Annotated in this window: 38 protein-coding genes and 1 tRNA gene; 20 read left to right on the forward strand and 19 right to left on the reverse strand. The window is 66.3% G+C overall.

Going from position 1 to position 43,685, the window contains the following annotated elements:
- The 6 genes from IP83_RS10090 to IP83_RS10115 form a co-directional block, all read left to right on the forward strand.
- Positions 1-561, forward strand: a 561-nt coding sequence (locus tag IP83_RS10090) for a FixH family protein (protein WP_369817019.1), incomplete at its 5' end; no start/stop codon positions are given.
- On the forward strand, positions 558-2,675 hold the full coding sequence (locus IP83_RS10095; protein ID WP_054122095.1) for a heavy metal translocating P-type ATPase: 2,118 nt from the start codon (positions 558-560) through the stop codon (positions 2,673-2,675). The genes IP83_RS10090 and IP83_RS10095, both read left to right, overlap by 4 nt.
- A complete protein-coding gene (gene ccoS, locus IP83_RS10100; protein WP_054122096.1) occupies positions 2,672-2,821 on the forward strand; it encodes a cbb3-type cytochrome oxidase assembly protein CcoS in 150 nt (49 codons plus the stop codon). Before IP83_RS10095 ends, ccoS begins: the two co-directional genes overlap by 4 nt.
- 232 nt (positions 2,822-3,053) lie before the next feature.
- The gene (gene hemN, locus IP83_RS10105; protein ID WP_054122097.1) at positions 3,054-4,397 is read left to right on the forward strand and encodes an oxygen-independent coproporphyrinogen III oxidase; all 1,344 of its coding nucleotides are present in this window, start codon (positions 3,054-3,056) and stop codon (positions 4,395-4,397) included.
- A gap of 244 nt (positions 4,398-4,641) precedes the next feature.
- A complete protein-coding gene (eda, locus tag IP83_RS10110; RefSeq protein ID WP_054122098.1) occupies positions 4,642-5,253 on the forward strand; it encodes a bifunctional 4-hydroxy-2-oxoglutarate aldolase/2-dehydro-3-deoxy-phosphogluconate aldolase in 612 nt (203 codons plus the stop codon).
- A gap of 81 nt (positions 5,254-5,334) precedes the next feature.
- The gene (locus tag IP83_RS10115; RefSeq protein WP_054122099.1) at positions 5,335-8,139 is read left to right on the forward strand and encodes a phosphoenolpyruvate carboxylase; all 2,805 of its coding nucleotides are present in this window, start codon (positions 5,335-5,337) and stop codon (positions 8,137-8,139) included.
- Between the two features lie 9 nt (positions 8,140-8,148).
- Here the strand turns inward: IP83_RS10115 and IP83_RS10120 are convergent, their stop codons facing one another.
- The 7 genes from IP83_RS10120 to pdeM form a co-directional block, all read right to left on the reverse strand.
- Complete coding sequence (locus IP83_RS10120; RefSeq protein ID WP_054122100.1) at positions 8,149-8,484, reverse strand: hypothetical protein; 336 nt, start codon at positions 8,482-8,484, stop codon at positions 8,149-8,151.
- Positions 8,485-8,519: 35 nt separating this feature from the next.
- Positions 8,520-8,813: a DNA-binding transcriptional regulator gene (locus IP83_RS10125; RefSeq protein WP_054122129.1), complete on the reverse strand. Its 294-nt coding sequence runs from the start codon at positions 8,811-8,813 to the stop codon at positions 8,520-8,522.
- Between the two features lie 11 nt (positions 8,814-8,824).
- Positions 8,825-9,169: a type II toxin-antitoxin system RelE/ParE family toxin gene (locus IP83_RS10130; protein WP_054122101.1), complete on the reverse strand. Its 345-nt coding sequence runs from the start codon at positions 9,167-9,169 to the stop codon at positions 8,825-8,827.
- Between the two features lie 61 nt (positions 9,170-9,230).
- Complete coding sequence (locus IP83_RS10135; protein WP_054122102.1) at positions 9,231-10,331, reverse strand: TrkA family potassium uptake protein; 1,101 nt, start codon at positions 10,329-10,331, stop codon at positions 9,231-9,233.
- Between the two features lie 7 nt (positions 10,332-10,338).
- Positions 10,339-11,757, reverse strand: a complete 1,419-nt coding sequence (locus IP83_RS10140; protein WP_054122103.1) for a DASS family sodium-coupled anion symporter — start codon at positions 11,755-11,757, stop codon at positions 10,339-10,341.
- A 422-nt stretch (positions 11,758-12,179) separates the two neighbouring features.
- Positions 12,180-12,701, reverse strand: a complete 522-nt coding sequence (gene infC / locus IP83_RS10145; protein WP_054122104.1) for a translation initiation factor IF-3 — start codon at positions 12,699-12,701, stop codon at positions 12,180-12,182.
- Between the two features lie 128 nt (positions 12,702-12,829).
- Positions 12,830-13,525 (reverse strand): ligase-associated DNA damage response endonuclease PdeM, encoded by a 696-nt coding sequence (gene pdeM, locus IP83_RS10150; protein ID WP_054122105.1) that lies wholly within the window; start codon positions 13,523-13,525, stop codon positions 12,830-12,832.
- Positions 13,526-13,570: 45 nt separating this feature from the next.
- On the opposite strand from pdeM, the gene hemF reads away from it, so the two are divergent.
- From hemF to IP83_RS10165, 3 genes are all read left to right on the forward strand, one after another.
- Positions 13,571-14,485, forward strand: a complete 915-nt coding sequence (hemF, locus tag IP83_RS10155; protein WP_054122106.1) for an oxygen-dependent coproporphyrinogen oxidase — start codon at positions 13,571-13,573, stop codon at positions 14,483-14,485.
- Between the two features lie 182 nt (positions 14,486-14,667).
- The gene (locus IP83_RS10160; protein ID WP_054122107.1) at positions 14,668-14,853 is read left to right on the forward strand and encodes a hypothetical protein; all 186 of its coding nucleotides are present in this window, start codon (positions 14,668-14,670) and stop codon (positions 14,851-14,853) included.
- 133 nt (positions 14,854-14,986) lie between these two features.
- Positions 14,987-15,514: a MarR family winged helix-turn-helix transcriptional regulator gene (locus tag IP83_RS10165; RefSeq protein ID WP_231624998.1), complete on the forward strand. Its 528-nt coding sequence runs from the start codon at positions 14,987-14,989 to the stop codon at positions 15,512-15,514.
- A gap of 175 nt (positions 15,515-15,689) precedes the next feature.
- On the opposite strand, the gene IP83_RS10170 is transcribed toward IP83_RS10165, so the two are convergent.
- Entirely contained in the window at positions 15,690-16,886 is a 1,197-nt protein-coding gene (locus tag IP83_RS10170) for a glycosyltransferase family 87 protein (RefSeq protein WP_054122108.1), read from the reverse strand.
- 114 nt (positions 16,887-17,000) lie between these two features.
- Between IP83_RS10170 and IP83_RS10175 the strand changes: the two genes are divergently transcribed.
- Complete coding sequence (locus tag IP83_RS10175; RefSeq protein WP_054122109.1) at positions 17,001-19,091, forward strand: bifunctional (p)ppGpp synthetase/guanosine-3',5'-bis(diphosphate) 3'-pyrophosphohydrolase; 2,091 nt, start codon at positions 17,001-17,003, stop codon at positions 19,089-19,091.
- Complete coding sequence (locus tag IP83_RS10180) at positions 19,088-19,495, forward strand: ester cyclase (RefSeq protein WP_054122110.1); 408 nt, start codon at positions 19,088-19,090, stop codon at positions 19,493-19,495. The genes IP83_RS10175 and IP83_RS10180 overlap by 4 nt, the downstream gene beginning before the upstream one ends.
- A 31-nt stretch (positions 19,496-19,526) precedes the next feature.
- On the opposite strand, the gene IP83_RS10185 is transcribed toward IP83_RS10180, so the two are convergent.
- The 3 genes from IP83_RS10185 to IP83_RS10195 all read right to left on the reverse strand — a co-directional run bounded on the left by IP83_RS10185 (position 19,527) and on the right by IP83_RS10195 (position 24,092).
- The gene (locus tag IP83_RS10185; protein ID WP_054122111.1) at positions 19,527-21,275 is read right to left on the reverse strand and encodes an amidohydrolase; all 1,749 of its coding nucleotides are present in this window, start codon (positions 21,273-21,275) and stop codon (positions 19,527-19,529) included.
- A 139-nt stretch (positions 21,276-21,414) separates the two neighbouring features.
- The gene (locus IP83_RS10190) at positions 21,415-22,773 is read right to left on the reverse strand and encodes an SRPBCC family protein (RefSeq protein WP_054122112.1); all 1,359 of its coding nucleotides are present in this window, start codon (positions 22,771-22,773) and stop codon (positions 21,415-21,417) included.
- A 152-nt stretch (positions 22,774-22,925) separates the two neighbouring features.
- Positions 22,926-24,092, reverse strand: a complete 1,167-nt coding sequence (locus IP83_RS10195; protein ID WP_054122113.1) for an RcnB family protein — start codon at positions 24,090-24,092, stop codon at positions 22,926-22,928.
- Between the two features lie 150 nt (positions 24,093-24,242).
- Between IP83_RS10195 and IP83_RS10200 the strand changes: the two genes are divergently transcribed.
- Complete coding sequence (locus IP83_RS10200) at positions 24,243-24,827, forward strand: flavin-binding protein (RefSeq protein ID WP_231624999.1); 585 nt, start codon at positions 24,243-24,245, stop codon at positions 24,825-24,827.
- A gap of 9 nt (positions 24,828-24,836) precedes the next feature.
- On the opposite strand, the gene ettA is transcribed toward IP83_RS10200, so the two are convergent.
- Positions 24,837-26,510: an energy-dependent translational throttle protein EttA gene (gene ettA / locus IP83_RS10205; protein WP_054122115.1), complete on the reverse strand. Its 1,674-nt coding sequence runs from the start codon at positions 26,508-26,510 to the stop codon at positions 24,837-24,839.
- Between the two features lie 171 nt (positions 26,511-26,681).
- On the opposite strand from ettA, the gene IP83_RS10210 reads away from it, so the two are divergent.
- On the forward strand, positions 26,682-28,016 hold the full coding sequence (locus tag IP83_RS10210; protein ID WP_054122131.1) for a M28 family peptidase: 1,335 nt from the start codon (positions 26,682-26,684) through the stop codon (positions 28,014-28,016).
- A gap of 90 nt (positions 28,017-28,106) precedes the next feature.
- Here the strand turns inward: IP83_RS10210 and IP83_RS10215 are convergent, their stop codons facing one another.
- Positions 28,107-29,357 (reverse strand): acetyl-CoA C-acetyltransferase, encoded by a 1,251-nt coding sequence (locus IP83_RS10215; protein WP_054122116.1) that lies wholly within the window; start codon positions 29,355-29,357, stop codon positions 28,107-28,109.
- 141 nt (positions 29,358-29,498) lie between these two features.
- On the opposite strand from IP83_RS10215, the gene IP83_RS10220 reads away from it, so the two are divergent.
- The 3 genes from IP83_RS10220 to IP83_RS10230 all read left to right on the forward strand — a co-directional run bounded on the left by IP83_RS10220 (position 29,499) and on the right by IP83_RS10230 (position 32,611).
- Entirely contained in the window at positions 29,499-30,473 is a 975-nt protein-coding gene (locus IP83_RS10220) for a hypothetical protein (protein ID WP_054122117.1), read from the forward strand.
- 80 nt (positions 30,474-30,553) lie between these two features.
- Entirely contained in the window at positions 30,554-31,765 is a 1,212-nt protein-coding gene (locus IP83_RS10225; protein ID WP_054122118.1) for a M20 family metallopeptidase, read from the forward strand.
- A gap of 63 nt (positions 31,766-31,828) precedes the next feature.
- A complete protein-coding gene (locus IP83_RS10230; protein ID WP_054122119.1) occupies positions 31,829-32,611 on the forward strand; it encodes a tyrosine-protein phosphatase in 783 nt (260 codons plus the stop codon).
- 372 nt (positions 32,612-32,983) lie between these two features.
- On the opposite strand, the gene IP83_RS10235 is transcribed toward IP83_RS10230, so the two are convergent.
- Both IP83_RS10235 and IP83_RS10240 read right to left on the reverse strand, forming a co-directional pair.
- The gene (locus tag IP83_RS10235) at positions 32,984-34,492 is read right to left on the reverse strand and encodes a DUF1963 domain-containing protein (RefSeq protein ID WP_054122120.1); all 1,509 of its coding nucleotides are present in this window, start codon (positions 34,490-34,492) and stop codon (positions 32,984-32,986) included.
- A gap of 116 nt (positions 34,493-34,608) precedes the next feature.
- A complete protein-coding gene (locus IP83_RS10240) occupies positions 34,609-35,832 on the reverse strand; it encodes an NADP-dependent isocitrate dehydrogenase (protein ID WP_054122121.1) in 1,224 nt (407 codons plus the stop codon).
- Between the two features lie 194 nt (positions 35,833-36,026).
- Here IP83_RS10240 and IP83_RS10245 point away from each other — a divergent pair, with 194 nt between their 5' ends.
- Complete coding sequence (locus IP83_RS10245) at positions 36,027-36,794, forward strand: crotonase/enoyl-CoA hydratase family protein (protein ID WP_054122122.1); 768 nt, start codon at positions 36,027-36,029, stop codon at positions 36,792-36,794.
- Between the two features lie 96 nt (positions 36,795-36,890).
- Here IP83_RS10245 and IP83_RS10250 read toward each other — a convergent pair.
- Positions 36,891-36,965, reverse strand: a tRNA-Val gene (locus IP83_RS10250).
- A 102-nt stretch (positions 36,966-37,067) separates the two neighbouring features.
- Positions 37,068-37,448: a cell cycle two-component system response regulator CpdR gene (gene cpdR, locus IP83_RS10255; RefSeq protein ID WP_054122123.1), complete on the reverse strand. Its 381-nt coding sequence runs from the start codon at positions 37,446-37,448 to the stop codon at positions 37,068-37,070.
- Between the two features lie 241 nt (positions 37,449-37,689).
- Here cpdR and IP83_RS10260 point away from each other — a divergent pair, with 241 nt between their 5' ends.
- Positions 37,690-38,685: an N-formylglutamate amidohydrolase gene (locus IP83_RS10260; RefSeq protein ID WP_082364635.1), complete on the forward strand. Its 996-nt coding sequence runs from the start codon at positions 37,690-37,692 to the stop codon at positions 38,683-38,685.
- Positions 38,686-38,901: 216 nt separating this feature from the next.
- Here the strand turns inward: IP83_RS10260 and IP83_RS10265 are convergent, their stop codons facing one another.
- On the reverse strand, positions 38,902-39,672 hold the full coding sequence (locus IP83_RS10265; RefSeq protein ID WP_054122124.1) for a SapC family protein: 771 nt from the start codon (positions 39,670-39,672) through the stop codon (positions 38,902-38,904).
- 139 nt (positions 39,673-39,811) lie between these two features.
- A complete protein-coding gene (locus IP83_RS10270; protein ID WP_054122125.1) occupies positions 39,812-41,245 on the reverse strand; it encodes an FAD-binding oxidoreductase in 1,434 nt (477 codons plus the stop codon).
- Positions 41,246-41,426: 181 nt separating this feature from the next.
- On the opposite strand from IP83_RS10270, the gene IP83_RS10275 reads away from it, so the two are divergent.
- Both IP83_RS10275 and IP83_RS10280 read left to right on the forward strand, forming a co-directional pair.
- On the forward strand, positions 41,427-42,071 hold the full coding sequence (locus IP83_RS10275; protein ID WP_054122126.1) for a hypothetical protein: 645 nt from the start codon (positions 41,427-41,429) through the stop codon (positions 42,069-42,071).
- Between the two features lie 145 nt (positions 42,072-42,216).
- The gene (locus IP83_RS10280; RefSeq protein WP_054122127.1) at positions 42,217-43,614 is read left to right on the forward strand and encodes a DEAD/DEAH box helicase; all 1,398 of its coding nucleotides are present in this window, start codon (positions 42,217-42,219) and stop codon (positions 43,612-43,614) included.
- Positions 43,615-43,685 lie beyond the last annotated feature (71 nt).

The raw sequence follows: 43,685 nt of genomic DNA on the forward strand, positions 1-43,685 counted from the left end.
AGCGAAGTCGAGACACCGGGCGCGGCGTGCGGTGTCTCGACTTCGCTCGACACGTACGGCTTTGGATTTGGAGATTGGGTCATGAACACGGCATCGAAAATGCATCGCGCTCCCCGGCCCTTTACCGGACGGCATATGGCGCTTGTCATGGTCGGCTTCTTCGGCGTGGTGATCGCGGTCAACGTGCTGCTTGCGAACCTCGCGGTCTCTACCTTCAGCGGCGCGGTGGTGGAGAACTCCTACGTCGCGAGCCAGGAATTCAACCAATGGCTAGGCGCGGCGAAGGCGGACAAGGCGCTGGGCTGGAAGCTGGCGATTGCGCGCGAAGGGGCAGAAAAGGTGCGCTTCACGCTCACCGATGCCAGCGGCAAGCCGCTGAGCGGCGCCGCTGTGCGCGCGCAGGCAGACCATCCGCTTGGCGCCAAAGCCCCGGTCGTGATGACCCCGCGCGAAGTCGCGCCCGGTGTCTATGAAGCCGCGCTTCCTGCTGGCCGTTGGCATGTCGGCATCGAGGCCCGCGCTATGGGGCACGTATGGCATGCCGAGGATGATGCGCTGTGAACGCGGCATCCCCGCGCCTCGCCCCCGCCATCAGCCGCAGCGTGCTGGCGGTGCCCGGCATGCACTGCGCGGGCTGCATGGGCAAAGTCGAGCGCGCGCTCGTGGCGGTCCCCGGCGTGGCATCGGCCCGCGCGAACCTCACCGCACGGACCATCGCGGTCGATCACACCGATTCGGTCGAGATTCCCGCGCTGGTTGCTGCGCTGGCGGGTGCGGGCTTTGCCGCCGAGCCGCGCGAGGATGTGTTGGAGCCGCCTTCGGCCACGCGCGAACTCCTTGCGCCTCTGGCGGTAGCCGGCTTTGCCTGCATGAACGTGATGCTGCTGTCGGTCAGCATCTGGTCGGGCGCGGATGGCAGCACGCGCGATCTGTTCCACTGGCTTTCGGCGCTGATCGGCGTCCCGGCAATCCTCTATGCCGGGCAGCCGTTTTTCCGCTCGGCATGGGCAGCGCTGAAGCGCGGGCGCACCAATATGGACGTTCCGATTTCCATCGGCGTCACGCTCGCGACCGGCCTCTCCTGTTACGAGACGCTGACCGGCGGCAAGGAAGCCTGGTTCGACGGCACCCTGATGCTGCTCCTGTTCCTCCTCGCGGGCCGCGCGCTCGATGCGATGATGCGCGACCGGGCGAGGGCAGGGGTGGCCGCGCTGCTGCGGCAGGCCGCGAGCGGGGCGATGATCATAGGCGCTGACGGCCAACTGCGCTGGACAGCGGCGGCCGCGCTTGCTCCCGGCATGCTGATGCGTGTCGCGGCGGGCGAACGGCTCGCGGCAGACGGCGAGATTGCCAGCGGTACGGGCCGCTTCGACCAGTCGCTGCTGACGGGCGAGAGCGCACCGGTGCCCGCGGGCCCGGGTCAGTGCGTGCTGGCAGGCATGCTCAACCTCGATGCCCCGGTCGACGTGATCGTAACCGCAGCCGGGCAGGGCACCGCGCTTGCCGAAATTGCGCAGGCGATGGAAGCGGCGGGGCAGGCCAAGAGCGCTTTCGTGCGCATCGCCGACCGCGCCTCGCGGCTCTACGCCCCCGCCGTCCACACGCTTGCGGCGCTGAGCTTCGCAGGCTGGCTGATCGCAGGCGCATCGTTCCACCAGGCGCTGGTCGTGGGTATCGCGGTGCTGATCATCACCTGCCCCTGCGCATTGGGACTTGCCGTGCCGGTGGCGCAAGTCGTCGCAGCGGGTGCACTGCTGAAACAGGGCGTCATGGTCAAGGACGGCGGCGCCATCGAGCGCCTTGCCAAGGTTGACCGCGTGCTGCTCGACAAGACCGGCACGCTGACCGTGGGTCGTCCGGTGCCCGACGCTGCCGTTCTCGATGCCCTGTCGGCGGAAGAGGCTTCTGTCGCGCTCGCGCTCGCCAGCCACAGCCGTCATCCGCTCTCGCAGGCGCTTGCGCTCGCGCTTGCAGCCCGCGACGTGCGTGCCGCAACCATCGAGCAGGTGCAGGAAACTTCGGGGCGCGGCGTCAGCGCGATGTGGAGGGGCCTTGCGGTGTCGCTCGGCCGTCCCGCGCAATCGGTGGGCACGTCCGCCGCGCTGGCCATCGGCGCCGGACCGGTCCGCCTGATCGGCTTCGCCGACCGCCTGCGGCCGGACGCAAAGACTGCGCTCGCCGATCTCGCAGGGCTGGGCATCCAGGCCTCGATCCTCTCGGGCGACAATGCCGCCGCCGTCATGGTCACCGCGCGCGAGACCGGCCTCACCGGACAGGCCGCCGCGCTCCCGGCGGACAAGCTCGATGCCATCCACCGCCTCCAGCGCGCCGGCAAGTGCGTGCTGATGGTGGGCGACGGCATCAACGATGGCCCGGCGCTTGCCGCCGCCGACGCTTCCATCGCCCCCGGCAGTGCAAGCGACGTGGGCCGGCAGGCTGCGGACTTCGTCTTCACAGGCGATTCGCTCCTCGCCCTGCCACGCGCGGTGCGCGCCAGTCGGCGGACGATGCGCGTGGTGCGCGAAAACTTCGCCGCCGCGATCCTCTACAACGCCTTTGCCGTGCCGCTGGCGATGGCGGGCCTCGTCACGCCGCTGATGGCCGCTATTGCCATGGCGACGTCCTCGCTGATCGTCGTCGCCAATTCGCTCAGGCTGACGGGAGCCGCTAAATGACCTCGATCCTCATCCTTATTCCCATCGCGCTCGGCATGGGCCTCCTTGGTCTGGTTGCTTTTTTCTGGGCGCTCAGGGGTGGGCAGTTCGCCGATCTCGATGGCGCCGCCGCGCGCATCCTGATCGACGAGGACCAGCCGCTGTGAGGCGCGCCTTCGCCCTGCTCAGCGCTCTCGCGGCGCTCCAGCTGGCGATTCCGGCGCAGGCTGCGCATCCCAGAATGATCGCGCTGTGCGGAGGTGGGGCGCCCATTCCGCTGCCGACAAAAAACAACGAGACAGACAAGCAGTGTTGCAAGATTTGCCATAGCGCAATGCGCAAGCGTCACGCCGGTGGCACCTGCTCTGGTGATACCGATGACGAAGAGGACTCCGGGCAATGAACGGGCCATCCACACCTGAGCAATTTGCCGACTTGACCTACTACCCGGAGCTGCTCGCCCGGCCGGTGCCGCGCTATACCAGCTATCCGACCGCGGCAGAGTTCGTCGACCAAAGCTTCGAGCTGCGCCAGCGCATTTCGCTGACCAGCCTGACCGGCCCGGTCTCGATCTACCTGCACATTCCCTATTGCGAGGAAATCTGCTGGTACTGCGGCTGCAATACCGGTGCCGCCAACAAGCGCCACCGCCTGACCGCCTATCTCGAAGCCCTCCACCGAGAGATCGCGCTGGTGGCGGACATGCTCGACCCGTCCGTTCACATCGAGCACATCGCCTTCGGTGGCGGCAGCCCCAATGCCGTTCCGCCCACCGAGTTCGTCCGCCTGATCGACGCGCTCGTGCTGGCATTCCGCTTCGTGCGCCCCGCGCTGTCGGTCGAGCTCGATCCGCGCACCCTCACACGCGACTGGCTGACGGCGATCCGCGGCATCGGCGTCACCCGCGTCAGCCTCGGCGTGCAGACCTTGAACCCGTTGGTGCAGGCCGCCATCGGCCGCGTGCAGCCGATCGAGATGATCGAAACGGCGGTTTCGGGTCTGCGCGCGGCGGGCGTCAGCTCGATCAACTTCGATCTCATGTACGGGCTGCCGCACCAGAATGACGAAGTGCTGGCCGAAACCTTGGCACAGAGCGTCGCCATGGGGCCCAACCGCATCGCGCTGTTCGGCTATGCCCACGTGCCGCACATGATCCCGCGCCAGCGCCGGATCGATGGCTCGGACCTGCCCGACCAGCGCGGGCGCTTCCGGACGGCCGCAATGGGTGCGCGGCAGCTGATCGATGCGGGTTACCACGCGGTCGGCTTCGATCACTTCGCACTGCCCGGCGATCCACTCGCCCGCGCGGCGCTCAGCGGCACGCTGCGGCGCAATTTCCAGGGCTTTACCGAAGACCCGGCCTCCACCCTGATCGGCCTCGGCGCCTCCGCCATCAGCGAACTGCCGGGCCTGATGGTGCAGAACGAGAAGAACCCGGGCCGCTACCGCATGCTGATCGGTGCGGACCAGCTGGCCGGGCGCCGCGGCATCGAGACCGGACCCGAGGACGAGCGCCGCGCCGCACTGATCGAGGCGCTGCTGTGCAAGGGCGCGGCCAGGATCGACAGCGACTTGCTGAACGCCGCAAGGCCCCGCCTTGAGCCCTTCGCCGCCGTCGGCCTCGTTTCGCTCGAACGCGGCTGGCTACGGCTGGAAGCAGGCGCCGCGCCCTATGCGCGGGCGATTGCATCGGTGTTCGATGCCTATCGCACCGAGGAGCGCAGCTTCAGTTCGGCAATTTGAGGCGGCGTCCTGCGCCTGAACCATTTGCCGCTCCCGCTCACCCTGAGCTTGTCGAAGGGTGCTGGCGCAACCGCTGTGCGGGATGCTTCGACAAGCTCAGCATGAGCGGGGCAGAGGCAGGGCCTTGGACATCCCGGACCAGCGTAAACTCAAGAATAGCTATGCACCCAACCATTTGCAGGCTGCATGCCGCGCCCCCGCGCGTTAGGTCAGGGCGCGTATCAAACAGCCCCAGCGAGTTCCCATGAAGCCTATCGAAACCATCATGCGCACGGCCCCGGTCATTCCGGTGCTGGTGATCGAGGACGTGGCGCATGCCGTGCCTGTGGCACGCGCGCTGGTGGCGGGCGGCCTGCGTGTGCTCGAAGTCACGCTGCGCACTCCGGTCGCGCTCGACGTGATCCGCGCGATGCGTTCGGTCGAAGGCGCGATTGTCGGCGCGGGGACGGTGACTGATCCCGCCACGCTCAAGGCCTCGATCGATGCGGGCGCCGAATTCATCGTCTCGCCCGGCCTCACCGAACGGCTCGGCGCGGCGGCTGTCTCATCGGGTATTCCGTACCTGCCGGGCGTCGCCAATGCGGGCGATATCATGCGCGGGCTCGATCTGGGGCTCACGCATTTCAAGTTCTTCCCGGCCATGACGTCGGGCGGTCTCCCGGCGCTGAAGGCGCTTGCCGCGCCGTTCCATCAGTGCCAGTTTTGCCCCACGGGAGGGATCACGCTGGATAACGCGCCGGATTGGCTGGGCTTTGGCCCGGTGCTTTGCGTGGGCGGCTCCTGGGTGGTGGGCAAGGGTGCGCCCGATGTTCTGGCAATCGAGGCGGCGGCGCGCGCGGCAGCGGCGCTGGCCTGAACTCCCGGGGCTGTAACCCCGGTGCAGCCTGCCGGCGAACCCGCTTGCAGGACCAACGATCTGGGCAAAGGAGCGGCGCGCATGGATACGGTCGATACGCTGAGGAATCGCCTGCAGGAACTCCACGCGCGGACGGCGGAAACGCCGCTGTTCAACCCGGTGTTCCAACTGAGCCATGATCTTTCCCGCAAGCTCGAGAGCGGCGCACTCGATCTCGCGGCGATGGAGAGCCTTGTCGCGGCGCTGGAATGCGAAGGCCTGCAGGCGCGCGCCGCCAAGCTTCGGGGTCTGATCGCGCCGACGGATGTCAGCGAGAACCTCGCCCGCCTCTCCGCGTTGCTCAACGAGGAAGACGGCTTCTCTGAGTTCCGCAAGCGCTGGGAGCGGCCGCTGCTCCACGCCGTGTTCACCGCGCACCCGACCTTCCTGCTGAGCCCCGCCGAATCCGATGCCGTCGCCGAAGCCGCGCTGGCCGAGGATCCGATGGCGGCCACCGTCTGCCAGGTCCCCGGCACCGGCCCCAAGGTCACGCTCGACTACGAGCACGCCGAAGTGCTCGCCGCCATCGAACGCGGCGGCGCCGCGCGTGACCGGATCAACGCCGCGCTGCTCAGGCACGCCCGCACCCGCTGGCCTGGCCGCTGGCTCGATTTCAAGCCGCTGCCGTTCCGCTTCGCCAGCTGGGTCGGCTATGACATGGACGGACGAACCGATATTTCGTGGTCCACCTCGGTCGCCTATCGCCTGCAGGAAAAGGCGCGGCGGCTCGAAGGCTATGCCGCGCAGCTGGCGGCGGTGGTGCCGGATCACACGCTGCTTGCCACGCTCAACGGCGCTGCAGCCCATGCAGCGGAGATGGCCGCGCTGTTCACCGGCCTCGGTGCCGAACCGGAAGCGCTGGCGGCGGCGGCCAATGCGCTGACGGCGGAGCATCCGGACAAGCTGCTTTCGCTCGCCCCGATCATTGCCGCGCTGGAGGCTGAGGCCAAGTCTGCGGAAGGCGATGCCGCCATAGCGCTCGCGGTACTTGCGGGCGCGATGCGTGCGGACGGGCTCGGCATGGGCTGGATTCATTTCCGCGTGAACGCCTCGCAGCTGCTCAATGCACTGCGGCGGCGGATCGATCCCGAAGGCACGATGGATCTCGCCAGCAAGAGCGCGCTGTCCAAGCTGCGCGAGCTGCTCGCCGAAGTGAAGCCGCTGCGCGCCAATTTTGCCGCGCTTGCCATCGAGACCTCGACCGCGATGCGCCAGTTCCTGGTGATGGCGCAGATCCTCCACCACGTGGACGCCGATGCGCCGATCCGCATGCTGATCGCCGAATGCGAACAGCCGCAGACGGTGCTGGCGGCACTCTACTTCGCGCGGCTGTTGGGGATCGAAGGCAAGGTCGATGTCTCCCCGCTGTTCGAGACCGAGGCGGCGCTGGAGCACGGCGGCCGTTTCCTCGAGGCCTTGCTGGCCGAGGAGTCCTACCGCGAATACGTGCGCCTGCGCGGGCGGCTCTCGATCCAGACGGGCTTTTCCGATGCCGGACGCTTCATGGGCCAGATCCCGGCAGCGCTGGCCATCGAGCGCCTGCAGGGCCGTCTTGCCGCTGCGATGAAAGCGGCGGGGCTGACCGACGTCGCTGCGCTCGTCTTCAACACTCACGGCGAAAGCATGGGCCGCGGCGCGCACCCCTCGGGCTTCGAGGACCGCCTGACCTGGCCGCTCAGCCGTTGGGCGCGCGGACGCTTCGCCAAGGCCGAGATCGTGCTGGAACCCGAGGCGAGCTTCCAGGGCGGCGACGGCTACTTGTTCTTCCGCAGCGACGAACTTGCGCTCGCGACGCTGACCCGCATCATCGAGGCAGAGGAAGCCTTGCGCGGCGAGGCGGAACCCGATCCGTTCTACGACCGCACGGACCTCAGCCTCGATTTCTACCGCGCGATCCGCCGCGTGCAGCGTGAGCAGCTGGAAAGCGTGACGTATGCGCGCGCCGTCACCGCGTTTGGCCTTGGCATGCTCAAGACGACCGGCAGCCGCGTCTCGCGCCGCCAGTCGGATATCGCCAGCGACCGCACCATGAGCCTGCGGCAGATCCGCGCGATCCCGCACAACGCGATCCTGCAACAGATCGGCTATCCGGTGAACGTGATCGCGGGCGCGGGCATCGCGGCGGGCGAGGAGACCGAAGCGGTGGCCGAACTGCTCGGCCGCTCGGCGCGCGGGCGCCAGCTGGTGCGGCTGCTGCGCGCGGCCAATGGCCTCGCCTCGATCAAGACGGTGGCCTGTTTCGGCGAGCTGTTCAACTCGGCCTACTGGGCCAGCCGCCCCTATCGCGGCACCGAGACAGCGCTGGAAGACCCGTGCCTCGCCATGGCGGAGTACCTCACGAAGGACGATCGCGCCGGCGTGTTCCGCCGCCTTGCCTCGCGCCTGCGGGTTGACTGGATGAAGCTCCACCGCCTGCTCGGTATGGTTCCGCAGGGTGATGGGCCAAGGACTCCTGACGATGGCGGACGCAACCGTTCGCAGGACGAGCAGCGCCGCACTATCGCGCTGCTGCAATCGCTGCGGCTGGCGCTGCTGATGCATATGGTCCTGCGCGCGGTGCAGGTCCCCCCGTTCAGCCGCTCCAACGATGTGAGCCGCGAGGATGTGCTCGAGATGCTGCTCTCGCTGCGGGTCGACGAAGCACTCGCCCAGCTGCGCCGGGCCTATCCGGTGGTCGAGCCCGAGATCGAGGACTTCCCGGTCAACGAACCCACCGACTACCCGGACAACCGGGCGGAAGGCTACGGCGCGATCCGCACCCGGTTCATCGATCCCATCGAGCGGGCGCATGCGCTGAATTTGCGCATATCAGCGGCGATTGCGAACCATTTCGGAGCGCATGGGTGAGGGCGTTAATCAGCGATGGCTGGCGAACAGATCACGCTGCGCTTGATTGATCGAACGTTCGTCCCAATCGATCTCGCGCTTTGATGTGGGGATGTGTTCGCGTCGGTCGTCATTGTCGTAGAATAGCGTGCCGTGGATTCCCAGCGCGTCTCGCTTCAGAATCGGGCGGTTCCAAATTGGTTCGAGTACAAGATTTGCTGACTGTTCTCCGAGCCGTTCGGCTAAATCTTCGATCAATTCAATGTCCTGGCCATCCGGGAAGATGGTAGCAAACTCCTCTGCAGTCGCCTGAAACACACTGAAAGTGGCGTTGACCGCGCCATCGATGATCTGAATGTTTTTCATGGAGTGCCTTCGGTCGTCAAACGCACGCGTCCCATTCACCCCGCCAGCAACGCTGCCCGCGCCGCCTCCGGCAACTGGGCGATAACGCTGAGATAGGCGCTGGCGGTGGCATCCGGCTGGCGGCGACCTTGTTCCCAGCCCTTCAGGGTCGCCAGCGGAATCCGGTAGGCGCTGGCAAAGGCCTGTTGCGACAGCCCCAGTTGCTCGCGGATTGCGCGGACATCTGGCACCTCGATCGTGTGGATGCGCGCCACCGCGCCCTTGCCTTGGGCATGCGCGGCGGCCTCGTCCATCGCCGCGATCAGGTCTTGTCCGAATGTTGTTGCCATTGCCTGCTCCTTCACGTGTCTGCCGCGCCCTTGATGATGGCGGCAAAGCCCGCCACGGCTTTCTTCTCGTCCGCGCTCAGGTCGCTTGCCTGTGCCTTGGCGTAGGCCAGCAGCAGATAGAGCGGGCAATCCTGACGGTAGTAGAAATAGATCACCCGCGCGCCGCCGCGCTTGCCAACACCTGCCTTGCCCCAGCGCAGCTTTCGAACCCCGCCGGCTCCCGGAATGACGTCGCCATCTTCCGGATTATGGGCGAGATGATCGATCAGCGCCGCCAGTTCTTCCTCGCTCCAAATCCTTGCCGCCGCCCGCGCAAAGCTCTGCGTCTCGGCAATGGTGATCGGGCGGGTCAGCATTGCGCGTTATATACGTCAATGACGCCCAAAAGGCAAGGGCATGGCTGCCGAGTCCCCGTTCTCACCCCACATACGTCCGCCCCTGTTTCACCGGCTTGGCCGGCATCCCGAAGATCGCGCCCGCCGATAGTCGCGTCCCGCGCACCACCAAGACCAGCGTGTCGCCTGCCTCGATGTTCACGTCCTCGCCGGGGTGCTGGATCGACTGGCCGTTCAGGCGGTCGATCTGGACGATGAAGAAGGCACCGGCGCCGCGGCGTTCGGCTTCGCCGACGGTCGCACCCGTCAGCGCGCCCTTGTCGACGGCGGTGACGACTTCGACGTCGAGGCCGAGATCGTGGAGGAACCGCCGCGCGTCGGCCATGTGTTCGGCTTCGTGGATGCGGCTGTCGGTGGCGGGGTAGAGGATCAGTTCGACGATGCGCTCGGCGCCGATGTGGGTGGGGAGCACCACCTTGTCGGCCCCCGCATGGAACAGCTTGCGCTCGGTGGTCGGCGCCTCGCCGCGTGCGATGATCTGGACGGCGGGGTTGAGGCTGCGCGCCGAAAGCGTGATGAACACGTTGGCGGCATCATCCGGCAGCACCGAGGCGAGCACGCGGGCGTGCAGGATGCCGGCGGCGCGCAGGGTTTCCTCCTGCGTCGCCTCGCCCACCATCACCAGCCAGCCGAGGGCGCGGGCCTCTTCCGCCTTGTCGGCGCTGCGCTCGATGATGATGAACGGATGGCGCGCGTCGGTCAGCGCCTTGGCGAGCTGGAGGCCGATGCGGCCCATGCCGCAGATGATGACATGGTGCTTGAGACGGTCGATCTCGGTCTGCATCTTGTTTACCCCAAGCAACTGGCGGAACTGGAACAGCGTGAACACCTGCACGAGCGCGGAGGTCAGCACGATCATGCCGGTGCAGCCGAGCACGATCGTGGCGGTGGTCCACAGCCGCAGGAAATGCGTGTCGATCGGGCGCACTTCGCCATAGCCGACCGAGAAGATGGTGAGCAGCACCATGTAGGCGGCATCGTCTGCCGGCCAGCCATTGGCGATGTAGCCCAGCGTGGCGATGGCGAAGACGACCGCGACGTAGATCAGCGTGCCGGTCAGCAGGCGGAGCGGCGAACCGAGCACCCGGCCTGCGTTCCGGGACAGGCTGGTGAGTTCGTCCATCCGGGCCTCAACCGCCGCCGATGCGCAGGAGTGCAGCCATGCCCCAGACGGTGCCGACGATCAGGAACACGCCCGCCAGATCGAGCAGCAACCCGGCGCGCAGCACGCGGGGCATGGCGATGTGGCCGGTGCCCCAAGCGAGCGCGTTGGGACCAGTGCCAGCCGGCAACATGAAGCCCCAGCTGGCCGCGAGCGCGGCGGGGAGGGCGAGCAGGATCGGATCGGCTCCCAGCGCGCCGCACAGCGCGGCGACGACCGGCATGATCCCGCTGGCGGCGGCGATATTGCTGGCAAACTCGGTGACGAGAATGACGAACGAGACGAGCACCAGCGCGACAATCGGCAGCGGTACCGTCCGCAGGGGGAGCATCGCTGTCGCCAGCCAGTCACTGAGGCCCGAGGCGTCCATCCCCATGGCGAGGCTGAGCCCGCCGCCGAACATCAGGATGACATCCCAGGGCATGCGGTTGGCTTCCTTCCACGTCAGCATTGCGCGCCCCGTACCGTCGGGCAGGACGAAGAGGGCAAGGCCCGCGATGGCGGCGATGGTGCCGTCGGTCAGCCCGCCCTTGGGGAAAAGGCTTTCGGTGAGGGGAAGCGTGACCCAGGCCAGCACAGTGAGCAGGAACAGCGGAACGAGGCGGCGTTCGGGCACGGTCCAGTGGACCGAATGTTCGATGGCATTGCGGGCGGCGGCGGGATCGAAGCTGCCCGGGCCGATGCGGTGGACGCGGGCGATGATAAAGGCGGCAAGCGGCACGCCGATGAGCACGACGGGAAGGCCGTAGGCGGACCATTCGAGGAAGCTGATCTTCACGCCCAGCGTGCGATCCAGCAGCGCGGCGGCAATGGCGTTGGTGGGGGTGCCGACGATTGTGCCATAACCGCCCAATGTCGCGGCGAAAGCGACGCCCATCGGCAGCGCGCCGGCCATGCCATCTGTCTCGCCTTCCTCGATGCCGCCGGAGCTGAGGATGGCCAGCGCCATCGGCATCATGATCAGCGCGGTCGAGGTGTTCGAGATGAACATGGAGATCGAGGCGGTCGCCATCATCACCGCAAGCAGCAAGCGCACCGGACTGGTCCCGGCGCGGGCCAGCATGGCGAGCGCAAGGCGGCGGTGGAGGCCCGTCCGCTCGATGGCAAGCGCAAGGAACGCGCCGCCGACGAAGAGGAACATGATCGGCGAATAGTAGGCCGCCGCGGTCTTGTTCGCATCGACCACGCCGGTGAGCGGCAGGACGATGAACGGGAGGAGCGCGGTGGCCGAAAGCGGCATCGCCTCGGTCATCCACCAGACCGCCATCCACCACACGAGCCCGGCGGTGTGCCACGCCGTGGGCGGCATCCCGGCGGGCGCGGCGAGGAGCAGCGTGGCGAGCAGGCCGAGCGGGCCGACGATCAGGGCAATGCTTCTGGCGGTCATTCTGTGCCAGTCCGGGGGGAGGTTGACACAGTTGACACAGTCCAGAGGAATAATTGCGTTCGATCAGTTCGGCGAGTTCGATCGGCTCTTTCGATCAATCGCCAAGCTGCCTCTACGACCCGCATTCCATCGCCCTTTGCCCCGCCAGCGCACGGCGCCGGTCCCGCCAAGGTCATAGGCGAGGAAGGGTGCGGTAGGAAAATGGTTTTGGTGGCGGTGTTGGGGGCAGCGGATCACCCGGCCCACCTACTCGTCACCCCGGGCTTGACCCGGGGTCCCGCTTTTGGGCTGGCGGGGCCTTCTCCCGCGAACGCTGCGCGCGCGGCTAGCTGGACCGCGGGTCAAGCCCGGGGTGACGAAGAAGAGAGTTTGGAACCAGGGAGTCAGACCCTCTCCCCGCGGGGGAGAGGGCTTGAGCGCGGTTACTTCGGCGCGAGGACCATCAGCATCTGGCGGCCTTCCATGCGGGGGAAGGCTTCGACCTTGGCCACTTCGGCGACGTCGTCTTGCACCTTGCGCAGCAGGTTCATGCCGAGCTGCTGGTGCGAGAGCTCGCGGCCGCGGAAGCGGAGCGTGATCTTGACCTTGTCGCCTTCGCCGATGAACTTGATCACGTTGCGCATCTTGGTGTCGTAATCGTGGTCATCGATGTTCGGACGCATCTTGATCTCCTTGATCTCCTGCGTCTTCTGGCTCTTGCGGGCGAGGTTGGCCTTCTTCTGCGCTTCGTAGCGGAACTTGCCCACATCGAGGAACTTGCAGACCGGCGGATCGGCGTTGGGGGAAACCTCGACAAGGTCGAGCCCGACTTCGTTGGCCTGCTCGATCGCTTCGCGGGTATACATGACGCCCAGATTTTCGCCGTTCTCATCGATCACGCGCACCTTGGGCACGGCGATGAGGTGGTTGTAGCGGGGGCCGGTCTTGACAGGGGGCGCCATCATGCGCCGGGGTGGGGGGGCTATAGTGCTTGCTCCTGATGTTTCAAATGCGGGGGAGGACTGCTGAATCCGGCCCCCGCGCGCTCATATCACAATGCGGCGGCAGATAAAGCGGGAAGGTTGGTTTGAGGTTAAGCGGTTTCAATCCCGCGCCAGAGGGGGAAGCGGGCGAGCTTTCCTGCGGCGGGCACGAGGGCGTCGATCGCGCGGGCCGGCTGGAGGGCGCCGAGGATGGCAGGGTCCGCCGCGTCCATGCCGCCCGTCAGCGCGCCGAATGCGGGCAGGATCAGGCGGCGCTCGCTGGCGACGGCGCAGGGGCGGGCAACGCTGCGGCCACGCGCGGTGACGCGCAGTTTGGGGTGATAATGGCCCGAAAGCTCGGCTCCGGTCTCGCCGGGGCGGGCTTCATGGCGCAGCGCGATGCCGCGCACTGCGAGTTCGGCGACACCTTCAGTTTTGACGCTGATGTCCTTGGTGTCGTGGTTGCCGGTGATCCACACCCAGTCCACCGCGCGCATCAGCGCATCGAGCATGCCCGCGGCGTGGGGTTCAAGGCGGCTGGGGCCATGGCTGTCGTGGAAATTGTCGCCGAGGCAGAATACGCGGCGGGCGCCGGTTTCCCGCAAGGCATCCGCGACTCGGGAAAGCGTTTCGCGGCTGTCGTAGGGTGGGAGCATCTGGCCGCGCGAGGCGTACCAGCTGGCCTTTTCGAGGTGGAGATCGGCCACCAGCAGGGCGCGCTCTTCTGCCCAGTAGAGCGCGCGCGACGGAGCGAGTGCGAACTCCTGTCCAGCGAATGTAAAAGAGGCGAACGAAACGGGAACCATGCACGGGCCTTGCCGGATTGCGTTTCGCTTGGCAAGACTTGCCCCATGAGCACTGCACAAGTGGCCGGAGAGGCTTTCGAAAACGGGATTGGCGCCAAAACGGATTGGAGCGCGGAGACCGCCCGCGCCCGGACCTGGTTCGAAAGCCTGCGGGACCGGATCTGCGCCGAGTTCGAGGCGATCGAGCGCGAAGCGGGCAGCGATGCCAGCTTCACCTACACGCCGTGGAAGCGCGAGCACCATGGCGAGCCGGTTCCCGACGGCGGCGGCGGGGTGCAGGGCCTGATGAAGGGCAAGGTGTTCGAGAAAGTCGGCGTCAACGTCTCGACCGTCGGCGGCACGTTCAGCGCGGATTTTGCCAAGACGATGAACGGCGCGGACCCGGACAACCCGGCGTTCACCGCGACGGGGATCAGCCTGGTGGCGCACATGGCGAACCCGCATGTGCCCGCTGTCCACATGAACACGCGCTTCCTGACGACGCGCAAGGCCTGGTTCGGCGGCGGCGGCGATCTCAATCCGCCTATCCCCTACGACGAGGACACGGCGGACTTCCACGCCAGCTACAAGGCGGCGTGCGACAAGCATGATCCGGCGTACTACCCCAAGTTCAAGGCCTGGGCAGACGACTACTTCTACATTCCGCACCGCAAGGTTCACCGGGGCGTTGGTGGGATCTTCTATGATCACCTCGAATGCGCCGACGATGGGGCGTTCGAGGCGAACTTCGCGTTTACCCGCGACGTGGGCGATGCGTTCCTCAATGTGTACCCGGCGCTGGTGCGGCGGCGGATGGGCATGGACTTCACCCGCGAGGACAAGCTCAAGCAGCTGACCTGGCGTGGACGCTATGCCGAGTTCAATCTGGTCTATGACCGGGGTACGCTGTTCGGCCTCAAGACCGGCGGCAATATCGACGCGATCCTGATGAGCCTGCCGCCCGAGGCGAACTGGGAATGAGAATTGCGATTCGCCTTTTTGGGCGAACGCAACCCCATTAGCAAAACTGATTGTATCAATGTGGGCAATCTATGCCCTAAAAGATTCTCACCATTCTTGCAGTATCGCAATATGTGGCAGGGGAGAGGCGTGTTCCCAGACATAACGATTCGCCGGAAACGGCGCAAAAGGGCGTAAGACCTATGATCGATAGTGAAATCAGTTCGGACCAGAACGAATTTTACGTTCACCTTGTTGCTGACCTTGATGTCATGCTAGAAAATGCCATAAAAAACAAAGATTTGGTTCTTGCTGCGCATCTGCAGACTGCCAGGGATTTCGCGGCCGAGCGTATTGCTTTCTCCGAGACTGGTCAGAAACGGATATAGATCAATTGGTTTTGGTTAAGAATTCGGGGTCTTATCTGAGGGAGTTCCCTTAGCAATCGCATGTGCGTTCTGCGCATGTCGCTTGATCGGAAATGGCCTAAGAAAGCCTTCCAATTCGACCACAGGACTGATTGTGAACCAGGCCGAATCGTTTAGACGCCGGGCGCGTAAACTTATTACATTTGCCAACGGTCTCCTCGCGATTGCGAGAGAACTGGAGGGTTACTCGGTGCGTAGTGAATGGGGCTTGCCCGATGCGCAAGCTCCGGTGGCAGACCGCGCGATGTCGGAGGATCACCCCTATTGGCTGGAACTTGCCCGCCGCGCCTATGCGGATCGGCGGCGGCGCGCGAAGTACTTCGACATATCGCTGTTCGGTGAGCCGGCGTGGGATATTCTGCTTGATCTCTTCATCGCGGCAAAAGAGGGGCGCAAGGTCTCGGTGACCAGCGCGTGCATTGGTGCAGCAGTGCCATCAACCACTGCCTTGCGCTGGATCATCGTTCTGGAGAACGAAGAGCTGGTCTCGCGGGAGGATGATCCAAAGGATGCCCGTCGCGCTTTCCTGCATCTCACGACCAAGGCCTACAGCCAGATGATCGAGTATCTCTCGACAATGGTTCCAGCTGCGTCGAACGAGTGCGAGGAGCTCTTCGTCTGAGGCTGTCGCCCCCCGCACCCTGAGCAGCTGTTCAACGGACGCCGAGCCTGCCGCCGCGGCCGGTGTTGGCAAGGTCGATCATGCCGAAGACCATCGGCACGACGAGCAGGAAGACCCACAGGTAGAAGATCGGATGCATGGCAGTTCTCCTGTGGCGGGTCACAGGGCAATGCGATCAGGCGGGCGCGGTTCCCTTGGCCGGCGCCCATGTCGTCCAGATCAGGAGGGCGAGGATCGCGGCGGGGATCGGCATGAGGTTCAGCCCCAGCGGGAGCGCAGCGGCACGGGTGGCGAGGGGGGAGAGCCAGACCAGCACCAGCAGCGTCTTTTCCCAAGGGCGCCAGCCCTCGCGCCGGCCCATGCCGATGAGGAAGGCGATCGGCATGACGAGGAAGGGCAAGTCGTAGCTGAACAGGTAGGGCGAGGCGAGCGCGGTGGCAGCGAGGAGCATGGCGCCGGCGGCTTCGACCGAGGGAGCACGGCGCCAGTATAGGCAAGCGGCCGCGGCGGTGATGACCGTGATGACAGCCTGCCCGTAGAGGGCGACCGTGGTTCCGAACAGGACCCGCAGCGCCGCATAGGGCGTGCACATGCGCAGGAAGAACTCGGCGCCGGGCTGGTTCATCAGGTACTGGCTGACTTCGAAGCTCTGCGGATAGGCGCGCCAGGTCTCGAGCCCGAAGACGGCGAGCGAGGCGAGGCACAGCGCGGCGGCCGAGGCGGCGGCGGCGGCGATGGCCGTCCACTTGCGTCCAGCGGCGAGCCAGAAGGGGACGAGCAGCGCGAGATGCGGCTTGATCATGAGAAGGCCGAACAGCGCGCCGGAAAGCGCCTGCGAGCGGCGCAGGGTGAGCACGGCGGCGATCAGCAACGCGCCGGTGATGAAGCCGTTCTGCGCATGGCTGGCGGCAAGATAGGCGCCGGGGAAAGCCAGCACCACCAGCGCTCCCGCGGCTCCGCCACCCGGCAGCGCGCGGCGGGCGACGAGGAACCAGATCGCCCATCCGGCGAGGCCCCAGACGATCCAGGCCACGGCATAAGGCATCAACCCGAGGGGGGCGGCGAGGAATAGGAACGGCGGCGGATTGACATAGGCGACCATCTGCCCGGTGCCCGCGGCCATCTGCGCTGCGTGTTCGCTCGCGAGATCGTAGACGCGAGAGGCAGGGCCGGAGAGCAGCAGGCGCCCGGTGCCCCAGAAGGCGAGGAAATCGCTGCCGACGGTGCCGGTCGCCTCCCGGAAAACCTTCACCATCATCGGAATATAGGCGACGAGGATCATCGCGGCGTAGACGCGCACACGTCCGGCATCGAGCCACGACAGGGTACGCAGGTTGGCCTTGAGCCTTGTGCCGAGATCTTGGTCGCTCATTGGTCCATACCGTGCCGCCCCGGTCTCGCTATGGCAACATAGGCATGAAAGATTTGCGCATCGGCGGCATTTTCCCTTGTCGGGAGCGCCGGGCAGAGGCCATCTTAGTCAGACATGCTGCGTCAGTACGAACTTGTCGAACGCGTGCTCGCCTATGATCCCGATGCGGACGAGGCGATGCTGAACCGCGCCTATGTCTATACCGTGCAGAAACACGGTACGCAGAAGCGCGCCTCGGGCGACCCGTACTTCTCGCATCCCGTCGAGGTGGCGGGCCTGATGACCGAGCTCAAGCTCGATCAGGAGACGATCGTGACGGCGCTGCTCCACGATACGGTGGAGGATACGCTCGCGACGGTGGACGAAGTGGAGCGGCTGTTCGGGCCGGAAGTGGCGCGGCTGGTCGACGGCGTCACCAAGCTCTCCAAGATCGAGACGATGAGCGACAAGGAGCGCGCGGCGGAAAACCTGCGCAAGTTCCTGCTCGCTATGAGCGAAGACTTGCGCGTGCTGCTGGTGAAGCTGGCCGACCGGCTGCACAACATGCGCACGCTGCACTACATCAAGAGCGAGGAAAAGCGCCGCCGCATCGCGCGCGAGACAATGGATATCTACGCGCCCTTGGCCGAGCGCGTGGGCATGTATGAATACATGCGCGAGATGCAGCTGCTGGCCTTTGAACAGCTGGAGCCCGAGGCCTATGCCACGATCACCGGGCGGCTGGGGGCGATCAAGAGCGAAGAGGGCGGGCAGGTCGGTTCGATCGCGCTCTCGATCAAGCAGGCGCTGGCCGAAGCGGGGCTGAAGGTCGAGGTTTCGGGACGCGAGAAGCACCCGTTCTCGATCTGGCGCAAGATGGCCGAGCGCCATGTGAGCTTCGAGCAGATCACCGACATCATGGCCTTCCGCGTGCTGACCGAGAGCGAGGCGGACTGCTACACCGCCTTGGGCGTGCTGCACCGGACGTGGCAGATGATCCCCGGCCGCTTCAAGGACTATATCTCGACGCCGAAGATGAACGGCTACAAGAGCCTGCACACATCGCTGATCTATAACAACGCGATGCGTGTCGAAGTTCAGATCAAGACGCATGAGATGCACCGGATCAACGAGTTCGGCCTGGCTGCGCACTGGGCCTACAAGCAGGGCGCGCTGCCGGACGGGCAAGTCGGCTGGGTGCGCGATCTGGTCGAGATCCTGGAGGCGAGCAGCGACGCGGACGAGCTGCTCGAGAACACCAAGATGGCGATCTATCAGGACCGCATCTTCGCCTTCACCCCCAAGGGCGCGCTCTATCAGCTGCCCAAGGGCGCGACGCCGATCGACTTTGCCTTTGCCGTGCACACCAATCTCGGCGCGCAGGCGGTTGGCGCGAAGATCAACGGGCGGCACGTGCCGCTGCGCACGCCGCTGAACAACGGCGATGTGGTGGAGATCATCAAGAGCCGCAGCAGCGAGCCGCAGCTTTCGTGGCTGGCCTTCGTGGTGACGGGCAAGGCGCGCGCCGCGATCCGCCGTGCGGTGCGCCAGAAGGAACGCGCCGAAATCGCCGAAATCGGCCGCAAGCTCTACGAGGAAATCGCCGACCGCCTGCCGAGCAAGATCGGCAAGAAAGCGCTGGCCGATGCGATCAAGCGGCTGAAATATGCTGGCGAGGAAGAGCTGATGTTTGCCATCGGCAGCGCCAAGATCGATGACCGGCAGGTGATGGAAGCGCTCGTGCCGGGAAGCGCGAAGAACTTTCCTGCGAGCGAAGAATGGCCGCGCCAGCAGCGCGCGATTGCGGTGCGCGGGCTGACACCGGGGATGGCGTTCAAGCTGGCGGACTGCTGCCACCCCGTGCCGGGCGACCGTATCGTCGGCCTGAGGCGAATGGGGCAGGGGGTGACGGTCCATGCGATCGACTGCCTGAGCCTGGCCGACGGCGTCGATGCCGACTGGATCGACCTTTCGTGGGACGCCCGCACCGATGGCGCGGTGGGGCGGATCCGGGCGGAGCTATATAATCGGCCGGGGACGCTGGCGGAAATGGCGGGGGTCTTTGCCAAGAACCACGCCAATGTGGTCAACCTCGAAATGACCCAGCGCGAGAACCCGTTCCATACCTATGAAGTCGATCTGGAAGTGCGCGATCTGGCGCACCTGACGCGCATCGTCAGCGCGCTGAGGGCCAGCGACGCTGTGGCGCAGGCGGACCGGATTTGACGCCGACGCAGCTGATCGAACGGTTCTACCACGAAGTGTGGAACCGCGCGGACGAGGCGGTGGCGCATGAAATCCTTGCGCCGGACTTCCGGTTCCGCGGCTCGCTGGGGCCGGAAAAGCGCGGGGTGGATGGCTTTGTCGACTACATGCGCGCGGTCCATGCGGCGCTGGGCGGCTATACCTGCACCATTCTGGAGATCATCGAACAAGGCGAGCGCGCGGCGGTGCGGCTTCGCTTTGCGGGGGTGCATCGGGGGCCGTTTTTCGGCGTGGAGGCGACCGGGCGCGAGATCAGCTGGGCGGGCGCGGCGTTCTTCGGCTTTGCCGAGGGGCGGATCGAAGAGCTGTGGGTGCTGGGCGATGTGGATGCAGTGAAAGCGCAATTGGGGGCGGCGGGCGTTTGAGGAACTGCGCGGGACGCCAGTCAGGGCCCGGTCAATGCTTGGTGGCCTCGTAGACGACGGCACCGCCGAGAACGGTAAGTTCGACACGAGCCTCATGGATCGCGAGCACTGGGACGGCATAGGGATCACGGTCAAGAACGACGAAGTCGGCGAGCTTCCCGGATGTGAGCGTTCCGCGCTCGCCGGCCTCTCCCTGCAACCGGGCCCCGTTGACCGTGTATGCGGCGATCGCTTCGGCCAGCGTCAGCGACTCCGCTGCATTGAGGGGGAGGTCTTCCTTCCCCTCTGGATCGCGACCGCCCGCGTAGCGACGCGTGACGGCGGTCTCGAGGCCCTCGACGGGACTTACGCCCGTCACGGGCCAGTCCGACCCCCAGACGAGGAGCGCGTGATTTTCCAGCAGTTGCCGCGTCGGAAACAGTTTCCCTACCCGCGCCATACCGAACAGGCGCGGCGCGAACACTCGCTCCCAGGGATCCTGCCGGCTCCAGAGCGGCGACATGTTCGCCGCGACCCGAAGCGAGCGGAAGCGAGGGAGGTCTGCTGCGGCGACGAGGTTGACGTGCGCGATTGTATGCATCGGCCCGTGATCACCGTTGGCATGGCGCGCAGCCGCAACCGCACCAAGCGCGGCGCGGACGGCCCCATCGCCCTGCGCATGGAAATGCACCCGAAAACCCAAACGGTCGAGGCGGGTGACGATGCGGTTCAGGCGCTGCTGCGCGATGAAGATCTCGCCGCGGCCATATTGCAGTCCATCCGCGTAGGGCTCGAGCAGCGCGACAGTGTGCGATCCGTATGCTCCGTCGAGAAAGACCTTCACGCAGTGAGCCTTTGTCCGCCGGCCTGAAAAGGCGCGCCGTTCAGCGATGAATCGGCGAATTTGCGGCTCGTCCGGGTCTTCGGCGCGATGCGCGAGACACATATGAACCCGCATCGGGAGGCGGCTGGACGCATCGAGCGCCTTGTACGCAGCCGCGATTTCCGGTCTCGTCATTGCATCTTCCAGCGCGGTGATGCCTTGCGCATTCATCGTGTGGAGGGCCGCCGTCAGTGTGCGTTGATAGTCTTCGGCAGTCGGCGGCGGGATGACGCGCTCCACCAGTTCCATCGCCGCGGATTCCTGAAGCGCTCCGGACGGCTCGCCGTCGGCGTCATGTTCTATTCGCCCGTTCGATGGGTCCGGGGTGTCGCGGCTGATATTGGCGGCGGCAAGGGCTCGGCTGTTCGCCCAGCCCTCGTGACCGGAGTTGTTGGTGAGATAGGCCGGGCGGTCGGGCACAACGGCATCGAGCTCGCGCCGGTTCGGCTGCCCGCTTGGCAGGAAGGCAACCTCGTCCCAGCCGTCCCCCTGGATCCAGGGCAGCGCCGGATGCGCGGCCGCGAAACTGCGGATACGTTCGAGAATCTCGTCACGGCGCGTGAGCCCATGCAGATCGACCAAGCGCTGAGGGTCAGGGATATCCGCAGGGTGCACGTGCGAGTCCTGAAATCCCGGTAGCACCGCCCGGCCGTCGAGCTCGACAACTCGGGTCTTGGGGCCGATCAGCGCGCGAGCGCCGGCCGTCGTGCCGACATACGCGATGCGCTCCCCCGTGACGGCGACTGCTTCGGCGGCCGGTTGCTGAGGATCGCCGGTGTGGACGACGCCGTCCACGAGGACAAGGTCGGCCCCCGAAGTGGCAGCACCGGCGGCGGCCGGGGAAGCCGCCTCCGCGAGCTGCCCTGTGCCGGAAAGCAAGAGCGCAACCGCCGTCGCGATGACGAAATACTGGCGCATGGTCTCCCCCCTGCTCAGCCGCACAACATGCGTCGGCCTGCATATCCTTCCACGGACAAGGCGGCAATTCGAACGCGACGACGGTAGTTAAGCACGATGGACGCGCCGAGGAGAGCTGCTGAGCTCGCCGTCCGCTCCGTCACTCCCCCGCCAGCGCGGCATCCAGCGCATCATGGAAGTGCTGCACCCGCGCTTCCTCGTCGCTCAGCCAGACCGCCTCGAACCCGCTTGAGGCCATACCCTGCTGGACGCGGGCGAGGAGGGAGATGTCCTCGTCGATGGTCACGGTCATCGTCTTGCGGCCGGCGATGATGTCCTCGTGGGTGAAGCTGTCACGCGGGGGGCGCTGGTAGTCGGCGGGGCGGGGACCGTTGAGGCGGAAGTGGGTGCCGGCTTCGACGCCGTCTTCGCCCTTGGCCTTGGCGACATCCTGCTCGGTGCCGTGGAACTGGACAAGGGTGATCATGTCGAAGTGGCTCTTGCCCGGATCGGCTGCATCGGGGCGGGAGCGCATGAGCCAGGCGCTTTCGGGGGTGATCGAGAGGATCACGTTGGGGAAGAGGTTGAACTGCCAGACATCGCTCAACTGGTCATCCGAGAACGCGCTGTAATCGATGCCGCGCGCCTCGGCGACCTTGCGCTTGGCGCGTTGCAGCGCGGGGCGGATGGCGGGGACGCGGCCCTTGAAGTCCGCCGGATCGAGGCCGAAGGCTTGCAGTTGCATGGCGAGGAGATCGGTCGGTGCTTCGGGCACAGGAAAGCCGGAATCGGTGGTGCCGCCTTCGACATAGACGGCGGTGTGGCCATGCTCGAACAGCTCGAATGGCGCCGCGGCGCATTCGAACATGCGGCGGTGCAAGGGGTGGATGAAGGGGACGTGGTAGAGCTCGGCAAAGTTGTCGAGGATCGCCTTCCAGTTGCAGGTGTGCGAAACGGTCTGGTCATTGGTGACCGTCATCGCCTCCAAGCGGTAGGGCGCGATGAGCTCTGCAATCGGTGCGAGGAACTCGGCGATGGTGGGGCCGGCGGGGACGAGGCGGACGAAGACCATGCCGAGGGCTTCCGCTACCTCGACCGGCTTCAGCGCGAGATCGCGCTTGGGAATGCCGTTGGAGAAGCGCGCGGCGCCCGGGACGCCCTGAAGTTCGCCATCAAGCCCGTAAGCCCAGGCATGATAGGGGCAGACGACTTTGCGCAAGGTGCCGAGCGGTTCGGTGACAAGGCGGGTGCCGCGGTGCGTGCAGGCGTTGTGCATGGCGCGCAAGACGCCGTCGGCGCCGCGCGCGATCAGTATGCTTTCGGCGCCGATCTCGAAGGTGAAGTACTGCCCCGGCGCGGCGACATCGGCGGCCATGCCGGCAACCAGCCATGTCCGAGCCCAGAGGCGGTCACGCTCCCGCTCCATCCATTCGCGCGAGACGTAGCGATCCTTGGTGAAATTGGTGATCGGGATCGGCGCCGTATCGGGGGCATGGGGCTGCGGGCTGGCTTTGGGCATGGATCGCTCCCGGCACGGCGCGGTGATGGAGCGAAGTATGAACGCAATCCCGCCGGACAGAACTACTCATTGTCCTAGGCCGCGAGAGAGCGGGTCAGGCCGTGTGCGGGAGGCAGGCCGGGCGAGCGCTCAATGCCCGCCCGGCGGCCGGTTCAGTAGAAGATGTCGTAGATCGCGTCGACGACTTCGCCGGTGTAGATATCCACCAGCAGCGCGTCGTCATAGTAGCGGACCCAGCGGTAGGGGCCCCAGGCATCGGGGAGGCGATAGGCCCAGGGATCGGCGATCCAGTAGCGCTCGTCATAGAACGGGGCGCCGATGGTGACGCCGATGGCGAAGCGGCTGTAGGAATAGCCCCGCCATGGCGCGGAATAGAAGCCGAGGCTGAACGTGCTACGGTGGCGATTGCGCCAGCCATACCAGTCGTAGCGGTTGTCACGCCGCCAGCCGTCGCGGTCCCAGCGGCGCCAGTTGTTGTTGTAACCCCTGGCATTTCCGCGCCAGCCGTTGTTGTAGCCCCAGCGGCGGTCGTCCCCTCGCCAGCCGTTGTTGTAGCCCCAGCGGCGGTCGTCCCCGCGCCAGCCGTTGTTGTAACCCCACCGGCGGTCGTCGCGGCCCTGCCAGCCATTGTTGCCGCGCCAGCCGTTGTTGCCCGCCCAGCGGTTGTCACGGCCTTGCCAGTTGTTGTTGTTTCGATCGCGCTGGCCATCGCGATCCCGATCCCGATCCCGATCACGCTGCCAATCGCGCTGGTCGCCCCGCTCGTCGTTGCGGCCTTCGGCCCAGCGGTTGTCGCGATTGGCCTGCGGATTTCGGGCGGGATCGACGTAGGTGGGGTTGCGGCCCTGCCACGTCGGCGCGCTGCCCGGCGTCGCCTGCGGGGCGCCGTTGTTGTTCCAGCCGGGGCGGCCGCCAAATGGGGGCTGGCCATTGGCATAGGCGCCATTGCCGCGATCACCGCGCTCGCGGTCTCCGCCGCCATTGCCGCTGCCCTGCCATGCGGGGCGACCTTGCCAGGCGCCTTCACGCTGCGGCTGCGGAGCGGGGCCGCTGCCTTGCGAGAACGTGGGGCGGCCCGACCAGCGCGGCTGCTGCGGGGCGGCTGCCGGTGCTGGTGCGGCGGCGCGGCCTTGCCACGCGGGAACCTGCGCCGGTCGGTTCTGCTCCATGCGCTCCATGCGCTCGATGCGCTCCATCCGGCCGGCGCCGCGCTGGTCGCGTTCCTGCGCGAGTGCGGCGCTCGGTATCAGCGCAGCCGTGCCCAGCGCGAGGGCGAGAAGGGCGGATGCGCTGTTCTTCAAAACGGACTTGGCGGCCATGGTCCCGGCTCCCGTTGGCTGAGTCGATTTCGACCCAGTACGTTGTCATAGCACTGTAGCTATCCGAGTCGCGCTGTCGCTGTGCTGAACCGCGCGCGTGGCCTCCCGTTCAGGTTGGCGGGACGGACATGGGGAGAAGCAGAGTTGAGATTGACGCTCGATGACGTTCTTGCCGATGCAGCCCGGCGATTGGCCGCTGCTGCGCGTGACCGCAAGCAGGCGATGCATACGCCAGTGGTGGGCACGGCGGACGGCGATCTGCGCATGATGGTGCTGCGCGGGGCCAGCGCCGATCTCGCGTGCTTGCGGTTTCACACCGATCTGCGCAGCCCCAAGGTGGCCCTGATCGGGGAGGGTGCGCCGGTGAGCGTGCTGGCTTACGATCCCGACGCCCGCGTGCAGCTGCGCATGCGCGGGGTGGGGCGGATCGAGCATGCCGGATTCGTGGTCGATGCGGCGTGGAGCAGGGCAGCGCCTTCCAGCCGCCGCTGCTATCTGGCAGAAACCGGACCCGGCGGCATGCTCGAAGCGGCAGGCTCCGCGATCCCGGAAGCGCTTTCCCGTCGCAGCCCGACCGTCGACGAAACGCTGCCCGGTCGCAGCAACTTTGCGTTGCTGCTGGTCGAAGTGCGCAGCCTCGATTGGCTCAGGCTGGACCACGAAGGGGGCACCCGCGCCCGATTTACGCGCCCGGATGCCTCTAGCCCGTGGTCTGGCGAATGGATTGCGCCCTGAGCCGAAGCCTCAGCGCGTCAGCTTCTTGTACGCCAGACGCGTCGGCCGGTCCGCCGCATCGCCCAGACGGCGGCGCTTGTCTTCCTCGTAGGCTTCGAAGTTGCCTTCGAACCATTCGACGTGGCTGTTGCCTTCGAAGGCGAGGATGTGGGTGGCGAGGCGGTCGAGGAAGAAGCGGTCGTGGCTGATGACCACGGCGCAACCCGCGAAGTTCTCGATCGCGTCTTCCAGCGCGCGCAGCGTTTCGACGTCGAGGTCGTTGGTCGGCTCGTCGAGCAGGAGGACGTTGCCGCCCGCCTTCAGCATCTTGGCCATGTGCACGCGGTTGCGTTCACCGCCCGAGAGCTTGCCGACGTTCTTCTGCTGGTCCTGACCCTTGAAGTTGAACGCGCCCACGTAGGCGCGCGTCGACATGTCCTGCTTGTTGACCTTCATGTAGTCGAGCCCGTCGGAGATTTCCTCCCAGACGTTCTTTGAAGGATCGAGGTGGTCGCGGCTCTGGTCGACGTAGCCCAAGTGGACCGTCTGGCCGATCTCGATCGTGCCGCTGTCGGGTCGTTCCTGCCCGGTGATGAGCTTGAACAGCGTGGACTTGCCCGCGCCGTTCGGCCCGATCACGCCGACGATGCCGCCGGGGGGCAGCATGAACGAGAGGTTCTCGAACAGCAGCTTGTCGCCATAGGCCTTGGAGATGTTCTTGGCCTCGATCACCTTGCCGCCAAGGCGTTCGGGCACCTGGATGACGATCTGGGCTTTGCCGATGGGGCGGTTCTCGGCGGATTCGACGAGCTGGTCGAACGCCTTGATACGCGCCTTGGACTTGGTCTGGCGGCCCTTCGGCCCTTGCCGGATCCACTCGAGTTCCTGCGCGATGGCCTTCTGGCGGCCTTCGTCCTCGCGCGCTTCCTGCTCGAGCCGCTTGGCCTTCTTCTCGAGGTAGGTCGAGTAGTTGCCCTCATAGGGGAAGTACTTGCCGCGATCGAGTTCGAGGATCCAGCCGACGACGTTGTCGAGGAAGTAGCGATCGTGGGTGATCATCAGCACCGCACCGGCATATTCCTTGAGATGGTTCTCCAGCCAGTTGACGCTTTCGGCGTCGAGGTGGTTGGTCGGTTCGTCCAGCAGCAGGATCGAGGGCTTCTGGATCAGCAGGCGGGTGAGCGCGACGCGGCGCTTTTCGCCGCCCGAGAGGCTGTTCACCGGCCAGTCGCCCGGCGGGCAGCGCAGGGCTTCCATCGCGATTTCGAGCTGGTTGTCGAGCGTCCAGCCGTCGACCGCGTCGATCTTGTCCTGCAGTTCGGCCATCTCGGCGCCGAGCGCGTCGAAGTCGGCGTCTTCCTCGGCCATTTCCATGCCGATGGCGTTGAAGCGGTCGACCATGTCGGCGATCTCGCGCGCGCCATCCTTGACGTTTTCGAGCACCGTCTTGGTCTCGTCGAGCTGGGGTTCCTGCTCGAGGTAGCCGACGGTGATGTTCTCGCCCGGCCAGGCTTCGCCGGTGTAGTCCTTGTCGATGCCGGCCATGATCTTGATCAGCGTCGACTTGCCCGCGCCGTTGGGGCCGACGATGCCGATCTTGGCGCCCTGGTAGAACTGCAGGTTGATGTCCTTCAGCACCGGCTTGGGCGCGCCGGGGAAGGTCTTGGTCATGTTCTTCATGACGTAGGCGTACTGGGCGGCCATCGCAGGGTCCTTGATCTCGAAAAAGTATGGAGTTGCGGCGCGCTCTACAGGGGCGCGGGGCGGCGGGCAAGCGGGGTGAGCGGGCTTGCCGAGGAGCTATCGAAATCGGGTGGCGTTTCTGTTTGGTGGCGGGCATTGCAGGCGCATGGCGGCCTGTCGGGAGATGTGATGATGGCGACTTTTCGAAAGCTGGCGCTGCTGGCGGTGCTCTTTCCCGGTGCGGCGATGGCAGCTCCGGCGGTGCCTGACGACGCGGCGTGGGAGTTCATCGCCGGGCTGACCAGCGAAGTCGGCCAGCGCCTCGCCGGGAGCGAGGCCGAAGCGCGTGGGCGGGCTTGGGCGGCAGACAAGCTCAAGGCCATGGGCTTCCGCAATGTGGCCATCGAACCGGCAACGACGCGCGCCTATGTGCGCGGCACCGATGCGGCGCGGCTGACCGTGCCGGTGCCGCAGAGGCTGGCGGTCAGCGCGCTGGGTTTCAGCGGAACGACGCCGGATGCGGGGATCGAGGCCGATGTGGTCTACTTCGCCTCGCTCGATGCGCTGCAGGCGGCGCCTGCGGGATCGCTCAAGGGCAAGATCGTCTTCCTCGATCATGCGATGAAGGCGGCGCAGGACGGCAGCGGCTATGGGCCCTATGGACAGGCGCGGCGGGCGGGGCCGGCCGTGGCCTCGACCAAGGGCGCGGCGGCCATCGTGATCCGCTCGATCGGGACGGACAGCCACCGCAATCCGCATACCGGCGTGACAAATTTTCCTGCCGGTGTCGCGCCGATCCCGGCGGCGGCGATGTCGAACCCGGATGCGGATATGCTGGTGCGGCTGATCGGCAAGGGCAAAGCGCTGCGCATGGCACTGACCCTCACCGGGCGGACAGCAGAGAGTTTGCCTACCGGCAACGTGATCGGCGACCTGCCGGGGCGCAATCCGGCTTTGCCGCCGATCCTCGTCGGCTGCCATCTCGACAGCTGGGATCTGGGCACCGGCGCGCTGGATGACGGCGCGGGCTGTGCGATTGTGACGGCAGCCGCCCTGAAGGCGCAAAGCGCAGGGCCGACACTGCGCACGATCCGCGTGCTGCTGGCGGGCGCGGAGGAAATCGGCGCGGCGGGCGGCGCGGCTTATGCCAAGGCGCATCCGGAGCGGCATGCGCTCGCGATGGAAAGCGATTCTGGCTCTGACCGCATCTGGCGGGTCGAGATGAAGTTTGCGCCTTCGAACGCCGCGCTGGCGGACAAGGTGGCTGCCTCGCTGGCGCCGCTGGGGATCGTGCGCGGCGAGGGCGAAGTCGAGGGCGGGGCGGATGTCGGCCCCGTGATCAAGGCGCAGAAGCTGGCAGTGATCGACCTGACGCAGGACATGACGCACTACTTCGACATTCACCACACGCCCGACGACACGCTCGACAAGATCGACCGCGCCGCGCTGACGCAGAATGTCGATGCCTGGGCGGCGGTTCTGGGCGTGGTGGCGAATGCGGCGGAGGATATCGCGCCGGCGGAGTAAGGGGGGCGAGGGGGGCGCCGCTTGCCTTCGCGCGGGGCGCACCCCTACCCAGCCTCCCCCGAACGGGGGAGGGGCTTCAGGTTCCAGCTATCAGATGCGTTCGATGATGATCGCGGGGGCCATGCCGCCCGCCGCGCACATCGTGACGAGGCCGTAGCGACCGCCCGAACGCTCGAGCTCATCGAGCGCGGTGCCGATGAGGATCGAGCCGGTCGCGCCGATCGGGTGGCCGAGCGCCATCGCACCGCCGTTGATGTTCACCTTGGCGCGGTCGAGATCGAGGTCGCGGATGAATTTTTCGGCGACGACGGCGAAAGCCTCGTTGATTTCCCAGACGTCGATGTCCTCCTTGGTGAGGCCGGCCTTGGCGAGGACCTTCTTGGCCGCGGGGACGGGCGCATTGAGCATCAGCGTCGGGTCATCGCCCTGGTTGGCATAAGCGACGATGCGGGCGCGGGGCTTGAGGCCATGGCTTTGGGCATAGGCGGGCGAAGTGATGAGCAGCGCGGCCGCGCCATCGACGACGCCCGAGGAATTGCCGGCGTGGTGGACGGGCTTGATGTCCACATCCGGATAGCGGCGGTTGATCTGCTTGCGGAAAGTGACGCCGCCGCCGAGGTCGAAGTCCATCATCCCGGCGAACGCGGGCTTGAGGCTGGCGAGGCCTTCGGCGGTCGTTTCGGGGCGGGGGAATTCCTCGTGGTCGAGCGCGACGGTGCCGTCCTCGTTGTAGACCGGCACGACCGACTTGGCGAAGCGGCCTTCCCGAATCGCGCGGTCGGCGCGCTGCTGGCTGACGAGCGCGAGCGCATCGAGTGCCTCACGGTCGATGCCTTCGATCGTGGCGATGGCGTCGCCGCAGATGCCCTGGTGCGACTGCGGGTGCATCTCGTCGAGCGCCTTGTTGCCCGAGCCCATCAGGCGCGGCGGGAAGCCGGCGTTGGCCATCGCGGCGGCGTTGGCAGCGGTGAAGCTCATCATTTCGGTGCCGCCGGCGATGACGCAGTCTTCCATGCCCGACATGACGCTGGCTGCGGCAAGGTTCACCGAAGTGATGCCACCGCCGCAGAACCGGTCGAGCGTGGTGCCGCTGGCGCTGATGTTGAAGCCCGCGGCGAGCGCGGCCATGCGGCCAAGATCGCCGCCCTGCTTGTCGACCTGGCTGGAGGTCGACCAGATGATGTCGTCAATGGCGCCGGTGTCGAGATTGTTGCGCTCGGCAATCGCCTTCATGACGGTGGCGGCGAGATGCTGCGGATGCAGGTGCGACAGCGCGCCCTTGCCGGGCTTGCCGATCCCGCGCGGGGTGCGGACGGCGTCGATGATATAGGCTTCGGCCATGACAGACTCTCCCAAATGCGTTAATCGAGCGATTAAACCGGGGTGGGCCGATGTGCAAGGGGGATCGGTGCTGTAACCCATCGCGCCGTCGCACCGTAAAGCACGATGCGCAAGCCCGCGCCGGTCTTGAGAAGGCGCCCCATGGTCCGACGCCGAACTGTGCTGGGAAGCCTCGCCGGCCTGGTCGCGCTGGGTGCGCGCGGATATGCCGAGACTGGCAGCAAACCCTATGAAGACAGTCCCGACGACTTGTACGAGGCGGTGCCGCATCATCCGGCTGTCCTGCTGGAGGCGGGCGAGCGGCGCGTGAGAGTCGTCTTTGCCGAAGGCGCGCCGGGGCTGGACCGCGCGCTCGTGCTCGATTGGGTGCAGCGCGCCATCGCGGCGACAACGGCCTATTACGGCGTGTTCCCGATGGCCGAATACACGCTGTTCCTGATCGCCGAGCCGGGCGCCCGCGTCGGCCATGCGACGACATGGGGTTACAACGGCTCGATCACGCGCCAGCATGTCGGCGTCGCCACCAGCAAGGCCACCTTCGACGACGACTGGATCCTGGTGCACGAAATGGTGCACTGTGCGTTTCCCGATCTGCCGCGCCGGGCGCTGTGGCTGCAGGAAGGCAATGCGACATGGGTCGAGCCTGTGGCCCGGGTCCGCGCAGGGCAATTGCCAGCGAGCGAGATCTGGCGGCAGGCGATCGATGGACTTCCGCGCGGCAAGGCAGCGGCGGACGATGGCGGGATGGACGGAACCTTGGAGCACGGGCGGCTCTACTGGGGCGGCGCGGCGTTCTGGCTTGAAGCCGAAATCGCGATTTTCGAGGCGACCGGGGGCCGCAAGACGCTGCGCGATGCCCTGATCGCTATCAACCGCGCGAGCGGGGGCAATGTCGTTGACTGGACGCCCGAGATGACCATGCGGGCAGGGGACGCCGCCATTGGCAAGCCGGTGCTGGCGCGGCTTTACGCGCATTGGGCCAGTACGCCGGTGGTGATCGACGAGGCGCGCCTGTTCGCGCGGCTGGGGGTGCGCCGGACCGAAGGGCGCGGGGTCGCCTATGATGCTGCTGCGCCGCTTGCCGCACTGACGCGGCGGATCGACGCAGGTGGATAGGGGGGGGCGGATAAGCCGACCTCGACAAGTGCCCCGGTGCAATCCTAGACTGCTGGCGCTTTTCGCCGAAGGAGCCCCCGATGCTGCATCCCGATCTTCTCGAACAGGCGCGAAGCCTTGAGCCGCAGATCACGGCGCTGAGGCGAGCGATCCATGCCGAGCCGGAACTGGGGCTGCACACGCCGTTGACGCGGGACAAAGTGCGCGCAGCGCTGGCGCATCTGCCGCTGACGTGGCGTGAAGGGCCTTCGACGACGGGGCTGGTCGCGACGCTGAAGTGCGGCGGGGGGAATGCCAAAGAACCTGGACGCCGCGTGCTGCTGCGCGGGGATATGGACGCGCTGGAAATGCCCGAGGAGACGGGGCTGGAATTTGCCTCGCAGTTTGCGGGCCGCATGCACGCCTGCGGGCACGATGCGCATACGGCCATGCTGGCGGGGGCGGCGGAGCTGCTCTGCGCGCGTCGCGAACACCTTGCGGGCGAAGTGCAGTTCATGTTCCAGCCGGGCGAGGAAGGACACCACGGCGCGCGGTTCATGATCGAGGACGGGCTGCTGGAGCCCAAGGCGGATGCGGCCTTTGCGCTCCACATCATGCCCAACAGCCCGCACGGCATGATCGCCGGGCGCGCCGGGCCGCTGCTCGCATCGGCGGACCGCTTCGAGATCACCGTGAAGGGCGATGGCGGCCACGCCTCGATGCCACACGATACGCTCGATCCGATCCCGGTCGCCTGCGAGATCGTGAGCGCGATCCAGGCGATGGTGACGCGCAAGTTCTCGGTTGCCGATCCGGTGGTGGCGACGGTCTCGAAGATCGAGGCAGGGACGGCCTACAACGTCATTCCGGACAGCGCGCACCTGCTTGGCACCTTGCGCACGCTCTCGCCGGGGGCGCGGGCCAAGCTGCATGAGGCGCTGCCGAAGCTCGCCAGCCATATCGCGGCGGCGCACGGCATGACGGCGGAAACCGCGATCATTCCGGGCTTTCCGGTGACGATCTGCGATGCGCGCGCGGTCGATCTGGGCGCGAAAGTGGCGGAGGAGATCGGCGGGGAGGGCCGTTTCCACCGGCTGGCGCATCCGATCATGGGCGCGGAGGACTTCTCCTATGTGTTGGAGCAGACGCCGGGGGCGATGTTCTTCCTTGGCGTCGCGCCGCAAGGGGCGGACTGGAAAAGCTGCTGCTCGATCCATTCGACGCGGATGATGCTGGATGAAAGCGTGATGCCGCTGGGCTCGGCGATGCTGGCGGGGTGCGCCGAGCGGTTCCTCGCGGAAGGCTTTGCGTGAGGTGCAATCCTGTCGTCTTGATCAGGTGGCAAAGGCGCGGCTGATCTGACAGAGGTTGTACCCATGCAAGACCGCGTTCTGCCGCTTAGCGGCATTCACAACTTTCGCGACTATGGCGGCTACCGCGCGCGCGGCGGTACGCTGCGCACAGAGCATTTGTGGCGGTCCGGCCATCACTTCGGGGCGACTCCCGAGGATCTGGACGAGGTCCACCGCATCGGCATCGCGCGGGTGATCGACCTCCGAGGGGACAGCGAGCGCGCGCAGTTCCCCTGCCTGCGCCACGAGGAATGGGCGGGGCAGGTGGTGTTCCATCCCGGCGAAACGGCGGGCGATCACGGCAAAGCGGTGCATGACGAGGCGGCGGCGGGTGTGCGCACGGTGGACGATGCGCGCATGGCAATGGTGAAGCTTTACGACAAGCTGCCGTTCCGCCCGGTGCTGGTGGGCACGTTCCGGCTCTATCTGCAGACGCTCGCCGAGGACCATGGGCCGAGCCTGCTGCACTGCTTTGCCGGCAAAGACCGCACCGGCGTGGGCGCCGCGATTGTCCATCGCCTGCTGGGCGTGCATCCGGACGACGTGATGGCGGACTACCTCCTCACCAACACGGCCGGCAATTCCGAGGCGCGGATCGCGGCAGCAGCGGCGAATATTCGCGAGAGCTTTGGGCGTTCGATGACCGACGACGCGCTGCGCATGATCATGTCGGTGCAGCCGGAGTTCCTCGATGGCGCCTTCGCTGCGATGGAGCGCGAGCACGGCACGTTCGAGGCTTATGCCGAAGCCGTGCTGGGCGCGGACACGGCGCTGGTCAGGCGGCTGGAGGAGCGGCTGGTGGTGTGAGGGGCGGCATGACAGAAGAGCAACTCGCTGAGATCGAACAGCGGTGTGAGCGAGCAACCGCTGGACCGTGGGTCTCGTTCGTCGAAGGACGGGATCATTTTGGGGGCGACAGTATCATCCAGACGCCTCACAGAGATCTCAATCTTCTTGGCGGAAGTGCAGCGGATCTGGATTTTATTGCTGCGTCTCGCGGGGATGTGCCGGCGCTCATAGCCGAGATACGCAGGTTGCAATCGCAGCTCGGCTTATGAACCCCAAGTCCGCTCACCCTGAGCTTGTCGAAGGGTGCACGCGCCACGGCTGTGTATGATGCTTCGACAAGCTCAGCATGAGCGGGTTGGGGAGGGGGTCAGGCGAAGTAATCTCGCACGCTCAGGTGCGCGTCATCACCACCGCATCGAACCGCCGGTCTGCCAGATCCTCCGGCGTGATCCACCATTGCAGCGCGCCGCCGCCGAAGTGGTGGCCGAGCGCGGGGTTGTTCGGCAGTTCGAGCAGGAGCAGGTGCGTGGCGGCAAGTTCGCTGGTCCCGCTGGCGGGCGCGAGCAGGCGCGCGGGCGGCGGGGCGATCACGCCTTCGGGGGTGCGGCGGGCGAGGGCGTGGCGATAGGCGACGCGGGCCGTTACCTCTTCGGGGAACTTGGCGGCTTCCGCGGGTGAGGCGTGGAGCGTCGTCTCGATCGCGGCTTCGACGGCGGCGGGCATCACGTGTTCGGCGAGCGCGCGGTGGGTCGAGAGCCAGTCCCAGAACGCCTTGCGCACCGGCGGGGCGAGCGGGGTGAGCGCGGGGTTGTTCAGTGCGTGATCGAACCAGGCCTGCGCTTCCTCGCGCGCGGCCTTGATCTGGGCGGTGCGTTCCTCGGCGTCAAGCGCGGGATAGGGATCGTCGAGCACGGTGCGCGCGGCGCGGTCGGCTTCGCGCACGAGCGCGGCGCAGACGATCTGAACGGAAATCCAGTCCTGCGGATAACCGTACCAGAGCGGTTCAAGGCCTTGTCCGTCGGCGCCGTGGAAATCGGCTGGTGTCAGGGGAGGGGCGAGTTCATCCACGCCTTGCGCGGCGAGCAGGGCGCGCGCGGTATCGGCACTGTGCGGCCAGCCCGGCGTCTCCGTTTCCGGCAGCGTGACCAGGCGCGGCGCGATGGGCCAGCGGGGGAGGAGCTGCGTGCCATGCTCGGGCGTCAGCGCCCAGGGCCAGACCAGCGTGGCCTCGTCGCCATAGGCCATGGCAAGCGTCGGCGGCACTTCGAGCGCGTGCCACGGCGTGCCGGCATAGCCTTGCGCATGGATCACGCGGAACGCTTCGCCCGGGCCCCAATCGAGATCGAGGAACAGCGCAAGAGCACCTTCGGTGGGGAGCAGGCCAAGGCCCGCCGCATCGGGCACTTCGGCAAGATCGAGCTGGAGCAGGAAGTGGAGCGGCTTGCCGGTGGCCGGACCCACCGGCCATTCCGCCGCGCCGGGGAGCACCGGGGTGCCGCCCAGCCAGCTGCGACCCTCGGGCGCGCGGTGCGGCGGGAAGTGCTGGCGCAGGACAAGGGCCTGCTGCCGTGCGGCTGCGAGCGGGGTGGGCAATGACGGAGCCGGTGCTTCCGGTTCAGGCTCGGCCGGTTCGGGTTCCGGCTCGAAGGGTTCGGGCTCGGGCCGCGCATTGGCCGCTTCGGCTTCGGCCAGCGATGCGGCGGAAATCAGGCGGCTGCGACCGGTCTTGAGCGGGAGCGGTTCGGGCTCGGGTTCCGGCTCGGCTGCATCCTTGCGGCGCTTCGCCTTCTTCGGCTTCGGCTCTTGCAGCGCGCGCTGGCGCAGCCAGTAAACCAGCAGCCCGATGAGTCCCAGCGCGCTGGTCAGGAAGATGGCAGAGATTGCGACTAAGGCCAGCACGCGTTCACCTGTTTGGTGTTACGCTGCTGTATTCTGCCCAAATCTGCAAGAAATGGTTAAATTTGGCTGAAACGGGGCGGGAGATTATCCCGCCCCAGACATATCAGCCTGCCAGCTCAGCCCTCGGCGGCCATCGCCGCTTCGAGGTTTTCGACGATGGCTTCGAAGAACTTTTCGGTCGTCATCCACGGCTGGTTGGGGCCGATCAGGATGGCGAGGTCCTTGGTCATCTTGCCGCTCTCGACGGTCTCGATGCAGACGCGCTCGAGCGTTTCGGCGAACTTCACGACTTCGGGCGTCTCGTCGAACTTGCCGCGGTAGATGAGGCCGCGCGTCCACGCGAAGATCGAGGCGATCGGGTTCGTCGAGGTCTGCTTGCCCTGCTGGTGCTGGCGGTAGTGACGCGTCACGGTGCCGTGCGCGGCCTCGGCCTCGATCGTCTTGCCATCGGGCGACATCAGCACCGAGGTCATCAGGCCGAGCGAGCCGAAGCCCTGCGCGACGGTATCGGACTGCACGTCGCCATCGTAGTTCTTGCAGGCCCAGACGAACTTGCCCGACCACTTGAGCGCCGAGGCGACCATGTCGTCGATCAGGCGGTGCTGGTATTCGATGCCGGCGGCCTTGAACTTCTCGGCGAAGCCTTCGGTGTCGAACACGTCCTGGAACAGATCCTTGAAGCGGCCGTCATAGGCCTTGAGGATGGTGTTCTTGGTCGAGAGATAGACCGGCCAGCCGAGCGCGAGGCCATAGTTGAACGAGGCGCGGGCAAAGTCGCGGATCGAATCGTCGAGGTTGTACATCGCCATGGCGACGCCGGCGCTCGGGAAGTCGAACACGTCGAGGTCGATCTTCTGGCCGTCCTCGCCGTCCCACACGAGGCGCAGCTTGCCGGGCCCGGGGATGAGGGTGTCGGTCGCCTTGTACTGGTCGCCGAACGCGTGGCGGCCGACGACGATGGGATCGGTCCAGCCCGGCACGAGCCGCGGCACGTTCTGGATCACGATGGGCTCGCGGAACACCACGCCGCCAAGGATGTTGCGGATCGTGCCGTTGGGCGACTTCCACATCTTCTTGAGGCCGAATTCCTCGACGCGCTGCTCGTCCGGCGTGATCGTGGCGCACTTCACGCCGACGCCATACTCCTTGATCGCGTTGGCAGAATCGATGGTGATCTGGTCGTTCGTCTCGTCGCGCTTCTCGACCGAGAGATCGTAGTACTTCAGATCGATATCGAGGTAGGGAAGGATCAGACGTTCGCGGATCCACTGCCAGATGATCCGCGTCATTTCGTCGCCGTCTAGCTCGACGACAGGATTCTTCACCTTGATCTTTGCCATGGTTTGCGTGCCTTCCCCGGGGAGAGTCCAAAAAATTTGCCGTTCCTTAGCAGGCAGTTCCGTGCGCGCAAGCGGCCCGGTTACACCAAAGGGCATAGCGTGCGGCAAATCGCTCGGTTTGGCTCTGGACAGGAGCCGGGGGCGGGTTCTAGACATTTAACCAAGCGATTAAGCGCTACCCGAGGAGAGATGTCGTGAGCGAAGCCCCCGAAGTCCTGACCGAAGTGGACGGCAACGTCCTGATCGTCACCATCAACAGGCCTGAAGCCAAGAACGCGATGACCAAGGCCGCGGCCGAAGGAATCGCCGCGGCGATGGACCGATTCGACGCCGAGACCGACCTGCGCTGCGCGATCCTGACCGGCGCGGGCGGCACGTTCTGCTCAGGGATGGACCTCAAGGGCTTCCTGCGCGGCGAGCGGCCGAGCGTGCCCGGCCGCGGCTTCGGCGCGCTGTCGCAGTGGACGCCGAAGAAGCCGATCATTGCGGCGGTCGACGGCTATGCGCTGGCGGGCGGCATGGAACTGGCGCTCTCGTGCGATCTGATCGTGGCGAACAAGGCCGCCAAGTTCGGCATTCCCGAAGCCAAGCGCGGCCTTGCAGCGGCCGCCGGCGGCCTGATCAAGCTGCCCCGGCAGATCCCCCCGCGCATCGCGATGGAACTCGCGCTGACGGGCGATTTCATGGACGCCGACCGCGCCTATGCGCTGGGTTTCGTCAACGAACTGACCGATGGGCCTTCGCTCGAGGCCGCCAAGGCGCTCGCCGCGCGCGTTGCCGCAAACGGCCCGCTCGCGCTGATTGCCTCGAAGGCGATCATCCGCGATTCGCACGAGTGGACCGAAGCCGAGATGTGGGACAAGCAGGAAGCCTATGTCGCGCCGGTGTTCACCTCGTCCGACGCGCGCGAAGGCAGCCTTGCATTTGCCGAGAAGCGCAAGCCCAACTGGCAGGGGAAGTAAGGACTCCCGGCTGTCGCCGGATCGGTGTGAAAGCCGGTCCGGTGACAGGCCTTCAAGGCAACAAAAAACCCCGCCGCGGCGGGGTTTTTCAAGCGATGGTGGGCGTAGCAAGGATTGAACTTGCGACCCCTACGATGTCAACATAGTGCTCTACCACTGAGCTATACGCCCGCACCATCAAGCTTCCGCGGCGGCCAGCGCGGCGGGAGAGGCAGCCCATTAGCGCCGGGCGGCTGGGCTTGCAAGGGGGGTTTTTAGGCCTCCCGTATCTCTTCAGCGCAAGTTGCCCGTCATCGGCGAATCCGAGAAGACACGTTCCACTTCGAGCACGAGATCGCGCAAGTGGAAGGGCTTCGACAGCACGCGCGCGCTGGGCGCCTCGCGGTTGGCCTTGAGCGTGACGGCGGCAAAGCCGGTGATGAACATGACCTTGGTCGCCGGGCTGATCTCGGCGCAGCGCTGGGCCAGTTCGATGCCGTCCATTTCCGGCATGACGATGTCCGAGAGCAGCAGATCGAAATGCTGGCTTTCCAGCAGCGGCACGGCATCGGTGCCCCGATCGACCGACACCACTTCGTAACCGGCGTTTTCAAGGGCCCGGGCGAGATAGGTGCGCATTGCTTCTTCGTCTTCGGCGAGGAGGATTCGAATCATGGTCACCTTCAAAGTCTTGCCAGTTTGCCTGATTATCGTGCCCGCGGGGCCGATGCAGACACTGCTCCTTGGGCGATGGTCTACACCCGGGCAGGTTAACATTCCGTCCAGACCGGGTGCTAGGGGACAAACGCAGTGGCAGCGCCATACTCGCTGAACAGTCCTGTGGCAGCTACTTATGCGTGCCTTGCGCCCCACGGAGCACTTTGACATGCGCGCCAAAGCCCGGCAGCTTTCGTCGATGGATCGACTCTTCCTGTCCGGGGGCGAATCGCCTGCGCGCGGCAGCACTGCGAGCTTCAGCGGCGGCATGACCCGCAGCGGCGGGCGCGTGCCCGGGCTGGAGGGGGCGGCTGCGTTCACCGTCTGGCAGCACGATCCCTCACCGGTGCCGGTGGTGATCGCGGTGCCGCATGCCGGGCGCAGCTATCCGTCCGAACTGATCTCCCGCATGCGCCAGCCGGCCTACAGTGCGCCGCGGCTGGAGGACCGGCTGGTCGATCTTGTCGGCAAGGCGGTGGCCGAGCGGACCGGGGCTGCGCTGCTGGTGGCCCATGCACCGCGTGCGATGATCGATCTCAACCGCGCCAGCGACGATGTCGATTGGGACATGGTCGGCGGCGGCGCGCCTGATGCGAGTTCTGCACCCGCCAGCCCGTCATCCGGGCGCCGCGCGCGGAGCGGGCTGGGCCTCGTGCCGCGGCGGCTGCCCGGCCTTGGCGAGCTGTGGAAGTGGCCGATCGCGGCTGATGATCTCGCCGCGCGGATCGAAGGGGTGCACGAGCCCTATCACGCGGCACTCGCGGCCTTGCTCGACAGCGTGCGGGCACGGTGGGGGGCGGCGCTGCTGATCGACCTTCATTCGATGCCGCCGCTGCCCGCACGGGCCGGCGAGCCTGCCGCAGAGTTCGTGCTGGGCGACCGGTTCGGTGCAGCCTGCGACGGCGCGCTGGTGGCCGAGGCCTTTGCCGCACTGGGTCAGGCGCGGCGGCTGACCGCGCACAACCGGCCCTATGCCGGCGGCTATGTGCTGGAACGGCACGCGCGGCGGAAGGACGGAATCCATTGTCTCCAGCTGGAAATCGACCGGCGGACCTACCTCGATGCCGCGCTGGCCGAGCCGGGGCCGGGACTCGCCGCGACGGTCGACGTAGTGGCAGCATTGGTCCAGCGCATGGCGATTGCCGTCGCAGACCTTGGCCGCGAGCGCGGCCATTGGCGCGCGGCTGCCGAGTAAGCTCTTGAGATCATGAAAAAACCACCTGGAGCAGTGCTCCAGGTGGCCAAGGTTCAGGGAGGAGGTGCACCAGGTGCACCCGCCGCGCCGGGCCATGAGGGGAGCACCGTCGCGACTTACGGAAGATAGGTGGTGCCTCCCGCCAAGGCAAGGCCTTTTGCCGTCCGATCCGGCGGGAGTTTATGCCGACCCTATCTGATTGGTGTTACGATGTTATCAGAACGCCGGAAGCGGCGGGGTCGGGCCGACGCCCTGCTCCACCTGCTTGCCGAAGATCACGCTCATCAGATCGAGCGAGAACACGTGCGCGTAGACCAGCGGCAGCAGGCCGCTCTGCGCCCAGCCGCGCAGGACATCGCCGCGCATATCGCGCAGCTTTTCCTGATTCACCATCTGGAAGCCGCGATAGACGAAGGGCTGCTCGACGCCGGTCTGCTGGATCGCAGCTTCGCCGTCCATGAGGAGGTCGTGCTTGGTCAGTTCCTCGACAAAGGCCTGCGTGCGCTGGCCGGCCTGTTCGAACTGCTCGCAGAACTGCAGCACGTTGCGTGTGGCTTCCGAGGGTTCTTCACCGGCGAACAGCGGCTCACCATCCTCGAAATCGCCGAGCAGATTCGTCGAAGCGTCGAAGCACAGCGACAGGTCGGTGGTGTCCGGCGTCAGCTTGGCAAGGAGGAAGGGGTAGCGGCGGGCATAGGCCGGAACGTAGGTGTTCGGGGCCACATTGCCCTCGGCGTCGACGAACACGTTGATGCCTTCGTTGAGGCCCATCAGCGCCAGCGGCACCGGGTTTTCGCCCGAGGCGAAGATGATCGGGAAGTGGCGTGCGGCCTGCGGGAATTCCTCGACCGTCAGCGGGATCGCATGCTGGCCGATCATCCAGGACGCCTTGTCGGCGGCGCGGGCCTTCCAGTTCGCGTGATCGCGAAGATTCAGCGGCGCGAGATCGTTGTAAAACAAGGGCAGGGACTGCGGCGCGCTCGCCATGGTATTCTCTCCGTCAGACTGGTTGCCATGCACGCGCCAAAACCGGCGGGATTGCGGCGGGAGCGCGCCGTTTAGGGATTGTACCGGGGCTGCGCAAGGCCGGCTGCAACGCGGCTGTCACACAGCGGGAATTTTTTCGTCAGACCAGCTTGCCGGGATTGAGCAGGCCCTGCGGATCGAGCGCGGCCTTGATCTGGCGGAGCATGGACAGCGCAACCGGGTCACCCAGCCGGGCCAGTTCGTCGCGCTTCAACTGACCGATGCCGTGCTCGGCGGAGATCGAGCCGCCCCATTGGGTCACGAGATCGTGGACTTGCGCACTGATCGCCTTGCCGTCGCCCTGCTGCCAGGCGGCCGGATCGACGCCTTGCGGCGCGAGGACGTGAAAGTGGATGTTGCCATCGCCGAGATGCCCGAAGCCGACCGCGCGGGTGCCGGGCCAGGCCGCTTCGAGCAGCGGGACGGCATGCTCGACGAATTGGGCCATCAGTTGCGTCGGCACGCTGATGTCATGCTGGACGGCAGGGCCCAGCGCCCGCTCGGCCGGGGCAATCGCATCGCGCAGCGCCCAGAACGCTTCGGCCTGGGCCTCGCTCGTGCTGATCGTGGCATCGGCGATGAGCCCGACTTCGAACGCCGAGGCGAGCATGGTTTCGGCGAGGTCAGGCAGGCGTTCGGCGGCGGCATCGCTTTCGGCGACCAGCTCGATCAGCGCATGCCACGGATGCGGCTCAGCCAGCGGCGCGCGTGCGCCCGGCAGATAATCGAGCACCGCGGCCAGCGAATGTTGCGGCATGACTTCGAACCCCTCGAGTGCGGGCCCGGCAATGCTCTCGGCATGCAGCAACAGCGCGCGCGCGTCGGACAGCGAGGCAAGGCCCGCCCACAGCACGGTGCGCCCGTCAATGCGGGGCTCCAGCCGCAAGGTGGCGGCGGTGATCACGCCCATTGTGCCTTCCGAGCCGATCAGCACCTGCTTGAGATCGAAGCCGCGGTTGTCCTTCTTGAGCGGGGTGAGCGTATCGAGCACCGACCCGTCCGCCATGACCGCCTCGAGCCCCAGCACCATCGCGCGCATCGTGCCATGGCGCAGCACTTGCGTGCCGCCCGCGTTGGTCGAAATGAGGCCGCCGATCGTGGCCGAGCCCTTGCCGCCGAGGGTGAGGGCAAAGCGCAGGCCGGCTTCATCCGCGGCTTCATGGAGCGTCTGCAGGACAACGCCGGCGTCGGCGGTGACCATGCGGTTTTCGGCATCGAGGCGGCGGATCGTGTTCATCCGGCGCAGGCTGAGAAGGAGGGCGTGGCCCTCGCAATCGGGCGTGGCGCCGCCGGACATGCCGCTATTGCCCCCTTGCGGCACGATCGGCACGCGGTGCTTCGCGCAAAGTTTGATCAAATCGGCCACTTCGGCGGTCGCGGCCGGCGAGGCCATCGCGAGCGCCCGGCCGGTAAACCGCCCGCGCCAGTCGGTAAGCCATGGCGCCATGAGATCGGGATCGGTGGTGAACCCGCGGGCCCCAAGCAGCTCGGCAGCTTCGGCGACAAAGGCGTTGTGATCAATTTCGGTCGACATGTCTCTGGCTACCCCCGGCAGGCCGCAGCGGGCAATTCATTTTTTCTGCCAGCCGAGTTAAGCGGGGGTTCAAGCAGAAGTGCTACCGAGAGATGACGATTCTCCGGGCGCATGGAATGCCCGAAAAAACCGTCAGGGCGGAAACACTGATTCGAGGGACCACGCTGCTTCTGCTTTCGCCATGACAACGTTATTCGGCCTCTTCGCGAGCTTCGCTCTGGTCCTGCCGGGCCTTCCGGCAGATGGCAGCGCATTTGCGCTGTTTGATGACGATGCCGCGGGCGATGAGGATATCTGGACCGCGGCGACGCTGCCGCCGGATTCGCCGTTGCTCGTGGGGCCGCAGGGCGCCTTGCCCGGCGGGGCCGCCGTCAATCCGCTGGCGGGCGATGTGTGGGACCAGGTGCGTATCGAACAGCAGGTGATCATCCGCGTGACGCCGCGCGATGCCGGGCGCAATGCGGTTGCGCCGCAGATTCTGCCGCTGCAGCCGATGCAACCGATACTGCAGCCGACCCTGCCGCAAATGCGGCCCAATGCGCCGCGATTCCGGGAGCGCAAGACGGGCAAGTGCATGCCGGCCATGGGCATCGCCGCCGTGCAGCCGATCACCGACGGGCGGCTGATGTTTTACATGCGCGACCGCCGGATGATCGCGGCGGGCCTCGAGAAGGCCTGCAGCGCACGCGATTTCTACCTGGGTTTCTACATGTCGAAGACGAGCGACGGCCAGCTTTGCGTCGGCCGCGATGCGATCCATTCGCGCGCGGGGACGACCTGCAAGCTCAAGGACGTGCACGAATACGTTCCGGTCGACGGGAATTGAGCGCAAACCCTGCGCATCCGTAACCAGTTTCCTTGACTTTTGCCCGCCTTTGCGCCTAGGCGCGGGGCCACGATGGCGCGCCACATGGCCACGCCTTCCGCGCGCCGGACAATCTTGCGCGCCCTATTTCGGATCATCAGCCCACATGAAATTTGCCGATCTCGGCCTGTCTGACGAATTGCTGCAGTCGGTGCTCGACGCCGGCTACGACACGCCGACTGCGATCCAGGCGCAGGCCATCCCCTCGGTGCTGATGATGCGCGACATCATCGGCATCGCGCAGACGGGGACGGGCAAGACGGCGAGCTTCGTGCTGCCGATGATCGATATCCTCGCGCATGGCCGCCGCCGCGCGCTGATGCCGCGCTCGCTGATCCTCGAGCCGACGCGTGAACTCGCGGCGCAGGTCGCCGAGAACTTCGAGAAGTACGGCAAGAACCATGATCTCAAGATGGCGCTGCTGATCGGCGGCGTGCAGATGGGCGATCAGGTCAAGGCGCTGTCCGACGGCGTGGACGTGCTGATCGCGACGCCGGGCCGCCTGATGGACCTGTTCGAGCGCGGCAAGATCCTGCTCACGGGCTGCGAGCTCTTGGTGATCGACGAGGCGGACCGCATGCTCGACATGGGTTTCATCCCGGATATCGAGACGATCTGCTCGAAGCTGCCGGCGACGCGGCAGACGCTGCTGTTTTCGGCCACCATGCCGCCGGTGATCAAGAAGCTGGCGGACAAGTTCCTCAGCAATCCCAAGTACATCGAAGTGGCGCGGCCCGCTTCGAACAATTCGAACATCGCCCAGCACAAGATCCACGTGACAACGCGGGGCAAGCGCGAGGTGCTGCGGCACCTGCTGCGCACTGACAACGTGAACACCGCGATCATCTTCGCCAACCGCAAGACGACGGTGCGCGAACTGGCCAAGAGCCTGCAAAGCCACGGCTTTTCTGCCGGAGAGATCCATGGCGACATGGACCAGAACGCGCGCAATGCCGAATTGCAGAAGTTCAAGGACGGGGTGATCTCGATCCTCGTCGCCTCCGACGTCGCCGCACGCGGCCTTGACGTGAAGGGCGTGAGCCACGTTTTCAACTTCGACACGCCGTGGCATCCGGACGATTACGTCCACCGCATTGGCCGCACCGGCCGCGCGGGGGCGACGGGACGAGCGTTTACCTTCGTGACGAGCGAGGATGCGGAAGCCATCGCCAACGTCGAGAAGCTGACGGGGATGAAGATCCCGGTGTTCACGCTGGATGACGGGGAGGCTGTGGCTGAGGCGCCGGTGGCGGAGAAGCGCGAGCGGGCGCCGCGGGCCGAACGCGCGCCGCGCGGCGAGAAGCCTCCGCGCCGGGAGCGTGCGCCCAAGGCTGCGGTTGAGGCAGCGTCTGAGATGGAAGCGCCGCGTGAGGTTGCGGCCAAGCCGGTGCGTGCGCGGCGCGATGAGCCGCGTCCGCCCAAGGATGTGCTGACCGAACTGCCGTCACAGCCGGGCGAGTGGAACGGGCCAGTGCCGGGTTTCCTCAGCGTCTCGGCGCTTTAATCACTTCTCATTCACCCGTTCGTGTCGAGCGAAGTCGAGACACCTTGCGCCCGGTGTCTCGACTTCGCTCG

This window comes from Novosphingobium sp. AAP93, assembly GCF_001296055.1.
Lineage (GTDB): Bacteria > Pseudomonadota > Alphaproteobacteria > Sphingomonadales > Sphingomonadaceae > Novosphingobium.

Coding starts and splice junctions, on each gene's coding strand:
- ccoS (WP_054122096.1), top strand. CDS start 2,672: ATGACCTCGATCCTCATCCTTATTCCCATCGCGCTCGGCATGGGCCTC.
- hemN (WP_054122097.1), top strand. CDS start 3,054: ATGAACGGGCCATCCACACCTGAGCAATTTGCCGACTTGACCTACTAC.
- eda (WP_054122098.1), top strand. CDS start 4,642: ATGAAGCCTATCGAAACCATCATGCGCACGGCCCCGGTCATTCCGGTG.
- IP83_RS10115 (WP_054122099.1), top strand. CDS start 5,335: ATGGATACGGTCGATACGCTGAGGAATCGCCTGCAGGAACTCCACGCG.
- IP83_RS10120 (WP_054122100.1), bottom strand. CDS start 8,484: ATGAAAAACATTCAGATCATCGATGGCGCGGTCAACGCCACTTTCAGT.
- IP83_RS10125 (WP_054122129.1), bottom strand. CDS start 8,813: ATGGCAACAACATTCGGACAAGACCTGATCGCGGCGATGGACGAGGCC.
- IP83_RS10130 (WP_054122101.1), bottom strand. CDS start 9,169: ATGCTGACCCGCCCGATCACCATTGCCGAGACGCAGAGCTTTGCGCGG.
- IP83_RS10135 (WP_054122102.1), bottom strand. CDS start 10,331: ATGGACGAACTCACCAGCCTGTCCCGGAACGCAGGCCGGGTGCTCGGT.
- IP83_RS10140 (WP_054122103.1), bottom strand. CDS start 11,757: ATGACCGCCAGAAGCATTGCCCTGATCGTCGGCCCGCTCGGCCTGCTC.
- infC (WP_054122104.1), bottom strand. CDS start 12,701: ATGATGGCGCCCCCTGTCAAGACCGGCCCCCGCTACAACCACCTCATC.
- pdeM (WP_054122105.1), bottom strand. CDS start 13,525: ATGGTTCCCGTTTCGTTCGCCTCTTTTACATTCGCTGGACAGGAGTTC.
- hemF (WP_054122106.1), top strand. CDS start 13,571: ATGAGCACTGCACAAGTGGCCGGAGAGGCTTTCGAAAACGGGATTGGC.
- IP83_RS10160 (WP_054122107.1), top strand. CDS start 14,668: ATGATCGATAGTGAAATCAGTTCGGACCAGAACGAATTTTACGTTCAC.
- IP83_RS10170 (WP_054122108.1), bottom strand. CDS start 16,886: ATGAGCGACCAAGATCTCGGCACAAGGCTCAAGGCCAACCTGCGTACC.
- IP83_RS10175 (WP_054122109.1), top strand. CDS start 17,001: ATGCTGCGTCAGTACGAACTTGTCGAACGCGTGCTCGCCTATGATCCC.
- IP83_RS10185 (WP_054122111.1), bottom strand. CDS start 21,275: ATGCGCCAGTATTTCGTCATCGCGACGGCGGTTGCGCTCTTGCTTTCC.
- IP83_RS10190 (WP_054122112.1), bottom strand. CDS start 22,773: ATGCCCAAAGCCAGCCCGCAGCCCCATGCCCCCGATACGGCGCCGATC.
- IP83_RS10195 (WP_054122113.1), bottom strand. CDS start 24,092: ATGGCCGCCAAGTCCGTTTTGAAGAACAGCGCATCCGCCCTTCTCGCC.
- ettA (WP_054122115.1), bottom strand. CDS start 26,510: ATGGCCGCCCAGTACGCCTACGTCATGAAGAACATGACCAAGACCTTC.
- IP83_RS10210 (WP_054122131.1), top strand. CDS start 26,682: ATGGCGACTTTTCGAAAGCTGGCGCTGCTGGCGGTGCTCTTTCCCGGT.
- IP83_RS10215 (WP_054122116.1), bottom strand. CDS start 29,357: ATGGCCGAAGCCTATATCATCGACGCCGTCCGCACCCCGCGCGGGATC.
- IP83_RS10220 (WP_054122117.1), top strand. CDS start 29,499: ATGGTCCGACGCCGAACTGTGCTGGGAAGCCTCGCCGGCCTGGTCGCG.
- IP83_RS10225 (WP_054122118.1), top strand. CDS start 30,554: ATGCTGCATCCCGATCTTCTCGAACAGGCGCGAAGCCTTGAGCCGCAG.
- IP83_RS10230 (WP_054122119.1), top strand. CDS start 31,829: ATGCAAGACCGCGTTCTGCCGCTTAGCGGCATTCACAACTTTCGCGAC.
- IP83_RS10240 (WP_054122121.1), bottom strand. CDS start 35,832: ATGGCAAAGATCAAGGTGAAGAATCCTGTCGTCGAGCTAGACGGCGAC.
- cpdR (WP_054122123.1), bottom strand. CDS start 37,448: ATGATTCGAATCCTCCTCGCCGAAGACGAAGAAGCAATGCGCACCTAT.
- IP83_RS10260 (WP_082364635.1), top strand. CDS start 37,690: ATGGATCGACTCTTCCTGTCCGGGGGCGAATCGCCTGCGCGCGGCAGC.
- IP83_RS10265 (WP_054122124.1), bottom strand. CDS start 39,672: ATGGCGAGCGCGCCGCAGTCCCTGCCCTTGTTTTACAACGATCTCGCG.
- IP83_RS10270 (WP_054122125.1), bottom strand. CDS start 41,245: ATGTCGACCGAAATTGATCACAACGCCTTTGTCGCCGAAGCTGCCGAG.
- IP83_RS10275 (WP_054122126.1), top strand. CDS start 41,427: ATGACAACGTTATTCGGCCTCTTCGCGAGCTTCGCTCTGGTCCTGCCG.
- IP83_RS10280 (WP_054122127.1), top strand. CDS start 42,217: ATGAAATTTGCCGATCTCGGCCTGTCTGACGAATTGCTGCAGTCGGTG.